This window comes from Acidovorax sp. (genome assembly GCF_021287135.1).
Lineage (GTDB): Bacteria > Pseudomonadota > Gammaproteobacteria > Burkholderiales > Burkholderiaceae_C > Acidovorax.
In genome coordinates this window covers 1-50,220 of record NZ_JAJTBB010000057.1, presented here as the reverse complement: position 1 = coordinate 50,220, position 50,220 = coordinate 1, and the positions used below count along the sequence as shown (strand labels likewise).

General features: G+C 68.4%; 45 protein-coding genes and 1 riboswitch. Of the genes, 15 read left to right on the top strand and 30 right to left on the bottom strand.

Annotated features, from left to right (window positions below; genetic code table 11):
- Positions 1 to 194: 194 nt before the first annotated feature.
- From gshB to urtA, 10 genes are all read right to left on the bottom strand, one after another.
- The gene (gene gshB, locus LWW96_RS13730; RefSeq protein WP_291487894.1) at positions 195 to 1,139 is read right to left on the bottom strand and encodes a glutathione synthase; all 945 of its coding nucleotides are present in this window, start codon (positions 1,137 to 1,139) and stop codon (positions 195 to 197) included.
- 66 nt (positions 1,140 to 1,205) lie between these two features.
- Complete coding sequence (locus tag LWW96_RS13725; protein WP_291487892.1) at positions 1,206 to 2,393, bottom strand: benzoate/H(+) symporter BenE family transporter; 1,188 nt, start codon at positions 2,391 to 2,393, stop codon at positions 1,206 to 1,208.
- A 205-nt stretch (positions 2,394 to 2,598) separates the two neighbouring features.
- A complete protein-coding gene (locus LWW96_RS13720) occupies positions 2,599 to 3,636 on the bottom strand; it encodes an aliphatic amidase (RefSeq protein ID WP_291487890.1) in 1,038 nt (345 codons plus the stop codon).
- 41 nt (positions 3,637 to 3,677) lie between these two features.
- On the bottom strand, positions 3,678 to 4,043 hold the full coding sequence (locus LWW96_RS13715; protein WP_291487888.1) for a zinc ribbon domain-containing protein: 366 nt from the start codon (positions 4,041 to 4,043) through the stop codon (positions 3,678 to 3,680).
- A 53-nt stretch (positions 4,044 to 4,096) separates the two neighbouring features.
- Positions 4,097 to 5,326 (bottom strand): formamidase, encoded by a 1,230-nt coding sequence (gene fmdA / locus LWW96_RS13710; protein WP_291487887.1) that lies wholly within the window; start codon positions 5,324 to 5,326, stop codon positions 4,097 to 4,099.
- A gap of 65 nt (positions 5,327 to 5,391) precedes the next feature.
- Positions 5,392 to 6,081 (bottom strand): urea ABC transporter ATP-binding subunit UrtE, encoded by a 690-nt coding sequence (gene urtE, locus LWW96_RS13705; protein WP_291487885.1) that lies wholly within the window; start codon positions 6,079 to 6,081, stop codon positions 5,392 to 5,394.
- 183 nt (positions 6,082 to 6,264) lie between these two features.
- Entirely contained in the window at positions 6,265 to 7,008 is a 744-nt protein-coding gene (gene urtD, locus LWW96_RS13700; protein ID WP_291487883.1) for an urea ABC transporter ATP-binding protein UrtD, read from the bottom strand.
- Between the two features lie 20 nt (positions 7,009 to 7,028).
- The gene (gene urtC, locus LWW96_RS13695; protein WP_291487881.1) at positions 7,029 to 8,243 is read right to left on the bottom strand and encodes an urea ABC transporter permease subunit UrtC; all 1,215 of its coding nucleotides are present in this window, start codon (positions 8,241 to 8,243) and stop codon (positions 7,029 to 7,031) included.
- 29 nt (positions 8,244 to 8,272) lie between these two features.
- Positions 8,273 to 9,187, bottom strand: a complete 915-nt coding sequence (urtB, locus tag LWW96_RS13690; protein ID WP_291487879.1) for an urea ABC transporter permease subunit UrtB — start codon at positions 9,185 to 9,187, stop codon at positions 8,273 to 8,275.
- Positions 9,188 to 9,392: 205 nt separating this feature from the next.
- Entirely contained in the window at positions 9,393 to 10,661 is a 1,269-nt protein-coding gene (gene urtA, locus LWW96_RS13685) for an urea ABC transporter substrate-binding protein (protein WP_291487877.1), read from the bottom strand.
- Between the two features lie 174 nt (positions 10,662 to 10,835).
- Between urtA and LWW96_RS13680 the strand changes: the two genes are divergently transcribed.
- Positions 10,836 to 14,333 carry an ATP-binding protein gene (locus tag LWW96_RS13680; protein ID WP_291487875.1) on the top strand — a complete coding sequence of 1,166 codons (3,498 nt, stop codon included), beginning with the start codon at positions 10,836 to 10,838 and terminating at the stop codon, positions 14,331 to 14,333.
- Entirely contained in the window at positions 14,330 to 15,223 is an 894-nt protein-coding gene (locus LWW96_RS13675; protein WP_291487873.1) for a response regulator, read from the top strand. Before LWW96_RS13680 ends, LWW96_RS13675 begins: the two co-directional genes overlap by 4 nt.
- 97 nt (positions 15,224 to 15,320) lie before the next feature.
- Here LWW96_RS13675 and metH read toward each other — a convergent pair whose 3' ends face one another.
- The 3 genes from metH to LWW96_RS13660 form a co-directional block, all read right to left on the bottom strand.
- Entirely contained in the window at positions 15,321 to 18,056 is a 2,736-nt protein-coding gene (metH, locus tag LWW96_RS13670) for a methionine synthase (protein WP_291487871.1), read from the bottom strand.
- A gap of 25 nt (positions 18,057 to 18,081) precedes the next feature.
- Positions 18,082 to 18,166, bottom strand: a riboswitch (S-adenosyl-L-homocysteine riboswitch).
- Positions 18,167 to 18,191: 25 nt separating this feature from the next.
- Positions 18,192 to 18,926 (bottom strand): hypothetical protein, encoded by a 735-nt coding sequence (locus tag LWW96_RS13665; RefSeq protein ID WP_291487869.1) that lies wholly within the window; start codon positions 18,924 to 18,926, stop codon positions 18,192 to 18,194.
- 123 nt (positions 18,927 to 19,049) lie between these two features.
- Entirely contained in the window at positions 19,050 to 19,508 is a 459-nt protein-coding gene (locus LWW96_RS13660; protein WP_291487867.1) for a PACE efflux transporter, read from the bottom strand.
- Positions 19,509 to 19,585: 77 nt separating this feature from the next.
- Here LWW96_RS13660 and LWW96_RS13655 point away from each other — a divergent pair, with 77 nt between their 5' ends.
- From LWW96_RS13655 to LWW96_RS13645, 3 genes are all read left to right on the top strand, one after another.
- Complete coding sequence (locus LWW96_RS13655; RefSeq protein WP_291487865.1) at positions 19,586 to 20,548, top strand: LysR family transcriptional regulator; 963 nt, start codon at positions 19,586 to 19,588, stop codon at positions 20,546 to 20,548.
- Positions 20,549 to 20,626: 78 nt separating this feature from the next.
- The gene (locus LWW96_RS13650) at positions 20,627 to 21,478 is read left to right on the top strand and encodes a PPK2 family polyphosphate kinase (RefSeq protein WP_291487863.1); all 852 of its coding nucleotides are present in this window, start codon (positions 20,627 to 20,629) and stop codon (positions 21,476 to 21,478) included.
- A 171-nt stretch (positions 21,479 to 21,649) separates the two neighbouring features.
- Positions 21,650 to 22,957 carry a Glu/Leu/Phe/Val dehydrogenase gene (locus LWW96_RS13645; protein WP_291487861.1) on the top strand — a complete coding sequence of 436 codons (1,308 nt, stop codon included), beginning with the start codon at positions 21,650 to 21,652 and terminating at the stop codon, positions 22,955 to 22,957.
- Between the two features lie 286 nt (positions 22,958 to 23,243).
- Here the strand turns inward: LWW96_RS13645 and LWW96_RS13640 are convergent, their stop codons facing one another.
- Complete coding sequence (locus LWW96_RS13640; RefSeq protein WP_291487859.1) at positions 23,244 to 24,398, bottom strand: hypothetical protein; 1,155 nt, start codon at positions 24,396 to 24,398, stop codon at positions 23,244 to 23,246.
- 211 nt (positions 24,399 to 24,609) lie between these two features.
- On the opposite strand from LWW96_RS13640, the gene LWW96_RS13635 reads away from it, so the two are divergent.
- Complete coding sequence (locus tag LWW96_RS13635; RefSeq protein ID WP_291487857.1) at positions 24,610 to 24,918, top strand: putative quinol monooxygenase; 309 nt, start codon at positions 24,610 to 24,612, stop codon at positions 24,916 to 24,918.
- A 105-nt stretch (positions 24,919 to 25,023) separates the two neighbouring features.
- Here LWW96_RS13635 and yegQ read toward each other — a convergent pair whose 3' ends face one another.
- The 3 genes from yegQ to LWW96_RS13620 are packed head-to-tail and all read right to left on the bottom strand — an operon-like array spanning position 25,024 to position 28,549.
- A complete protein-coding gene (gene yegQ, locus LWW96_RS13630; RefSeq protein ID WP_291487855.1) occupies positions 25,024 to 26,472 on the bottom strand; it encodes a tRNA 5-hydroxyuridine modification protein YegQ in 1,449 nt (482 codons plus the stop codon).
- Between the two features lie 31 nt (positions 26,473 to 26,503).
- On the bottom strand, positions 26,504 to 27,484 hold the full coding sequence (gene ttcA, locus LWW96_RS13625) for a tRNA 2-thiocytidine(32) synthetase TtcA (RefSeq protein WP_291487853.1): 981 nt from the start codon (positions 27,482 to 27,484) through the stop codon (positions 26,504 to 26,506).
- The gene (locus LWW96_RS13620; RefSeq protein ID WP_291487851.1) at positions 27,485 to 28,549 is read right to left on the bottom strand and encodes a homocysteine S-methyltransferase family protein; all 1,065 of its coding nucleotides are present in this window, start codon (positions 28,547 to 28,549) and stop codon (positions 27,485 to 27,487) included. It lies immediately after the preceding gene.
- Between the two features lie 368 nt (positions 28,550 to 28,917).
- Here LWW96_RS13620 and LWW96_RS13615 point away from each other — a divergent pair, with 368 nt between their 5' ends.
- Positions 28,918 to 29,130, top strand: coding sequence for a hypothetical protein (locus LWW96_RS13615; protein ID WP_291487849.1), 213 nt, complete (start codon positions 28,918 to 28,920; stop codon positions 29,128 to 29,130).
- Between the two features lie 151 nt (positions 29,131 to 29,281).
- Positions 29,282 to 29,632 carry an RNA-binding protein gene (locus LWW96_RS13610; RefSeq protein WP_291487847.1) on the top strand — a complete coding sequence of 117 codons (351 nt, stop codon included), beginning with the start codon at positions 29,282 to 29,284 and terminating at the stop codon, positions 29,630 to 29,632.
- 82 nt (positions 29,633 to 29,714) lie between these two features.
- Here LWW96_RS13610 and LWW96_RS13605 read toward each other — a convergent pair whose 3' ends face one another.
- The 7 genes from LWW96_RS13605 to cydP are packed head-to-tail and all read right to left on the bottom strand — an operon-like array spanning position 29,715 to position 34,854.
- Positions 29,715 to 30,851 carry an FAD-dependent oxidoreductase gene (locus LWW96_RS13605; protein ID WP_291487846.1) on the bottom strand — a complete coding sequence of 379 codons (1,137 nt, stop codon included), beginning with the start codon at positions 30,849 to 30,851 and terminating at the stop codon, positions 29,715 to 29,717.
- 18 nt (positions 30,852 to 30,869) lie between these two features.
- Positions 30,870 to 31,466, bottom strand: a complete 597-nt coding sequence (locus tag LWW96_RS13600) for a hypothetical protein (RefSeq protein WP_291487844.1) — start codon at positions 31,464 to 31,466, stop codon at positions 30,870 to 30,872.
- A gap of 9 nt (positions 31,467 to 31,475) precedes the next feature.
- Positions 31,476 to 31,787 carry a cyd operon YbgE family protein gene (locus LWW96_RS13595; RefSeq protein WP_291487842.1) on the bottom strand — a complete coding sequence of 104 codons (312 nt, stop codon included), beginning with the start codon at positions 31,785 to 31,787 and terminating at the stop codon, positions 31,476 to 31,478.
- Positions 31,788 to 31,791: 4 nt separating this feature from the next.
- Positions 31,792 to 31,914, bottom strand: a complete 123-nt coding sequence (gene cydX, locus LWW96_RS13590) for a cytochrome bd-I oxidase subunit CydX (protein WP_291487840.1) — start codon at positions 31,912 to 31,914, stop codon at positions 31,792 to 31,794.
- Positions 31,915 to 31,937: 23 nt separating this feature from the next.
- Positions 31,938 to 33,074: a cytochrome d ubiquinol oxidase subunit II gene (cydB, locus tag LWW96_RS13585; protein ID WP_291487839.1), complete on the bottom strand. Its 1,137-nt coding sequence runs from the start codon at positions 33,072 to 33,074 to the stop codon at positions 31,938 to 31,940.
- Between the two features lie 23 nt (positions 33,075 to 33,097).
- Positions 33,098 to 34,663, bottom strand: coding sequence for a cytochrome ubiquinol oxidase subunit I (locus LWW96_RS13580; protein ID WP_291487837.1), 1,566 nt, complete (start codon positions 34,661 to 34,663; stop codon positions 33,098 to 33,100).
- On the bottom strand, positions 34,660 to 34,854 hold the full coding sequence (gene cydP / locus LWW96_RS13575; RefSeq protein WP_291487836.1) for a cytochrome oxidase putative small subunit CydP: 195 nt from the start codon (positions 34,852 to 34,854) through the stop codon (positions 34,660 to 34,662). The genes LWW96_RS13580 and cydP overlap by 4 nt, the downstream gene beginning before the upstream one ends.
- Positions 34,855 to 34,992: 138 nt before the next feature.
- Between cydP and LWW96_RS13570 the strand changes: the two genes are divergently transcribed.
- Both LWW96_RS13570 and recQ read left to right on the top strand, forming a co-directional pair.
- Entirely contained in the window at positions 34,993 to 36,345 is a 1,353-nt protein-coding gene (locus tag LWW96_RS13570) for a sigma-54-dependent Fis family transcriptional regulator (RefSeq protein ID WP_291487835.1), read from the top strand.
- Positions 36,346 to 36,459: 114 nt separating this feature from the next.
- Positions 36,460 to 38,349, top strand: coding sequence for a DNA helicase RecQ (recQ, locus tag LWW96_RS13565; protein WP_291487834.1), 1,890 nt, complete (start codon positions 36,460 to 36,462; stop codon positions 38,347 to 38,349).
- An 81-nt stretch (positions 38,350 to 38,430) separates the two neighbouring features.
- On the opposite strand, the gene LWW96_RS13560 is transcribed toward recQ, so the two are convergent.
- From LWW96_RS13560 to LWW96_RS13540, 5 genes are all read right to left on the bottom strand, one after another.
- Positions 38,431 to 39,675, bottom strand: coding sequence for a lipase family protein (locus LWW96_RS13560; RefSeq protein ID WP_291487832.1), 1,245 nt, complete (start codon positions 39,673 to 39,675; stop codon positions 38,431 to 38,433).
- A gap of 89 nt (positions 39,676 to 39,764) precedes the next feature.
- Positions 39,765 to 40,478 carry an anaerobic ribonucleoside-triphosphate reductase activating protein gene (locus LWW96_RS13555; RefSeq protein WP_291487830.1) on the bottom strand — a complete coding sequence of 238 codons (714 nt, stop codon included), beginning with the start codon at positions 40,476 to 40,478 and terminating at the stop codon, positions 39,765 to 39,767.
- Between the two features lie 3 nt (positions 40,479 to 40,481).
- Positions 40,482 to 40,670, bottom strand: a complete 189-nt coding sequence (gene nrdD / locus LWW96_RS13550) for an anaerobic ribonucleoside-triphosphate reductase (RefSeq protein ID WP_291487828.1) — start codon at positions 40,668 to 40,670, stop codon at positions 40,482 to 40,484.
- 96 nt (positions 40,671 to 40,766) lie between these two features.
- Positions 40,767 to 42,785 carry a ribonucleoside triphosphate reductase gene (locus LWW96_RS13545; protein WP_291487826.1) on the bottom strand — a complete coding sequence of 673 codons (2,019 nt, stop codon included), beginning with the start codon at positions 42,783 to 42,785 and terminating at the stop codon, positions 40,767 to 40,769.
- 268 nt (positions 42,786 to 43,053) lie between these two features.
- A complete protein-coding gene (locus LWW96_RS13540) occupies positions 43,054 to 43,482 on the bottom strand; it encodes a hemerythrin domain-containing protein (RefSeq protein WP_291487825.1) in 429 nt (142 codons plus the stop codon).
- Positions 43,483 to 43,635: 153 nt separating this feature from the next.
- Here LWW96_RS13540 and norR point away from each other — a divergent pair, with 153 nt between their 5' ends.
- The 5 genes from norR (at position 43,636) to LWW96_RS13515 (ending at position 49,833) form a co-directional block, all read left to right on the top strand.
- Positions 43,636 to 45,210, top strand: a complete 1,575-nt coding sequence (gene norR, locus LWW96_RS13535) for a nitric oxide reductase transcriptional regulator NorR (protein ID WP_291487823.1) — start codon at positions 43,636 to 43,638, stop codon at positions 45,208 to 45,210.
- A 113-nt stretch (positions 45,211 to 45,323) separates the two neighbouring features.
- Positions 45,324 to 46,523 carry a threonine ammonia-lyase gene (locus LWW96_RS13530; RefSeq protein WP_291487821.1) on the top strand — a complete coding sequence of 400 codons (1,200 nt, stop codon included), beginning with the start codon at positions 45,324 to 45,326 and terminating at the stop codon, positions 46,521 to 46,523.
- A 152-nt stretch (positions 46,524 to 46,675) separates the two neighbouring features.
- On the top strand, positions 46,676 to 46,822 hold the full coding sequence (locus tag LWW96_RS13525; RefSeq protein WP_291487818.1) for a hypothetical protein: 147 nt from the start codon (positions 46,676 to 46,678) through the stop codon (positions 46,820 to 46,822).
- A 113-nt stretch (positions 46,823 to 46,935) separates the two neighbouring features.
- Complete coding sequence (gene queC / locus LWW96_RS13520) at positions 46,936 to 47,643, top strand: 7-cyano-7-deazaguanine synthase QueC (RefSeq protein ID WP_291487816.1); 708 nt, start codon at positions 46,936 to 46,938, stop codon at positions 47,641 to 47,643.
- A 318-nt stretch (positions 47,644 to 47,961) separates the two neighbouring features.
- The gene (locus LWW96_RS13515; RefSeq protein ID WP_291487814.1) at positions 47,962 to 49,833 is read left to right on the top strand and encodes a phosphoenolpyruvate carboxykinase (GTP); all 1,872 of its coding nucleotides are present in this window, start codon (positions 47,962 to 47,964) and stop codon (positions 49,831 to 49,833) included.
- Between the two features lie 259 nt (positions 49,834 to 50,092).
- On the opposite strand, the gene LWW96_RS13510 is transcribed toward LWW96_RS13515, so the two are convergent.
- A partial coding sequence (locus LWW96_RS13510; protein WP_291487896.1) for a transposase occupies positions 50,093 to 50,220 on the bottom strand: 128 nt, incomplete at its 5' end.

The following is a 50,220-nucleotide window of genomic DNA, read 5'->3' as shown; positions in this document are numbered from 1 at the left end:
TAAGCCTTGAATTATATACCGGTTTTTACGCCGCTTGCAACCCAAGACCAAACTTTTTTCTCTTCCCTCGCAGCATCCGGTCCCGAAGGAACTGGGCAGCGCGGGTAGCGAAGCCCTCTACTATAACACTGGTTGGGGGGGGCTAGGGAACTCCCTGGAAGATTTTTCCGTTGCGCCCCGGGCGGCCGCGCCAATCAGGCGGCGGCCGCCTCCAGGGCGGCCACAAACGCCGCAGCGACGTCGTACCCCGTCTGGTCGAAGATCTCCTGGAAGCAGGTGGGGCTGGTGACATTGATCTCGGTTACGCAATCCCCGATCACATCCACCCCGGCCAGCAGCAAACCGCGCTCCTGCAGCACCGGGCCCAGGGCATTGCCGATCTCCCAGTCGCGCGGCGACAGCGGCCGGGCGACGCCCTTGCCGCCTGCGGCGAGGTTGCCGCGCACTTCGCTGCCCTGGGGGATGCGCGCAAGACAAAAGGGAACCGGCTTGCCCCCAATGATGAGCACCCGCTTGTCGCCCTCGATGATCTCGGGGAGGAACTTCTGCACCATCACGCTCTGCGCGCCGTGGCGGTTCAGCGTCTCGGTGATGCTGCCCAAGTTGAGCCCGTCGGGGCCGACGCGGAAGATGCCCATGCCCCCCATGCCGTCCAGGGGCTTGAGGATGATGTCCTGGTGCTCGCCATGGAAGCGCCGGATATCCTCCGGATCACGCGTCACCAGGGTGGGGCCGATGAATTCGGGGAACTCCATGATGGCAAGCTTTTCCGGGTGGTCCCGCAGGGCGCGGGGCTTGTTGAACACCTGCGCGCCATCGCGCTCTGCCTGCTCCAGCAGATGCGTTGCATAAAAGTACTCACTGTCGAACGGTGGGTCCTTGCGCATCAGCACGGCATCGAACTCCACCAGCGCGGCGGTGCGGTCCGGCTGCGCGCGGTACCACTGCACGGGGTCTCCGGTCAGCTGGATATCGCACACGCGGGCGGACACCTTGCTGCCGCGCTGCCACATCAGGTGCTGGGGCTCGCACACCGCCAGGGTGTGGCCGCGGCGCTGGGCCTCGCGCATCATGGCGAAGGTGGTGTCCTTGTAGATCTTGAAGCTGGACAGCGGGTCGGCAATAAAGAGCAGTTTCATGGTGCTGGAATCACTAAATAGGAACACTGGAGCACGCGGGGCCTTGCGCCTTGCTCGACCCGTGGCTCACGCAGGCCTTGAGGGCCGACGCCCGTACTGTTGCACAAATAGCGCAAGGCTGCCGGCCACCACGCCCCAGAAGGCCGAGCCCACCCCGGCCACCACCACGCCGCTGAGCGTGACCAGAAACGTGATCACCGCCGCCTCGCGGTGCAGTTCGCTGCGCACCGCCATGGCCAGGCCGTTGCCGATGGTGCCCAGCAAGGCCAGCCCCGCGATGGCCACCACCAGCTCCTTGGGAAAGGCCGTCAGCAGGCCGGTGATCACCGCGCCCACCAGGCCGATGGCCACGTACAAGGCGCCACAGCTCACCGCCGCCGTATAGCGCCGGTCCCGGTCCTCATGGGCTTCGGGCCCCATGCACATGGCGGCGGTGATGGCGCTGAAGTTCAGCGCAAACGCTCCGAACGGCGCCAGGACCAGCGTGGCCAGGCCGGTCAGCGTGATCAGCCGGGACACGGGCAGGTCATAGCCCGAGGCCCGGATCACGGCCACCCCCGGCAGGTTCTGCGAGGCCATGGTGACCACAAAGAGCGGAATCGCCAGGCTGATGGTGGCGGCCAGGCTGAACTGCGGCGCCGTGAAAACCGGCAGGGCCATCTCCAGCTGGACGGCAGACCACGCCATTTGCCCCTGCAAGGCCGCAAACGCCACGCCCACGGCCAGGGTGATGACCACGGCGTAGCGCGCGGCCAGCCGGCGCGCGAGCAGGTAGGCCGCCACCATGCTCACCACCAGCGGCAGTGCCGTCTGGGCCGCCGCAAACGCCTGCAAGCCAAAGCGCGCGAGCACCCCGGCCAGCAGCGCTGCCGCGATTTCCATGGGAATGCGGTCCATCACCCGTTCGAACCACCGCGTGGCACCCGCCACGGTGATCAGCAAGGCGCTGACCATGAAGGCTCCCACGGCCTGCGCCATGGTGAAGCCGCCTGCCAGACCGGCCGTGGCCAGCACCGCCGCACCCGGGGTGGACCAGGCCACCATCACCGGCTTGCGCAGAAGGAGCGAGGGCACCAGCGAGCACAGGCCCATGCCGATCCCCAGCGCCCACATCCATGAGGTGACTTGCGCCGGACTGGCGCCGAAAGCCTGCGCGGCTTGGAACACGATGGCCACGGAACTGGTAAAGCCCACCAGAACGGCCACAAACCCCGCGGTGAACGCGGACAGGCTCAGGTCTTTGAAAAACTGCATGGGGCGCGATTCTGGCATTCCGCCCCCTGCGCCGCAGCGCGCCGGGCCGTCCGCGGGGGCCGCACGCGCGGCCGCGGCCCAGCCACCAGAATCATGGTCAAATCGCCCTCCAGCCCTTTACCATCAAGCGCAAGCAGCTCCTATAAGCATAGCAAATTCATCGCGCCATTGGGGCGCTCGCCGCATCCGCGCCGGCGGCGCCGGGTCATGCGCCAGCGCTGCCCGGGTGGGGGATGCCATCCACGGGGCACTCCTCGGTGCCCACCATGGGCCGGGTCAAGGCCTCGACCGCTGCGCGGGTTCCTTCGGGGTCCGACACCCAGCGCTGGTAGAAGGTGTAGGGGCACGCCGCCACGCCCCGGGAGCCTTCGCCCGAGTGGATCAAGCCGCTGTAGCCCCGGTGCAGCAGCTTGAAGAGGTGGTTCTCGCTCTGCCCGTTCTTGCGGAAGTCCCGGATGAGGCGCTTGGACAGCGCGGCGTACTGCACGCCCATGGACTCCTCGCCGCATTCGCCCAGGGTGCGGCCGTCGAAGCCGATGAGGGCGCTGTGGCCGAAGTAGCTGTACACGCCGTCGAAGCCGGCTGCGTTCGCGACGGCCACGTAGCAGTTGTTGGCAAAGGCCATGGCCTTGCTCATCAGGATCTGCTGCTCCTTGGCCGGGTACATGTAGCCCTGGCAGCGCACGATCAGCTCGGCCCCTTGCATGGCGCAGTCGCGCCAGATCTCGGGGTAGTTGCCGTCATCGCAGATGATGAGACTGATCTTCAGTCCCTTGGGGCCTTCGGTGACGTAGGTGCGGTCGCCGGGGTACCAGCCCTCGATCGGGGTCCACGGCATGATCTTGCGGTACTTCTGCACGATCTCGCCCTGGTCGTTCATCAGGATGAGCGTGTTGTACGGCACCTTGTGCGGGTGCTCCTCGTGCCGTTCGCCAGTGAGCGAGAACACGCCCCAGACCTTGGCCTGGCGGCAGGCGGCGGCGAAGATCTCGGTCTCCTCGCCCGGGATGGTGGCAGCGGTGTCCATCATCTCCTGGCGGTCGTACAGGATGCCGTGGGTGCTGTACTCGGGAAAGATCACGAGGTCCATGCCCGGCAGTCCCGTCTTCATGCCGACCAGCATGTCGGCAATCTTGCGGGCGTTGGCCAGCACCTCGGCCTTGGTGTGCAGACGGGGCATCTGGTAGTTGACGACCGCCACACCGACGGTGTCCATGCTGCTCGAAATGTCGCCGTGGATCATGGCGTGGGCTCCTGCAAGTCAGATCAAGGGAAAGCGCGGCCTCAGTGGCTGATCATCCAGGGCCGCTTGGAGGGAAAGGCCTTGGCGCCGTCGGGCGCCGTCACGGTGCTGCTGCGCCGGCCGCCCCCGCCTGCGCTGCAGCAGCCGCAACCCGCGGGATGGCGCAGCCGGCCGTAGCTGCCCGCATCGCCGTCGCGCGAGGAACGCGGCGCGTGCCGGGCGCGCTCGTTGGTGTCGAACGCGCGCCGTTGCTCCGGGCTCACGCAGGCCAGGTGGGGCGCGTGCGCGAACACGCGCGCTGCCGGCGCGCCGCAGCCGGGGCAGTCGCAGGGCTCATTGCGCTGCGCGATGCTGCGCAGTGCATCAAAGGGGCCGCAGGAGGCGCAGGCGTAGTCGTAGGTGGGCATGGGCTTTTCAGGCGATGGGGGTTGGACGGCGTTGCAGAGCCAGGCGGCCCGGCCTATTTGTCCTGCGAGATCGGCATGTCGATGCTGCCGTCCAGCATCTTCACAGGCCCCGCGGACGTGGGGTTGATGTCGAAGTCGAAGATCTCCGTCGGCAGCCACAGCGTGGCGCAGGCGTTGGGCACGTCCACCACGCCGCTCACATGGCCCTGCACCGGCGCGGTGCCCAGGATGGAATACGCCTGCGCGCCGCTGTAGCCGAACTTCTTCAGGTACTCGATGGCATTGAGGCAGGCCTGGCGGTAGGCGATGGTGACGTCCAGGTAGTGCTGCCGGCCTTGTTCATCCACCGAGATGCCCTCGAAGATGAGGTAGTCCTTGTAGTTGGGCGTGATGGGGCTGGGCTTGAAGATCGGGTTCTTGATGCCGTACTTGGCCATGCCGCCCTTGATGAGGTTGACGCGCATGTGCACCCAGCCCGCCATCTCGATGGCGCCGCAGAAGGTGATTTCGCCGTCGCCCTGGCTGAAGTGCAGGTCGCCCACCGACAGGCCGCCACCCTCCACGTACACGGGGAAATACACCTTGGAGCCGCGCGAGAGGTCCTTGATGTCGCAATTGCCGCCGTGCTCGCGCGGGGGCACGGTGCGCGCGCCCTCCGCCGCGGCCTTGGCGCGGGCCTCGCCCTGCAGCTTGCCCATGTGCGCGGTGGCGGGCGCTGGCGGGTTGGCCAGGCCGGGCACGCGGGTGGGGTCGGTGGCAATCAGTGCGGCCTCGCGCTCATTCCAGGTGTCCAGCATCTTCTGGTCGGGCAGGCAGCCGATGAGGCCGGGGTGGATCAGCCCCGCGAAGTTGACGCCCGGAATGTGGCGGCTGCGGGTGAACAGGCCATGGAAGTCCCAGATGGATTTCTGCGCCAGCGGGAAGTGTTCGTCCAGGAAGCCGCCGCCGTTCTTCTTGGAGAAGAAGCCGTTGAAGCCCCACAGGCTGTCGTCCCGCGCGCCGATGTCCAGCAGGTCCACCACCAGCAGGTCGCCGGGCTCGGCACCCTTCACGCCCACGGGGCCGGAGAGAAAGTGCACGGTGGAGAGGTCCACGTCGCGCACGTCGTCCGCGCTGTCGTCGTTCTTGATGGCACCGCCGGTCCAGTCATAGGTTTCCAGCTTGAACTCGGCACCCGGCTCCACCCACACGGCCATGGGAATGTCGGGATGCCAGCGGTTGTGCACCTGCGGGTTGTCATACGGCGATTGGTTGAGGTCAACCTTGATGAGGGTCTCGGCCATGGTGTGCTCCTTGGAGTGACGAAAAAACGTGAGGCTGGGCAGAGGGGCCGCCGCGCGGCAGCCGCTCAGACGGAGAGGTACGCCTTGATGTGCTGCTGGTCGGTGTCGGCGCGGGCGGTCTCGTGCACCAGGCGTCCGCCCTCGATGACGAACAGGCGGTCGGCCACATCCATGGCAAACGAGAGCACCTGCTCGCTCACCACGATGGTGATGCGCCGCAGCTTGCGGATCTCGTTCAGGGCCTTGGCAATGTCCTTGATGATCGAAGGCTGGATGCCCTCGGTGGGCTCGTCCAGCAGCAGCACCTTGGGGTCGGTGACCAGCGCGCGGGCAATGGCCAGCTGCTGCTGCTGCCCGCCCGAGAGATTGCCGCCCTTGCGCCGGCGCATGTCCCACAGCACGGGAAAGAGCGCGTAGATCTCGTCCGGAATGCGCTTGTCCTTCGCGTTCTCCAGGCCGGTCTCGATGTTCTCTTGCACCGTGAGCGTGGGGAAAATCATGCGCCCCTGCGGCACGTAGGCAATGCCCTTGGCCACGCGGCGAAAGCTCTCGTCGCGCGTCACGTCCTGCCCCGCCACGCGGATGCTGCCGCTCTTGGCGGGCAGCACGCCCATCAGGCTCTTGAACAGCGTGGTCTTGCCCATGCCGTTGCGGCCCATGATGGCCACGGTTTCGTTCTCGCGGCCTTCGAATGAGATGCCGTGCAGCGCTTCGCTCTGGCCGTAGGCGACAAACAGGTCTTCGACTTTCAGCATGGTTGTGCTCCAGAGAGTTCAGGTCGGTGGCCGTCGGATGGGGCGCCCGCACTGCGCGGTCCAGGCCAGCGGCCGCCGCGCAAGGACCGCCCTGCCGCGCTGGCGGCGCCTCCCTTCGCGCATTGCGCAGCGATGCGCGAGAAGAGGGACGCGGCGCGGCCGCTCAGGGGGATGTGGTGCATCTCAGTGCCCCAGGTACACATCGATGACCTTGGGATCGGCCTGCACCTTTTCCATCGGGCCTTCGGCCAGGATCTTTCCCTGGTGCATCACCGTGACCTTGTGGGCAATGCGCTTGACGAAGTCCATGTCGTGCTCGATCACGATCACCGAACGGTTCTGGCAGATGCGCTGCAGCAGCTCGGCCGTCAGCTCGCGTTCGCGGGCGCTCATGCCGGCGATGGGCTCGTCCAGCATCAGCAGTTCGGGCTCCTGCATCAGCAGCATGCCGATCTCCAGCCACTGCTTCTGGCCATGGCTGAGCAGGCCGGCCTCGGTGTCGAGCCGGTCGCCCAGGCCGATGTCTTCGGCCACCGCCTGCACGCGGGCGCGCACCGCGTCGGTACAGCGGAAGCCCAGCGCGCCCAGCACCGAGCGGCCGGCGGGGTAGGACACCTCCAGGTTCTTGAACACCGAGAGGTTCTCGTAGATGGAGGGCGTCTGGAATTTGCGGCCGATGCCCCGGCGCACCCGCTGGTGCTCGGGCATGCGGTTGAGCTCCTCGTTCTTGAACTTGATGCTGCCGCCGGTGGCGCGCGTCTTGCCGCAGATGAGGTCCAGCAGCGTGGTCTTGCCGGCGCCGTTGGGGCCGATGATCACGCGCAGCTCGTTCCTGTCCACGTACAGCGTGAGGGCGTCGATGGCCTTGAAGCCGTCGAACGACACGGTGAGATCTTCCACGGCCAGGGTGAAGTCGGTGTTGCTCATGGCGTGCTCCCGGGTGAACGTCAGGCGCCCTGCCCGGTCGCGCCGGCCGGTGCGGTGGCAGGGGCGGTGGGGGCGGAGCTGGCGGTCGCCCCGGACGGCGCCGGATGCGATGCGGCCAGCGGGGCCGGTGGCCGCACCGCGGCGCGGCGCAGCGCTTCGCGCCGCCCCTGCCACCAGGGCACGATGCGGCTTTCCCACAGCCCGGCCAGGCCCATGGGGAACGCCATGGTCACGCCGATGAACAGCGCCGCCATCAGGAACAGCCACAGGTCGGGAAAACTCTCCGAGAAAAACGTCTTGCCCGCGTTGACCAGCAGCGTGCCGTACACCGCGCCCACCAGGCTCATGCGGCCGCCCACTGCGGCATAGATCACCATTTCGATGGAGGGCACGATGCCCACGAAACTGGGCGACATGAACCCCACCTGCAGCGTGAACAGCGCGCCGCCGATGCCCGACAGCGCTGCGGCAAGGCAGAACGTGAAGATCTTGAAGTCGGCCACGTCGTAGCCCGAGAAGCGCACACGGTCTTCCTTGTCGCGCATGGCCAGCAGCAGGGTGCCCACCTTGCCCGTCTGGATCCACCGGCACAGCATGATGGCCCCCAGCAGCAGCGCCACGCACACGTAGTAGAGGATGACCTTGGCGCTGTCGGTGCGCGTGTCCCAGCCCCAGAGCGTCTTCAGGTCGGTCATGCCGTTGACGCCGCCGGTGTAGCCCTGCTGGCCGATGATGAGCACCGTGAGGATCAATGCGACCGCCTGGGTGATGATGGCGAAGTACACCCCGCCCACGCGGCGCTTGAACATGGCAAAGCTGATGAGCCAGGCCAGCAGCGTGGGCACCACCACCACGGCCGCCAGGGCAAACGGCAGGCTCTTGAAAGGCACCCAGAACGAAGGCAGGGCCGTGAGCTGGTTCCAGTCCATGAAGTCCGGGATGCCGGGCGTGGACTGGATCTGCGTGCTGACGGGGTCCGACGCTTCGAGCTTGAGGAACATGGCCATGGCATAGCCGCCCAACCCGAAGAACACGCCCTGCCCCAGGCTGAGCACGCCGCCGTAGCCCCACACCATCACCAGGCCGATGGCCACGAAGGCATAGGTCAGGTATTTGCCGACCAGGTTCAGGCGGAAGACGTCCAGCGCAAGCGGCAGCACCACGGCAAGCAGCGCGGCCAGCAGCACCAGGCTGGCGAGCTGGTAGCGCTGGATCCAGGCTTTGAGGGCATTCATGGGGTAACTCCGTTGAGAACGTGGGGGCATCAGCGCCGGACCTTCGAAGCGAACAGCCCCTGCGGCCGCACCATGAGGATCAGCACGATGAGCGAGAGCGTGATCACCTTGGCCATGGATCCGGCCAGGAAGAATTCGGAAATGGACTGCGTCTGCGCGATGCCGAAGGCCGAGACCACCGTGCCCAGCAGGCTGGCCGCGCCGCCGAAGGTGACCACCAGGAATGCATCAACGATGTAGAGCGAGCCCGACGTGGGCCCTGTGGAGCCGATGGTGGTGAAGGCCGCGCCCGCCACGCCCGCAATGCCGCAGCCGATGGCAAAGGTGAGGCGGTCGGTCCGCTGGGTGTCGATGCCGATGGCATTGGCCATCACGCGGTTGCTCACCGTGGCGCGCACCCGCAGGCCCCAGCGGCTTTTGTGCAGCGCCAGCAGCACGCCCGCCGTGACCACCGCGGTCAGCCCCAGCACGAACAGGCCGTTGATGGGGATGTCCAGGCCCTCGGCCGGGGCCCAGGAGCCCATCAGCCAGTCCGGCAGCGTGGGGCTGACCTCCTTGGGGCCGATGAAGGTGCGAAAGCACTGCTGCAGCGCCAAGCTGATGCCCCAGGTGGCCAGTAGCGTGTCCAGCGGGCGCTTGTACAGATGGCGTATCAGGCCCCACTCCACCAGCCAGCCGGCCATGAAGGCGAACCCGAAGGCGGCCACGATGGCCACGGGGAAGTAAAACGGCATAAAGCCCGGCGCATACTGCCCCGTCAGCACCGAGCCGAGGTAGATGGTGTAGGCACCGATGGTCATGAACTCGCCGTGCGCCATGTTGATCACGCCCATCTGGCCGAAGATGATCGCCAGCCCGAGGCCCATGAGGAGCAGCACTGCGAACAGGCTCAACCCCGCGAAGCCCTGCATCAGGCCGATGTTCATCATTTCGGAGAAAGTCATGGTGCAGCTCCTGCGTGCAAGCCAGTCAGGAAAAAAAACAGTCCGAGCGAAATCCGGCACCCCAGAGCCGGCAATGCCCACGGCCCTGGAAACCGGCGCGGCCCAAGGCCAGAGACACCGAGGAAGGGCCGCCCCGCACCGACGGTGTCGCCCCCCTCCCGCACAGCGAGAGAGGGGGGAGGCGCACAGCGCCTCAGGGGGTGCCTTACTGGTACCCCTTGGGGAAGGGATCGGGCTTGATCAGCTCGGGCGATTCGGACACCACCTTGAACGTGCCGTCCGGCTGCCCCACCGCGATGCGCGACTTGCTCCACAGGTGGTGGTTGGCATCCACCTTCACGTAGCCTTCGGGCGCGGTCTTGAGTTCGATGCCGGGCGATGCGGCCACCACCTTATCCACATCGAAGCTCTTGGCTTTCTCGACCGCGGCCTTCCACAGCCAGGGGCCCAGGTACCCCGCCTGCGTGACGTCGCCGATCACCGCATTGGGGCCGTACTTGGCCTTGAAGGCGGCCACGAACTTCTTGTTGTTCTCGTTGTCCAGGGTCTGGAAGTACTTCATCGACGAGAAGAAGCCGGCGAAGTTCTCGCCGCCCACGCCGGTCATCTCATCCTCGGTGACCGACAACGTCACCAGCAGCTGCTTGTCGCCCGTGATGCCCGCGGCCTTGAGGGCCTTGTAGAAGGCCACGTTGGAGCCGCCCACCACGGCCACGAACAGGCAGTCGGGCTTTTGCACCTTGATCTTGTTCATCAGCGAGCCGAAGTTCGTGCTGCCCAGCGGGTAGTACTCCTCGCCGACCACCTTGCCCTTCTGGAAGTTCTCGATGTGCTTGCGCGCGATCTTCATCGAGGTGCGCGGCCAGATGTAGTCCGATCCGATCAGGAAGAAGGTCTTGGCCTTCTTCTCCTTCTGCGCCCAGTCCAGGCTATAGAGGATCTGCTGCGTGGCTTCCTGCCCCGTGTAGATCACGTTCTTCGACTGCTCCAGGCCCTCGTAGAAGGTGGGGTAATACAGCAGGCCGTTTTCTTTCTCGAAGACCGGCAGCACGGCCTTGCGCGAGGCGCTGGTCCAGCAGCCGAAGACAGCGGCGCAGCGGTCGTTGATGAGCAGCTTCTTGGACTTCTCGGCGAAGGTGGGCCAGTCGGACGCACCGTCTTCCTTGATGACCTTGATCTTGCGGCCCAGCACGCCGCCCATGGCGTTGATCTGGTCGATGGCCAGCTGCTCGGCCTGGATGGAACCCGTCTCCGAGATGGCCATGGTGCCCGTGGCGGAGTGCAGCTGGCCCACCGTCACCTCGGTGTCGGTCACGGCCAGTTTGGTGGTGTTGACCTGGGCCGTGGCCTGGGCCAGCGACCACGCCGGGAATCCCGCCACGGAGGCAGCGCCCAGCGCCTGCAGCACGCGGCGGCGACCGGTGTCCGTGGCGGCGGTGCCGATGGCCTGGGGGTCGAATGGATGCTTCTTCATGGAGACACTCCTTGCGGGAACAACAGGGTTGGTGAAAAGGCGTTGGTGGAAGCGGGTTCCGCCATGGCCTGAAGATTAGGGACAACCCTGCCGCCGGCCCATACGTCAATTAACGTAGCCGCGTGCGCACACCGTTGGGGCACAGCCGGAGAACACTTCTTGCTTGGCGGGGGCATGCCCTCACCACCTTCCAGCGCAGCCGCAGCCGCAGCCGCAGCCGCAGCCGCGGCCGCTACGGCGCCGCAGACGCAGACCATCTTCCGCTTCCGGCGCGAATACAACGCGTGGGTGGCCGACGAGACCATGGAGGACTACGCGCTGCGCTACACGCCCAAGAGCTTTCGCCGCTGGAGCGAATTCCGCGTGGCGAACACCGCGTTCGGCTCGCTGTCGTTCCTGGCCCTCGAAGCCATCGGCGGCGCCATCGCGCTCAACTACGGCTTCTCCAACGCGCTGTGGGCCATCCTGGCCGTGGGGGTGCTGATCTTCTGCACCGGCCTGCCCATCGCCTACTACGCGGCGCGCTACGGGCTGGACATGGACCTGCTCACGCGGGGCGCCGGCTTCGGCTACCTGGGGTCCACCATCACGTCGCTGATCTACGCCGTGTTCACGTTCATCTTCTTTGCGCTGGAGGCGGCCATCATGGCGCTGGCCCTGCAGATGGTGGTGGACTGGCCGCTGCAGTGGTGCTATGTGCTGTCCTCGCTCGTCATCCTGCCCCTGGCGATGCGCGGCATCACACTGATCTCGCGCCTGCAGGCCTGGACGCAGCCGCTGTGGCTGTTCCTGCTGTTGCTGCCTTTCGTGTGGATCGCCCTGGACCAGCCCCAGCTCTACCGCGACTTCGCCGGACTCTCGGGCCTGCGCAGCGGCAGCAGCCAGTTCAACCCGCTCATGTTCGGTGCGGCGTGCGCGGTGATCTTCTCACTGGTGGTGCAGATTGGCGAGCAGGTGGACTTCCTGCGCTTCCTGCCCGAACGCACCGCCGCCAACCGCTGGCGCTGGTGGGGCGCGGTCCTGGTGGCCGGGCCGGGCTGGATCGTCATGGGCATGCTCAAGATGGCGGGCGGCGCCTTCCTCGCGTTTGCGGCCCTGCAGTTCGAGGTGGGCGCCCACCGTGCGGCCGAACCCACCCAGATGTTCCTCGCAGGCTTTCAGCAGGTGATGCAGGCGCTGGGCCTGCCCGGCATGGCGGTGGCGGTCACGGTGCTGTTCGTCGTGGTCTCGCAGACCAAGATCAACCTGACCAACGCCTACGCGGGCTCGCTGGCCTGGTCCAACTTCTTTGCGCGCATTACCCGCAGCCACCCGGGGCGCGTGGTGTGGCTGGTGTTCAACGTGGGCATTGCCACGCTGCTGATGACGCTGGGCGTGTTCGGTGCGCTGGAGAAGGTGCTGGCCGTCTACAGCAACGTGGCCATCGCCTGGGTCGGCGCGCTGGTGGCCGACCTGGTCATCAACAAGCCGCTGGGCCTGTCGCCGCGGGGCATCGAGTTTCGCCGCGCACACCTGTACGACTTCAACCCCGTCGGCCTGGGGGCGATGGTGGTGGCCGCCGCCGTGGCCTGCTGCGCCTACGCCGGACTCCTGGGCGAGACCGCGGCGGCCTTCTCGCCCTTCATCGCCCTGGCGCTGTCGATGGCGCTGGCCCCGCTGTTCGCGTGGTGGACGGGCGGGCGCTACTACCTGGCCCGCCAGCCCGCGGCCGATTGGGCACCCGGCGAGCTGGTGCGCTGCACGGTGTGCGAGAACCGCTTCGAGTCCGAGGACATGGCCCACTGCCCGGTCTACGGCGCTGCCATCTGCTCGCTGTGCTGCTCCCTGGAGTCACGCTGCCACGACCGCTGCAAGACGGGCTCCCGCGCGGCCGAGCAACTGCGCGCGCTGGCCGCCCTGCTGCTGCCGCGGACCTGGGCGGCGAAGGTGAACTTTCGCCTGGGGCAGTACCTGATGGTGTGGATATCGCTCTGCGCAGTGATCGCTTTCGTGGTGGGCGTGGTGTATGTGCAGGAAGGCCTGGAGACCCCCGCGCAGTTCCTGCGCATGCCGTTCCTCAAGGTGTATGCCCTGCTGGCCCTGTTGGCCGCCGTGTGCGCCTGGTGGGTGGTGCTGAGCACCGACAGCCGGCGCATGGCCCAGGACGAGTCGGAGCGCCAGACGCAGCTGCTGCTGCACGAGATCGAAGCGCACAAGCGCACCGACGCCGAACTGCAAGCCGCCAAGGACCACGCCGAGCAGGCCAGCCAGGCCAAGACGCGGTATGTCGCCGGCATGACGCACGAGCTGCGCTCGCCGCTCAACAGCATCCTGGGCTACACGCAGATTCTGCTCAAGCACCCGCAGACCGAAGGCTGGCTGCGCGAGACCCTGTCGACGATGCAGCACAGCGGCCAGCACATGCACGCGCTGATCGACGGATCGCTCGAACTCGCCCGCATCGAGGCCGGGCGCCTGCGGCTGGACCTCACGCCGGTGCCGCTGCCCGACCTGATGGCAAGCATCGAGGCCATGCTGCGGCCGCAGGCGGAGGCCAAGGGTCTGCGCTTTCTGGTGGAGACACTGGGCAGCATGCCGGCCTGGATCCGCGCCGACGCCAAGCGCCTGCGCCAGATCCTCATCAACCTGCTGTCCAACGCCGTGCGGTTCACGGAGCGCGGCGAGGTGCGGCTGCGCATGGACTTTCGCGCCCATGTGTCGCGCATCGAGGTGACCGACACCGGCATCGGCATCGAGCCGCAGGACATGGAGCGCATCTTCCTGCCCTTCGAGCGCGGCAGCGCCGGCCGGCGCGCCAGCGTGGCCGGCACTGGGCTGGGGCTGACCATCACGCATCTGCTGACCGAGCTGATGGGCGGGCAGCTCACCGTCAGCAGCCAGCCGGGGCGCGGAAGCACCTTCACCGTGCGGCTGTACCTGCCGGACATTCCCGTGGATCCGTCCTGGCCCACGCCCAGCACGGCCACGCTGCGCCCCGTCATCGGCTACCTGCCGCCCCAGCGCACGCTGCTGGTGGTGGACGACCAGCCCCTGCAACGCCAGCTGCTGGCCGGCCTGCTGGTGCCCCTGGGTTTCGTGGTGCGCGAAGCCGCCAGCGGCCGCGAATGCCTGGAGGTCGTGCGCCAGACGCCGCCCGATCTGGTGCTGCTGGACATCACCATGGACGACCTGGACGGCTGGCAGACCGCAGCACTGCTGCGCTCCCAGTACCCCGCCGGGCAATTGCCCATCGTGTTCGTCTCGGCCAACCTGTTCGAACAGGAGGCCCAGCGCATCCGCGCCGCGCAGTGCCAGGGTTTCGTGGGCAAGCCGGTGGTCGAGTCTGAACTGCTGCAGGCGCTGGAGCAGGCCCTGCAGATCGAATGGCTGCGCGACAACACGCCTCCCATGCCGGCTCAGCTGTCGCAGCTGTCCCCCGCGCCGGTGGCCCAAGACCCCGTCGCCGCCAGCGCGCCACTGCCCGAGGCGGTGCGCCTGGAACTCGTCCGGCTCGCGCGCTCGGGCCAGGCCAGCGCGCTGCGCGAACGGCTGCGGCGCGCCCACGCGGAGCTGCCGGCCCATGCCGCGCTGCTGGCAGCACTGCAAGCCCACGCCGACCAGTTCGACTTCGAGGCCGTGGCCCTGCAGCTGCGCGAGCCCGACCCTGCGCCCCCTTCCGGAGTTATTCCATGAACGAACCCATGCCCCAGCGCGTCATCCTGGTGGTGGACGATGCCCTGGACACCCTGCGCATGCTCTGCGACGCGCTGGCCGCCGAAGGCTATGCCGTGCTGGCCGCCCGCGATGCCCCCGAGGCCCTGCAGCGCTTCGATGTCACCGTGCCGGACGCCGTGCTGCTGGATGCGGTGATGCCGGGCGTTGACGGCTTCACGCTGTGCCGGCAGCTCAAGGCCACGCCCGCGTGGTCGCACGTGCCCATCGTTTTCATGACCGGGCTGTCCGACACGGAGCAGATCGTGCGCGGCTTCGCCAGCGGCGGCGTGGACTACGTGGTCAAACCGCTGCGCATTCCCGAAGTGCTGGCCCGCCTGGCCACCCATGTGCGCAACGCGCAGGCCACGCGGCTGGCGCGGGACGCCGTGGACGTGGCCGGCCTGGGGGTGGTCATGCTGGACGGCCAGGGCCGCACGGCCTGGCGCTCCCCCCAGGCCTCCCGCTGGCTGGAGGCCGCGTTCGCCCGCTGCGAAACGCCCGCAGAAGCGGCCGCCGCCTGGCTGGTGCAGGCACGCCGCGACGGCTCGCAGACGCTGGCCCTGGCCGACGGCAGGCAGCTGCTGGCGCGCCACATGGGCGAGAGCGGGCTCGGAGAATCCATGCTGCTGCTCAGCCAGGCCGCGCCAGAGGCCGCCGCCCCCCGCAGCCTTCAGCAGGCCGCGCTGACGCCCCGCGAAACCGAAGTCCTGTCGTGGCTGAGCAAAGGCAAGACCAACCGCGACATCGGCGACATCCTCGGCATGAGCCCGCGCACGGTGAACAAGCACCTGGAGCACATCTTCGAGAAGCTGGGCGTGGAAACCCGCACCGCCGCCGCCGCCGTGGCCGGCCAGCTGCTGAACAGCTGATGCCCTGGCGCCCGGGTGGGAACGCGCTATCGGAATGTGGTCAAAATGGGCTCCAGCGCTTATCCAGAAAGCGCGAGCAGCTATAAAATTTATAGCATCAAAGATTCGGTGCCAGCAGCCGTGCCAGCACCTTCTCGTCCATGCCCCGGCGCTGGGCCATGTCGTGCAGCTGGTCCTCGCCGATCTTGCCGACGTTGAAGTACACGGCCTCCGGATGGCCGATGTAGAAGCCGCTCACGCTGGCGGCGGGGGTCATGGCCAGGCTTTCGGTCAGGGCCATGCCGATGTCTTCGGCATTGAGCACGCGGAACAGGTCGGTCTTGGCGCTGTGGTCCGGGCAGGCGGGGTAGCCGGGCGCGGGGCGGATGCCCTGGTACTTCTCGGCAATCAGCGCTTCGTTGGAGAGTTGCTCGCCGGCCGCGTAGCCCCACAGGTCCTTGCGCACGCGTTCGTGCAGGCATTCGGCAAAGGCTTCGGCCAGGCGGTCGGCCAGGCTTTTGAGCAGGATGGCGGAGTAGTCGTCCAGCGCGTCGACAAACGCCTGCTCCTTTTTCTCCACGCCCAGGCCGGCCGTCACGGCGAAGAGGCCGGCATAGTCGGCAATGCCGCTGTCCCTGGGGGCCACGAAGTCGGCCAGGCAGCGGCTGGGGCGCATCACGCCGTCGATCATCTGTTTTTCGGTCTGCTGGCGCAGGCCGTACCAGGTCATGGCGACTTCGGTGCGCGACTCGTCGGTGTAGAACTCGATGTCGTCGCCCACGCTGTTGGCGGGCAGCAGGGCCATCACGCCACTGGCGCTGAGCCAGCGGCCTTCGATGATCTTCTTGAGCATGGCCTGGCCATCGGCCATCACCTTGCGGGCCTGCTCGCCGACGATCTCGTCCTGCAGGATGGCGGGGTACGGCCCGGCCAGGTCCCAGGTCTGGAAGAAAGGGCCCCAGTCGATGTACCGGGCCAGCTCGGCCAAGTCGAAGTTCTTGAACACGCGGCGGCCCAGGGCGCGCGGCACGGCGCTCTGGTAGCCGGCCCAGGCGACGGGCGTGCGGTTGGCGCGGGCCTTGTCCAGCGGCCACAGGGGCGTCTGCTTTTTGTTGGCGTGCTGGGTGCGCACCTTGTCGTAGTCGGCGTTCAGCTCATCCACGTAGTTCTGCAGGCCATCGCCCAGCAGGCTCTGGGCCACGCTCACGCTGCGCGAGGCGTCGGGCACGTAGACCACGGGGCCTTCGTAGTGCGGGGCGATCTTCACCGCCGTGTGCACGCGGCTGGTGGTGGCGCCGCCGATGAGCAGCGGGATCTTCTTCATGCGGAAGTAGTCGTCCTTCTGCATCTCGCCGGCCACGTACTGCATCTCTTCCAGGCTGGGGGTGATGAGGCCCGACAGGCCGATGATGTCCGCGCCCTCCACCTTGGCCTTGGCCAGGATCTCGTGGCAGGGCACCATCACGCCCATGTTCACCACCTCGAAGTTGTTGCACTGGAGCACGACGGTGACGATGTTCTTGCCGATGTCGTGCACGTCGCCCTTGACGGTGGCGATGACGATCTTGCCCTTGCTGCGCACGTCGCGCCCGGCGAGTTCGTCCTGGCGCTTTTCTTCCTCGATGTAGGGGATGAGGTGGGCCACCGCGCTCTTCATCACGCGCGCGCTTTTCACCACCTGGGGCAGGAACATCTTGCCCGCGCCGAACAGGTCGCCCACGATGTTCATGCCGTCCATGAGCGGGCCTTCGATCACGTGCAGCGGGCGGCCGCCCTTGGCCAGGATCTCGCGGTAGGCCTCTTCGGTGTCTTCGGTGATGAAGTCGGTGATGCCGTGCACCAGCGCGTGCGACAGGCGCTGCGCCACCGGCACCGGGTGCTCGGGCGTGCCGCGCCACTCGAGCTTCTTGCTCTCGTCCTTGGCGCCGCTCTTGGCGGTTTCGGCAATCTCGACCAGGCGCTCGCCTGCGTCCGGGCGGCGGTTGAGCACCACGTCTTCCACGCGCTCGCGCAAGGTGGGCTCCAGCTCGTCGTACACGCCCACCATGCCCGCGTTGACGATGCCCATGTCCATGCCGGCCTGGATGGCGTGGTACAGGAACACGGTGTGGATGGCCTCGCGCACGGGGTCATTGCCGCGGAAGCTGAACGACACGTTGGACACGCCGCCCGACACCTTGGCGCCCGGCAGGTGCTGCTTGATCCAGCGCGTGGCCTCGATGAAATCGACCGCATAGTTGTTGTGCTCTTCAATGCCCGTGGCCACGGCAAAGATGTTGGGGTCGAAGATGATGTCCTCGGGCGGAAAGCCCACTTCATCGACCAGGATGCGGTAGGCGCGCTCGCAGATCTCGATCTTGCGGGCGAAGGTGTCGGCCTGGCCCTGCTCGTCAAACGCCATCACCACGGCGGCAGCGCCATAGCGCTTGACCAGCTTGGCCTGGTGCTTGAAGGCTTCCACGCCCTCTTTCATGCTGATGGAGTTGACGATGCCCTTGCCCTGGATGCAGCGCAGGCCGGCTTCGATGACGTCCCACTTGGAGCTGTCCACCATGATGGGCACGCGCGCGATGTCCGGCTCGGAGGCGATGAGCTGCAGGAACCGCACCATGGCGGCCTTGCTGTCGAGCATGGCCTCGTCCATGTTGATGTCGATGACCTGGGCGCCGTTTTCCACCTGCTGGCGGGCCACGGCCAGGGCCTCTTCGTACTGGCCGTTCAGGATCATGCGCGCAAACGCCTTGGACCCCGTGACGTTGGTGCGCTCGCCCACGTTGACGAACAGGCTGCCCTGGCCGATGGAGACGGGCTCCAGGCCGGAGAGTTTCAAAGGGGGGATGGACAACGTGGACATAGGCTCACCTGCGCGGCACAAGGGGTTCAGGTGAGCGTCGTTGGCGGATGAGGCGGCGCCCAAGCCTGACGGCTGATTCTGGTGAGGCCGCTGCAACGCTCCTTGGGCGAGCGGGGATTTTACTGAGAACGGCGTTCAGCGCACCGGCAGGAACTGCAGGAAGGTGCCGCCCACCAGGTTCTGCACGTAGCTGATGGCCGCGCGGCGGTACTTCTCGGTGGTGAAGGCGGCCAGCAGGTCCAGGCGGGCGATGATCTTGCCAAACTCCCGCTCAAAGCTCAGGTTGCGCCCATGGGCACCGATCTCGTCGGCCAGCAGCAGGGGCTGGCCCTGGGCGTTGCGGCGCTGGGCCAGCAGCCACACGGCGGTCTCCACGTTGCGGGCGGCGTTGTAGAGGTGCTGGGCGTCCACGCCGTCCAGCAGGAAGAACTCGGTCTTGCCGCCGTGGGCCGTGATGATCATGTCGGCGGTGGCGTGGACAAACGCCGCCACGCGGTCCCCGGTGAACTCCGGGGCCAGCGCCAGGGCCATGGCGGCAATGTCCCGCCGCCCCTGCAGTGGCGCCCAGGGCTGGCGCTGCAGGACGGCGGTGCGCACCTGGTCCAGCGCCTGCTCGCGGCTGGCGGCGGCGCCCTTGCGCCATTCGGCCGGATTGCGGCGGTAGAGCTTGTCGGCGATGCGAAACAGCCCTTCCAGGTTTTCCTGCATGGCCAGCGTGGCCATGCGGTTGGCGTCGGACTGGGCCAGTTCGCCCGCCCCGGCCGGGGCCCCTTTCACCTCGCCGCGCGGCATGGGGGCCGTGCTGGCGCAGCCTGCCAGCGCCAGGCCCAGCCACACGCAGGCCAACCGGCGCGGTGCAGACGCAGCCATGAGCGAGGAAGAAGGGAGCCCGTGCATGGGCGCGGATTATGGGGCGCCCGCCATCCGCCCGGCCGGGCCGCCGCGGGGTTCACATTGTTTGACGATGGCCCGGCGCCGCTGCGGCAGGGCTGCTCACGCGGGGGCCAGGGCCGAGGCCGGCAGGCCGAACAGGTGGTCGAACACCCAGTTGAAGACAAACGTGTAGCCCAGGAAGAACACGATCAGGCCCAGGTCCATGACAAAGGCGTGCCACAGGCTGATGTCGAACCACCACGCAAACAGCGGCACGAGCGTGAAGACCAGGCCACCCTCGAACCCGATGGCGTGCGCCACGCGCCGCCCCAGGCTGCGGCCCCGCACCGCCTGGCGCGACTCCCAGCGCTCGAAGGCCCAGTTGAAGACGAGGTTCCACACGATGGCAATGGCCGACGCGGCGACGGCCACCACGCCGGAGTGCCCGGCGCTCTGGCCCGTGAGCAGCGATAGCCCGGCCGTGGCCGCCACGATGGCAATCAGCTCGTACAGGCTCACATACAGCAGGCGCCGCCGGGGCCCTTGCAATCCAAAAAGAACGGGTTTCGGGGTGTCCATGGCCCCCACTTTATATTTGGTTGCCTGACATATAAAGTCAGCTTGTTTCAGAAATTTTGATAGATCGGAGCCCGCCCATGGCGTTTCATTCCGACACCGTCCAGGTCTTCCTGGCCGTGCTGGACCACGGCTCGTTCTCGGCGGCAGCGCGCGCGCTGTCGCGCGTACCTTCGGCCGTGAGCATGACCATGGCCCACCTGGAGGCCGAGCTTCAAGTTCCGCTGTTCGACCGCAGCGGCCGAGAGCCCCGGCCCACGGCCGCCGCCCGGGCGCTGGAGCCTCAGGCCCGGCTGCTGGCCGGGCTGCTGCAGCAGCTCAACGCCCAGGCGCTGGCGCTCACCCAGGGGCTGGAAGAACGCCTGACCCTCGCCATCGCCCCCGAGCTGCTGGCCGCCCGCTGGACGGGGCCCCTGGCCGCGCTGGCGCAGGAATACCCGCTGCTGCAGGTGGAGGTGCTGGCGGCGCCGCAGGGGGATGCGCTGGCACTGCTGCACAGCGGCCGGGCGCAGCTGGCGCTGGTGTTCGAGCGGCCCAGCATCGACGGCCGCGAGGGCTTTCAGGAGGTGGGCACCGAGACCCTGGTGGCCGTGATGGCGCCCCAGCACCCCGTGCTGGCCGCCGCGCGCGCCGCCGCCCAGGCGCGCGGCGAGCCGCCCGAGCGCGCCCGCCTGCGCGAGGAGCACCTGACCACCACGCGCCAGATCGTGGTGGCCAGCCGCGACCTGGGGCACACCGACCCCCGCTTCGTCTTCGCCCGCCACCACTGGCGCACCGACAACCACCTGGCCGCGCTGGGCCTGATCGAGGCCGGCCTGGGCTGGGGCTGGCAGCCGCGCGCCCTGGTGCAGCCGCGCATCGCGGCGGGCACGCTGGTGGAGATGCCGTTCGAGAACCTCAGCAACGGCACGGCGCTGTGGGTGGACGTGGTGTGGTCCCGGGAACGGCCGCTGGGCCTGGGCGCGGCCCGCTTTGTGGCGCTGATGCACGAAGGCGCCGGCGCCCGGCCGGGCCCGGGCGGATGCAGCCCCAAGGCACCGTGACCCCTGGGCGCAGCGGCGCCAACGGTGTTCCAATGGGGGGAACGGGCAGCGACCGCCCGCATTTCTGAAGAGCCCGCCATGCCCGCACCCCTGGATTCCAGCCGCTCATCCGACTTCCTGCACCGCCTGCGGCCTTGGCAGCCCGCGGGCAAGTCCGCCGTGTCGCTGGACGATTTCGACCCCGGCGCCAAGCCGTTCTCGCTGGGTGACAAGGCCCGGGACAAGACGGCGGTGGAAGACCTGGCCGTGGAGCTGGACGCGCTGCAGAACCTGTTCTACGCCGACAAGCGCTACAAGCTGCTGGTGGTGCTGCAGGGCACGGACACCTCGGGCAAGGACGGCACCATCCGCGGCGTGTTCGGCCGCATGAGCGCCCTGGGGGTGCATGCCGTGGGCTGGAAGGCGCCCACCGAGACGGAGCGCGCGCACGACTACCTGTGGCGCATCCACCAGCAGGTGCCGCAGGCCGGTGACATCACGGTGTTCAACCGCAGCCATTACGAGGACGTGCTGGTGCCCGTGGTCAACGGCTGGATCACGCCCGCGCAGCACCGCCAGCGGCTGGCCCACCTCAACGACTTCGAGCGCATGCTGAGCGAGACGGGGACCATCGTGCTGAAGTTCCTGCTGCACATCAGCTTTGACGAGCAGCGCGAGCGCCTGCAGCAGCGCCTGGACGACCCGGCCAAGCACTGGAAGTTCAGCATGGACGACATCGCCGTGCGCAAGCAGTGGGCGGACTACCGCCGCGCCTACGGCGAGCTGCTGAGTGCCACCCACACGCCCTGGGCGCCCTGGACCATCGTGCCGGCCGACTCCAAGACCCACCGCAACCTGATGATCGCCACGGTGCTGCGCGAGGTGCTGCAGACCCTGGACCTGCGCTATCCCACGGGCGACCCGTCGCTGGCCCACTTCACCGTGGAGTAGCCCGCAGCGTCCTCCGCTGCAGGGGGCGCACCATGCCGCGCTGCAGCATGGGCGCGGCTTTGGCAGGGTTATGCACAAAATGCATTAGCCACAAACACTCCGGCCTTGGACACTGTCAGGCGCCCGGACATAAGCTTCGCGGCCTGAACCGATCCCACAAGGAAATTCACCATGTCGCACCCCGTCGGCGCCCCCGCCGTGCACCCGCACCCCCTGCCCTCGTACCTGCAGGCCGACAACCTCGGCCCCTGGGGCATCTACCTGCAGCAGGTGGACCGCGTCACCCCCTACCTGGGCCACCTGGCCCGCTGGGTCGAGACGCTCAAGCGCCCCAAGCGCGCGCTGATCGTGGACGTGCCGATCGAGCTGGACAACGGCACGATTGCCCACTTCGAGGGCTACCGCGTGCAGCACAACACCAGCCGCGGCCCGGGCAAGGGCGGCGTGCGCTTTCACCAGGACGTGACGCTGTCGGAAGTGATGGCCCTGTCGGCCTGGATGAGCATCAAGAACGCGGCCGTGAACGTGCCCTACGGCGGCGCCAAGGGCGGTATCCGCGTGGACCCCAAGAAGCTGTCGCTGGGTGAGCTGGAGCGCCTGACGCGCCGCTACACCAGCGAGATCGGCATCATCATCGGTCCCAGCAAGGACATCCCCGCACCCGACGTGAACACCAACGGGCAGATCATGGCCTGGATGATGGACACGTACTCCATGAACACCGGCGCCACCGCCACCGGCGTGGTCACCGGCAAGCCCGTGGACCTGGGTGGTTCGCTGGGCCGCGTCGAGGCCACCGGCCGCGGCGTGTTCACGGTGGGTGTGGAGGCCGCCAAGCTCACGGGCCTGACCTTGCAAGGCGCCCGCGTGGCCGTGCAAGGCTTTGGCAACGTGGGCGGCATCGCCGCCAAGCTGTTTGCCGAAGCGGGCGCCAAGGTGGTGGCCGTGCAGGACCACACCGGCTCCATCTTCAAGGGCGACGGGCTGGACGTGCCCGCCCTGCTGGCGCATGTGAAAGCCCGCGGCGGCGTGGGCGGCTTTGCCGGCGCCGACGTGATGAAGCCCGAAGAGTTCTGGGGCGTGGACTGCGAAATCCTCATCCCCGCCGCGCTGGAAGGCCAGATCACCAAGGACAACGCGGGCCAGATCAAGGCCAAGCTGGTGATCGAGGGCGCCAACGGCCCCACCACCCCCGAGGCCGACGACATCCTGAACGACAAGGGCGTGCTGGTGCTGCCCGACGTGATCGCCAACGCCGGCGGCGTGACGGTGAGCTACTTCGAATGGGTGCAGGACTTCTCCAGCTTCTTCTGGAGCGAGGACGAGATCAACGCCCGCCTGGTGCGCATCATGCAAGAAGCCTTTGCCGGCGTGTGGCAAGTGGCGCAAGAGCACAAGGTCAGCCTGCGCACCGCCACCTTCATCGTGGCCTGCCAGCGCATCCTGCACGCGCGTGAAATGCGCGGGCTGTATCCGTAAGCCCCACTGCGTCGCCTTCGGCGCCTTCCCCCCGCGAGGGGGACGCACCCGGTGGCCTGGCGGAGCCAGTTCCACGGGTGCACTGGTCCGGGGCCGCGTCCTTCGGCACCGACTGTCGTCGCTCGTCAGCCCGCCCCCGTCCGTTCACGCTGAGCCTGTCGAAGCGCCGCGCGAGGTGGGCAGACCGGGGTACTGCGACCAGATACGCAGGCCCCCGCAAACCACCGCCAGCCGCCGCGATCCGGCCCTGGCGGTTTCTTTTTGCTTCCGCAGCGGTGCAGGGGGATCAAGCCAGGGGTGCGGGCCCCACGGGCTCCGGCGGCAGCACGCCGCGCATTGCCAGGCAGAACGGCTGCACGCACGCGGCCCGCGCCGCGTAGGGGCAGCCCGCCGTCTCGCACAGGCCGGACGCGCCATTGCGAGCCTTCTCCTCTTCACGCGGCACCTGGCCGCTGGCCTGCAGCACGGCCATCTGCGTCCACGGGTCCAGGCGGCCGGACGTGGCCTGCTGCAGCAGATCGCGGCCGTACACGGTGGCGGCCAGCTGCGGCTGGAAGTCCAGCACCAGCAGCGCGCTGGTGCGCGGCGCCGAGGGCTCCATGCCCTGCAGCACCAACGCCGTCACGCCCGATTGCAGCGCCTGGGCATTGCCGGCGAAGGGCACCTGCAGCGCGGCAGCCATCGGCCCGGCAGCAGCAGAAGAAGCAGACGGCAGCGGCCCGGCGGGCGTTGCCTGCGCAGCCTGCGTCGCCAGCCAGGGCACCGGTACCCGCAGCGTGAGCGCAAACCCGCGCGGCCCGTCGGGCGTCTGCGCCGTGCCCTGGCCCACCAGCCAGGTCTGCAGCGGTGGCTGGCCGGCGTCCAGCGAACCCTTCTCCAGCGCCTGGGCCAGCTCCATGGGCCAGGGCTGGGCGGCCACCACCCGCTGCGGCGCACCGCTGCCGGCCGTGGCCTGCTGCACCAGCGCGCTCACCATGCGCATCAGCGGCGCACCAAGGCCCACTGCGGGCCAGGCCGCTGCGCCCACCGCTGAGGACGCAGCAGGTGCCGGCGCGGCCGGTGCGCCGGCAAAGGGCAAGGGCAATGGTCCGGGCGAGCGCTGCGCCCCCGCAGCCGCACGGCCAGCGCCCGCCGTGATGGCAGCAGCAGCACCCTCCGCCCGCGCACGCCGCGGATCAAACCCCGCGCCCAGCTGCTCGCGCGCCTGGGCCGAGATGCTGGCCTTGTCGGCCGGTGCCGGCGTGGGCAGCGGCGGGGCTCCGGCGGGCGGCGATGGGGGCGTGGGCGGCAGCGCAGCAGGGTCCCCACCGGGCCGCGCCGCCACGGGCGCCGGCTTGTCCTGCCCCAGCAAGGACGACTGCCGCTGCAGCGCCGCCTCGGCCAGGAACTGGGCCACGGGCGGGAGCGCGGCACTGCGGGAAGGGTCGATGGGGGCGGCCATACGGAGCAAGGCAAGGGATGCCAGATTCTGGAGCGATTGGGCCGCTGTGAACAGGGCCAGGTGCTGCACTTCAGCTTTGAGGCCGCCCAGCCCTACCGTCCGATTTACCTCAAATACTCCGGCGCCAGGCGCGGGGCCGGAAGGGAATCCGGCACACTGGGGCCATCCATAGAGCGCATTGCGCGCACTGAACTCCGGAGGAGATGCATCCATGCCCCCAAGCGTCGCCGTCTTCGGCATTCTCAGATTTCCGCCCGAACGCATGTCCGAGGTCCGCCCTCACCTGAAGGCCTTGGTCGAGGCGACCTACCGGCATGACGGTTGCCTGACCTATGACGTTGCCGAAGACCTGTTGGACCCCGGGCTGGTCCGCTTCTCCGAACTGTGGCCCGACCATGCCAGCCTGGAGCGGCACCTGCAGGCACCGCACATCGAACCCTGGCGCACGGCGGCCCGGGATTGCGGGTTGTCCGAGCGCAAGTTCACTGCGTACGACATTGCGGGCTCCCGCAGCGTCTGACGCTTGCGCCGGCCACCCCAGCCCCGCGCTGCAGCTGCGGGGAGTCCCGCCGCGCTGGCGGGTGCGCTTCGCCGCTGATGGCGAAGCGGCGGTCCGCCGCTCCCGTCACACGGCCAAGGCCGGCTCGGGCGTTGCCGCAGGCGGCTGCGACTCGATCACGCGCGCCAGCAGCGCACCGCTGTAGCGCGCAGGCAGCGGGATCCATACGCGCACGGGGCTGCCCTGGGCGACCTGCACCGGCTGGCCTTCCACGTTGCGCATGTGCTCCAGGCGCACGGTGGTGTTGCCGCTGGGGTGCACGACCTCAATCAAGTCGCCCACGGCAAAGTGGTTCTTGGTTTCAACCAGCACCCATTCCTGGTTCGATCCGCTCAGGCCCGCTTCGGCCAGGCCCTCGGTGCCCAGCACCTCGCCCACGTACTGGCTGCGCTGCGTGACGGAGTGGCCGCTGAGGTAGTTCTGGTAGTCGTTGCTGGGGCGGCGCTCCAGCAGGCCGCCGGTGTAGCCGCGGTTGGACAGGCCTTCCAGCTCGATCAGCAGCTCGGGGTTGAAGGGACGGCCCGCCACGGCGTCGTCAATCGCGCGGCGGTACACCTGGGCGGTGCGGGCCACGTAGTACAGGCTCTTGGTGCGGCCTTCGATCTTGAGCGAGTCCACGCCGATCTGCGCCAGGCGGGCCACGTGCTCCACCGCGCGCAGGTCCTTGCTGTTCATGATGTAGGTCCCGTGCTCGTCTTCCATGATGGGCATGAGCTGGCCCGGGCGGCCGGCTTCTTCGATCAGGTAGACCTTGTCGGCCTTGGGGTGGCGCTGGCCGCTGCCGGTGGTGGAGGCAAAGGCCTGCTCGGCCTTTTGCTGCGCGGCCTCTAAGTTGAAGTCGCCTTCCATCTTCTGCGCGATGGCTTCGCCCGTGGTGGGGTCGATGTCGGCGTCGTGCGTGGCGTAGTTCCACCGGCAGGCGTTGGTGCAGGTGCCCTGGTTGGGGTCGCGGTGGTTGAAGTAGCCGCTGAGCAGGCAGCGGCCCGAGTACGCAATGCACAGCGCGCCGTGCACGAAGACTTCCAGCTCCATGTCGGGGCATTCCTGGCGGATCTTTTCGATCTCGTCCAAGCTGAGTTCGCGCGACAGGATGATGCGCTCCACACCCATCTTCTGCCAGAACTTCACCGCCGCCCAGTTGGTGGTGTTGGCCTGCACCGAAAGGTGCACCACCTGCTCGGGCCACTTTTCCTTGACCATCATGATCAGGCCCGCGTCGGCCATGATCAATGCGTCGGGTTGGCAGTCGATGACGGGTTCGATGTCGCGCAGGTAGGTGCGGATCTTGTCGTTGTGCGCAATCAGGTTGCTGGTCACAAAGAACTTCTTGCCGCGCGCGTGGGCCTCGTCAATGCCTTGCTTGATCTGCTCCAGGCGGAACTCGTTGTTGCGCGCGCGCAGCGAGTAGCGCGGCTGGCCGGCGTACACCGCGTCGGCGCCAAAGTCGTAGGCGGCGCGCATCTTGTCGAGCGAGCCAGCGGGCAGGAGGAGTTCGGGGGCTTTGAGCGTGGTCATGGGGTATCTCTGGATCGGGATGCGGGCGACATCAATCCGCTGATGCCCGTTCGGCCTGAGCCTGTCGAAGGCTGGCACTCGGCTTCGACAGGCTCAGCCCGAACGGTTGGGGGAAAGATACGGCCTGCGGAAACTCTTCGTCATCAAACGCCTTGTCGCCATCGGCATCCTGCACGCCATTGGGCACCAGCCCCTTGAAGTCAAACTGGCGCGGGTCCATGAAGTGCGACGGCACCAGGTTGCGCAGCGCCACGGCCATGTTCTCGATGCGGCCGGGGTAGCGCTGCTGCCAGTCGCGCAGCATCTGGCCGATCTGCTTGCGCTGCAGGTTCTCCTGGCTGCCGCACAGGGTGCAGGGGATGATGGGGAAGTTGCGGATCTCAGCCCAGCGGGTGAGGTCGCTTTCGGCCACATAGGCCAGGGGGCGGATGATGAGGTGGTCGCCCCGGTCGCTTTGCACCTTGGGCGGCATGCCCTTGAGCTTGCCGCCAAAGAACATGTTCAGAAAGAAGGTCTGCAGCATGTCGTCGCGGTGGTGGCCGAGGGCGATCTTGGTGGCACCCAGCTCGTCGGCCACGCGGTAGAGGATGCCCCGGCGCAGGCGGCTGCAGAGGCTGCACATGGTCTTGCCCTCGGGGATGTGCTCTTTGACGACGCTGTAGGTGTCCTGCGTCTCGATGTGGAAGGGCACGCCCACTTTCACCAAATATTCGGGCAGCACATGGGCCGGAAAGCCGGGCTGCTTCTGGTCCAGGTTGACGGCCACCAGCTCGAAGCGGTTGCCATTGCGCTGCTGCAGCATGCGCAGCACGTCGAGCAGACCGTAGCTGTCTTTGCCGCCCGACACGCACACCATGACCTTGTCGCCGTCTTCGATGAGGCCGAAGTCGGTGATGGCCTGGGCCACCTGGCGCACGAGGCGCTTTTCGAGCTTGGTGGCCTGGTGCGTTGTTTTGCTATCTTTTAAATAGCTTTCAGCGCTTGCTGCATCAGCGCTGGAGGCCGTTTTCATTCAAACCTCTGCCGGGTAGAACATCTGGCGCCTGGGCACGCCCTCCACCGCCTTGGCAATGGCGCCAATGTGGTCGGGCGTGGTCCCGCAGCAGCCGCCCACGATGTTGACCAGCCCCTCGGCCGCAAACTCGTGCACCAGGCGGCTGGTGACCTCGGGCGTTTCGTCGAAGCCAGTGTCGCTCATGGGGTTGGGCAGACCAGCGTTGGGGTAGCAGCTGATGAAGGTGTCCTCGGCCACGCGGTTCAGCTCCTGGATGTAGGGGCGCATCAGCGTGGCGCCCAGGGCGCAGTTCAGGCCGATGGCCAGCGGGCGCGCATGGCGCACGCTGTGCCAGAAGGCGGTCACCGTCTGGCCGCTCAGGATGCGGCCGGAGGCATCCGTGACGGTGCCGCTGATGATGATGGGCAGGCGCTCGCCGCTCTTTTCAAAAAACTCGTCGATGGCGAACAGCGCGGCCTTGGCGTTCAGGGTGTCGAAGATGGTCTCGACCAGCAGCACGTCGGCGCCGCCTTCGACCAGCGCCTCGGTCTGCTCGTAGTAGGCGGCGCGCAGGGTTTCAAAGTCGATGTTGCGCGCGCCGGGGTCGTTCACGTCTGGGCTAATGCTGGCCGTCTTGGGCGTGGGGCCCAGGGCGCCTGCCACGAAGCGGGGGTGGTCGGGCGTGCTGAACTTGTCGCAGGCGGCGCGGGCCAGCTGGGCGGATTTGAGATTCATCTCGCGCGCCAGCTCGGCCATGCCGTAGTCCTCCTGCGCCACGGTGGTGGCGCCGAAGGTGTTGGTCTCGATCAGATCGGCGCCGGCGGCGAGGTAGCGCTCGTGGATGTCGCGGATCACGTCGGGCCGGGTGATGGACAGCAGCTCGTTGTTGCCCTTCACGTCGCGCGGAAAGTCCTTGAAGCGGTCGCCCGCGCCATCCGGCCCGGTGTAGCCCTCGCCCCGGTACTGCGCCTCGCCCAGCTTGAAGCGCTGGATCATGGTGCCCATGGCGCCGTCGAGGATGACAATGCGGCGGGCGAGGATGTCCGGGAGCTGCGCGGCGCGCGTGTAGTGGAGGGGTTGCATAGCCCGCTATTGTAGAAAGTTGGCCCCGCCCGAGGCGCCAGAGGGGCTGCTGAACGGGCGGGGGGGTTCCTGCGCGCAGGCCGGGGCTGCACGATCTTTTAAAACCAAAGAGAATATTAACTTGAAATTAAATAGATATTTACGTATACTAAACGGCGTTGCCGTCGCGCTCTTCTGATCCGAGCCATCACCGCAACGCCTGCGCAAGGTGGCACGCCACCTCCCCGCGGCAGGCTGTCTTTTGCGACCTTTGTCGCCCAGCGGGACTGTCGAGCTGCAGCCCGCCGCGTCTTTTTCGAGGCTCACGCAGGTCGGGTTCGAACCTGCGTCCAGACTGAATGCACCCCATTTCCGAAACCGCCATCTCCATGGGCCTCTTCGTCGTTTCGCCCGCGACACACCCGACCGACTGCGGCCGCTTTTTCCGCGCTTCTTTCTCGGTCCGCCGTGCCCAGGGCAACGGTAGCTACTGCCGCGTGTTCCGTTTTGACAAAACCTTTGCTTTGCGCGAAGCAGCCCGGATTTTTGCCGTCACCCAGGGCTGGCTGCAAACCTGGATGCGGCACCCTCCGGTGTGCTGAAGACGACGATGCCGGTGGCCTGACCTGCGCACCGCAGGCCCCATCCACCACCATCCCTCACCCTTCCCAGCTGCGGCGGGCTCTTGGCCCAGCGGCTGCATCCCAACGGTACGCCCTTCGTTGCGCGCCATCTTTCAGAAAGGCTCCTCCCATGAGCACCAAAATTTACGTGGGCAACCTGCCCTACTCTGTGGACGACTCCGCCCTGCATAGCAACTTTTCCGAGTTCGGCGCCGTCTCGTCCGCCCGGGTCATGATGGACCGCGAAACCGGCCGCTCCAAGGGCTTCGGCTTTGTGGAAATGGCCAACGCCGAGGTCGCCCAGGCGGCCATCAGCGCACTGCACGGCATGTCGGTGGAGGGCCGCTCCATCGTGGTGAACCTGGCCCGCCCGCGGGAAGACAGCCGGGGCGCGGCCGGCCACGGCGCACAGGGCTTCCGCGCCAGCACGCGCTCAGACGTGGGCTATGGCAATGGTGGCTTCGGCGGCGGCCGGTACTGAGCCGGTACCGAACCCCTGTGCAGCCGGTAGTGCGGCCCACAAAAAAGCCGGCCCTGCGGGGCCGGCTTTTTTTCGGCTGCGCTCAGCGCAGCTGCCGCAGGTAGTTCCACTCGAACGCGCGCTTGGCCCAGTGCAGCGCCTTCATCGGCGGCAGCATGAAATGCCGGCTGGGCGTGCGGTACACCAGCGTGCCGCTGTCCAGCGCGTCCACGATGCAGACCAGCTCGGCGCCGAAGCTGGCCTGGGCGGGTTCACCGCGCAGGTCGGCCAGCAGGTTGGGCACGGCGGCGCGGGCCTGCAGGTCGGCCATGTGGGCCTGCTTGGGCATCCAGTCGGGGCCAGGAAAGCTGCCGGCGTCGCCCACCACGTACACGCGTTCGAGCCCCGGCACGCGGCAGTGCGCGTCGGCCTGCACCAGCCCGCCGGGCGAGCGCGGCAGAGGCGCGTTGTCGAACCACAGGTTGCCGGTGAGGCCGGGCATGAACAGCGTGAGGTCGCTGGCGATCTCGCCGCCCTGGGTGACGACCTTGTCGGGCTCAAAGCGCACCAGCGGGTGCCCCAGGTGGGTGTGGATGCCGCGCCGGCCCATCTCGGCCAGCAGGTGCTGCACCACGCCTGGCCCCAGGCGCGCACCGGGCTCGGCCGCGGGGCTGAAGAAGGTGATGGTGAACCGCTCGCGCCGGCCCTCGCGCCGCAGCAGGGTGTCGATGCCGAACAGGAACTCGAAGATGGGCCCGCCGCGCATGGACTGCGGCTCCTGCGGGTTGCCCGCAAAGCCCAGCGCCAGGGCGCCGCCGTCCAGGGCACGCAGCCGGTCGCGGATCTGCTCGGCCGCGGCGATGCCTTCGCAGGGCGTGATCGCATGCTCGATGCCGGGCAGCTTGCGCAAAAAGCGCCCGCCCGTGGCGATGACGAGGGCGCTGTTGGGCACCGGGCCCGCGCTGGTCAGCACGGTGCGGCCGCCGTCGGCCAGGCCGGTGACCTCGGCCTGGACGTACTGCACGCCCATGCGCTCAAAGAACGGTGCGAGCGGCACCACCAGATCCGACCCGCGCCGCAGGCCGGCAGGAATCCAGATGATGCTGGGCAGGTAGTGGAACTCCGGCCGCGCGGCGATGACGGTGATCGGCACACGGCGGTCGCGCTGGCGCAGCGCGCGCACGGTGGCCAGGGCGCCGAAGCCGGTGCCGAGTACGCAGATGGGGTGGGATGGGGTCATGGCCGGCAACTCCAGGGGTCAATCCATCCGTCCAGCGTGCGCCGGCCGAGACGCCATGGCGTGCAAGGCTTCGTCGCGGCTGGCGGTGCCCAGCCACGGGTGGTGCATGCGCTGGGTGAAAAGGTTGCTCACCGTCCACCCGCCGCAGGAGTGGCCGGGGAACAGCAGTGTTTCGGGCGGATGGCGCAGCACACGGGCCGTGAGGCTTTCCCACAGCTGCGCGGGCGCTTCCACGCCGGGGGCTTCGGGGCATTGCAGCGGGCTGAGCACGCCGCCGCAGAACAGGCGGTCGCGCCACAGGTAGCTGCGCCCCTGGGGCGTGTGGCCGGGGGTGGCCAGGCAGCGCAGGTGCTGCGCGCCAAACGCCAGGACGTCGCCGTCGCGCAGCTGCACGGGCGCGGGCCACGGGGGGATGGCCGGGGCGCTGGCGGGGGCGGTGTGGGCATCGGTCTCGACAGTGGCCACGGCCCGCAGCCCGTGCTCGGCCAGCATGGCGTGGACCACGCTGGCATCCGCAGGCCGGGGGTCGATCAGCACCGCCTCGCGGGCCTCCAGGTCGGCCAGCAGGTAGGTGAGCAGCCCGGTGGCGTCGTCGTGGAGCATGCGGAAGTACATGGCGCGGCCTCAGAGCCCCCACCGGACGACGGCGGCCAGCGCCAGCGCGAGCACGCAGGTCCAGCCGGAGAACAGCGCGCGCCACAGCCGGGCGCGCGGCACAAAGCCCACCCCGCGCACAAAGGCGGCCGACATGGCCAGGAACACGAGGCTTGCCAGCCGGTGGTCCGCGCCGCCGTTGGCATGGGCCAGCAGGCGTGGGTCCACCGTGGCCAGCACCATGAGGGCCACGGCCGCCAGCAGGCAGGGCCAGTGGGTGGAGGCGGCGGGCGCCGCCGCAGCGCCGGCAGCGGCGGCGGGCGAATCGTGGGGTGGCCGCATGGCTTCAGCCCCCCTCGCGCTGCGCCAGCGACTGCTGGCGCGCGGCCTCGGTCTCGCCCCACATCGCGTTGAGGATGGCCAGCAGCACGGCAAACCCCACGCCCAGAACCCATGCGAAATACCACATGTCGCTTTCTCCTTGGAACCCCATCAATACGCCGCGTGATCGTTCTCGCGGATGTACGCCTCGGTGACCTTGCCGCGCATCACGCGGTAGGCCCAGCCGGTGTAGGTGACGATCAGCGGCATGAACAGCAGCGTGGCCCAGAACATGATGCCCAGCGTCAGGTGGCTGGAGACGCTGTCCCACACCGTGAGGCTGGAGGCCAGGTGCGTGCTGGAGGGCATGACGAACGGGAACATGCTGGCGCCGGCCGTGCCGATGACACCCACCACCGCCAGCGACGACGCCACAAAGGCGCACAGCGTGCGGCGCGCAGCCAGCAGGGCCGCTGCGGCCAGCGCACCGGCCACACCCAGGGCCGGCAGCAGCCACAGGGCGGGCGCGGCGGCGTAGTTGGCCATCCACGCGCCGGCCTCGCGCACCACGGTCTTGGCCAGCGGGTCGGGCAGCGCCGCCGCTTGCACGGCTGACGTGATGCGGTAGCCGTCGATGCCCTGCAGCCACACGCCCGCGCCGACAAACCCCAGCACCAGCACCAGGGCGGCGCCAATGCCGGCGGCCACCGTGCGGCGCTGGATAGTGCCTTCGGTGCGGTGGGCCAGGTAGGTGGCGCCCTGCAGGGTGATCATGGCGCTGCTCACCACGCCGGCCAGCAGCGCAAACGGGTTGAGCAGGGCCCAGAACGAACCGCTGTAGGTGGGCATGAGGTAGTCGTCGAACCGGAAAGGCACGCCCTGCAGCAGGTTGCCAAAAGCCACGCCGAAGATCAGCGGGGGCACGGCGCCGCCGACGAACAGGCCCCAGTCCCACGTGGTGCGCCACAGCGGGTGGTGGATCTTGCTGCGGTAGTCAAAGCCCACCGGCCGGAAGAACAGCGCCCACAGCACCGCCAGCATGGCCCAGTAGAAGCCGCTGAACGCGGTGGCATACACCAGCGGCCAGGCGGCAAAGATGGCGCCGCCGCCGGTGATGAACCAGACCTGGTTGCCGTCCCAGTGCGGGCCCACGGTGTTGATGACCACGCGGCGCTCCACGTCGCTTTTGGCCACGAAGGGCAGCAAGGTGCCCACGCCCATGTCATGCCCGTCCATGATGGCGAAGCCGACGAGCAGCACGCCCACCAGCAGCCACCAGATCACCTTGAGGGTGGGGTAGTCCAGCATTCTCTTTTCCTCCTCGGCAGGTTTCAGTGGGCGATGGCGTGGGCGGGCTCGTTGGCGTAGCGCCCGGTGCCCAGGCTGCCCGGGCCCATGCGCGCAAACTTCACCATCAGGAACATCTCCACCACCAGCAGCAGGGTGTAGAAGCCCACAAAGCCGGCCAGCGAGCCGTACAGGCTTTGCACGCTCAGGCTCGACACGCTCAGGTGCGTGGGCAGCACGCCGTAGATCGTCCAGGGCTGGCGGCCGTACTCGGCCACGAACCAGCCCAGCTCGCACGCAAGCCACGGCGCGGGCAGCATGACGAGCGCCCAGCGCAGCAGCCAGCGCTTTTGCATGCACGCGCCGCGCAGCGTGGACCAGAAGCTCAGCGCAAACAGCGCCAGCATCAGAAAGCCCAGCCCCACCATCACGCGGAACGACCAGAACATAGGTGCCACGCGCGGCACGGTGCTGTCCACGGCCTGCTGGATCATTGCGGGCGTGGCCTGGCTCACGTCGGCGGTGTACTTGCGCAGCAGCAGGCCAAAGCCCAGGTCGGCCTTGAGCGCTTCAAAGCGCTCGCGGGCGGCGATGTCATCGCGGTGGGCGCGCACGGCTTCCAGCGCCTTTACGGCCTCAATGCCGCGCACGATGCGCTCGCGGTTCTTGGCCTTGATGTCGTGGATGCCGGGGATTTGCTTGTCCACCGAGCGTGTGCCGATCAAGCCCATCACGTAGGGGATCTCGATCTCCCAGTCGTTCTTCTGCGCGGCCTCGTTGATGCCGGCGACGAGCTTGAGGCCGGCGGGCGCGGGCTCGGTCTCCCACATGGCCTCCAGCGCGGCCATCTTGGTCTGCTGCGCCTCGCCCACGGTGTAGCCGGATTCGTCGCCCAGCACGATCACGCTCAGCACCGAGGCCAGGCCAAAGGCCGAGGCCACGCGAAAGCTGCGCTTGGCGAATTCGATGTCGCGGCCCTTGAGCAGGTACCAGGCCGACACGCTGAGCACGAACATCGCACCCGTCACGTACCCGGCCGACACGGTGTGCACGAACTTGGCCTGCGCGTCCGGGTTGAACACCACGGCCCAGAAATCCACCATCTCCATGCGCATGGTCTGGTAGCTGAACTCCGCGCCCACGGGGTTCTGCATCCAGCCGTTGGCCACCAGAATCCACAGCGCCGACAGGTTGGTGCCGATGGCCATGAGCACGGTCACCATCAGGTGCTGTGTGCGGCTCAGGCGGTCCCAGCCAAAGAAGAACAGGCCGATGAAGGTGGATTCGAGAAAGAAGGCCATCAGCCCTTCGATGGCCAGCGGGGCGCCGAAGATGTCGCCCACGTAGTGCGAGTAATAGGCCCAGTTGGTGCCGAACTGGAACTCCAGCGTGATGCCGGTGGTGACGCCCAGCGCGAAGTTGATGCCGAAGAGCTTGCCCCAGAAGCGGGTCATGTCCTTCCACACGGCCTGGCCCGTCATCACATACACGCTCTCCATGATGACCAGCAGCCAGACCATGCCCAGCGTGAGCGGCACGAACAGGAAGTGGTACAGGGCCGTGGCCGCGAACTGCAGGCGCGACAGGTCCACCAGAGTGTCGGAAATCACTGGGAAGCTCCTTGGGTCAATCCTTGGGTTGAAACCACCGCCGCCGCGCCCACCTGGCGCGCGGTGGCGTCGGCGTCCACGGGCACGCGGGCATCGCGGACGAAGACCCACCACAGCAGCGCCAGCACCGCCAGCTTGATCAGCACGGCATGGATGAGGTAGCGCAGCAGGCGGCGGTCGGTCAGGTTCACGCCCCGTTCTTTCCAAGTTCCGTGCCAGCGCGCTGCCTGAGGCAAATCAAGGACTTAGCCGCTGCCACCGGGGCAAAACTGCCACAATGGCAGTCATCTGCCGCCAGATTGGCAGCTTCTTCTGCCACGGAGCCCTCCATGTCCGCCCCACCGCCCGAGCTGGTTTCCTACCTGGAGAGCCTGCCTGTACCGCACATCCTCATCGACCCGCGCTACCGCATCCTGGCCGCCAACGCGGCCTACCGGCGCCAGTTCGGCACGGGCAGCTCCGTCATCGGGCGCACCTGCCACGAGGTGTCGCACCACTTCCAGCGGCCCTGCGACCAGTCGGGCGAAAGCTGCCCCATGGCGCTGGCCCGGCAGTCCGGCCAGCGCGAACGGGTGCTGCACCTGCACCACACGCCCGGCGGCGAGGCCTACGTGAACATCGAACTCGTGCCCCTGGCCAATGCGCAGGGCGAGCAGGCGTTCTTCGTCGAGAAAATGGAGGAGCTGCCCGGTGCCGAGGGCACCCACAGCCGCCCGGGCCTGGTGGGCCGCGCGCCGCCGTTTCGCAAGATGCTGGAGCTGATCAGCCGCGTGGGGCCGTCCCGCGCTGCGGTGCTGCTGGTGGGCGAGTCGGGTACGGGCAAGGAACTGGTGGCGCGCGCGATTCACGAGGCCAGCCCGCGCGCACGGGGCCCGCTGGTGGTGGTGGAGTGCTCGTCCCTCACCGAGACGCTGTTCGAGAGCGAGCTGTTCGGCCACGAGAGGGGCGCCTTCACCGGCGCCACCAGCAGCAAGCCGGGGCTGGTGGAATCGGCCAGCGGCGGCACGCTGTTCCTGGACGAGGTGGGCGACATCCCCCTGCCCATGCAGGTCAAGCTGCTGCGCCTGCTGGAGACCGGCACCTACCGCCGGGTAGGCAGCACCGCGCTGCGGCAGGCGGACATCCGCGTCGTCTCGGCCACCCACCGCGACCTCGCCGCGCTGGTGGCCGCGGGCCTGTTCCGCGAAGACCTGCTGCACCGGCTGGGCGTGTTTCCGCTGCGCCTGCCCCCGCTGCGCGAGCGGCTGGAGGATCTGCCCCTGCTGGTGCAGGCGCTGCTCAGCCGGGTGGCGCCCGACCGCGCGCTGGCCCTCAGCGACGAGGGCATGGCCCTGCTGGCGCGCCACCCCTTCACGGGCAACATCCGCGAGTTGCGCAACGTGCTGGAGCGGCTGACCCTGCTGTGCGAAGGCGACATGGCCACGGCCGCGCAGGTGGAGACGGCGCTGGCCGCCTCGCTGGTGCTGCGCGCCGGCCCTGGGGCGCAGCCCGCGCTGCCGGCCCCGCCCTCGCCCGCTGGCGCCCGCACCCTGCGGGACTCGGAGCACGAAGCCTTTCTGGCCGCCGTGGCCCGCCACCAGGGCAGCAAGGCGGCGCTGGCCGCGCAGCTGGGCATCAGCGAACGGTCGCTGTACCGGCGGCTGAAGGCGCTGCGGCTGGGCGGCAGCTCCGGCGCACAATAGCGGGTTCCATTGCCGCTTTGCCATCCCGCGCGCCGCGCTCCGCAGTTTCTAACAAAAACGGCCTCCAGCGCGCTTCCATCAAGCGCAAACAGCTATCAATTTCAGAGCATTCGTTTGTCCGCCCGTTTGTCCCCTTCCCCTTCGCCCGCCCACACCGTTCTGCACGACGTCTTCGGCTACGAGCAGTTCCGTGGCCCGCAGCAGGCCATCGTCGAGCATGTGATCGCGGGCGGCGATGCGCTGGTGCTCATGCCCACGGGGGGCGGCAAGTCGCTGTGCTACCAGGTGCCGGCCATCGTGCGCCAGCAGCAGGGGCGGGGCGTGGCGATCGTGGTGTCGCCGCTGATCGCGCTGATGCACGACCAGGTGGGCGCGCTGCACGAGGCGGGGGTGGAGGCGGCGTTCCTCAACTCCACGCTGAGCTACGACGAGGCGCGCGACGTGGAGCTGCGCCTGCAGACGGGCGGCATCACGCTGCTGTACGCGGCCCCCGAGCGGCTGAACACCCCGCGCTTCCTGGGCCTGCTGGACGACCTGTACCAGCAGGGCGTGCTCAGCCTCTTTGCCATCGACGAGGCGCATTGCGTAAGCCAGTGGGGCCACGACTTCCGGCCCGAGTACCGCGCGCTCACCGTGCTGCACGAGCGCTACCCCGGCGTGCCGCGCATCGCGCTCACGGCCACGGCCGATGCGCTCACGCGCGCCGACATCGTGGAGCGGCTGCAGCTGGAGGGCGCGCAGCACTTCGTGAGCAGCTTCGACCGGCCCAACATCCGCTACCGCATCGAAGAAAAAAAGGAGCCGCTGGCGCAGCTGCTGCGCTTCATCGAGCACGAGCACCCGGACGACGCGGGCGTGGTGTACTGCCAGTCGCGCAAGCGCGTGGAGGAGATGTCAGCAGCGCTGGTGGACGCGGGCCTCAAGTCCCTGCCCTACCACGCGGGCCTGCCTGCCGAGGTGCGCCAGCAGAACCAGGACCGCTTCCTGCGCGAGGAAGGCATCGTGATGGTGGCGACCATCGCGTTCGGCATGGGCATCGACAAGCCCGACGTGCGCTTTGTGGCGCACGTGGACATGCCCAAGAACATCGAGGGCTACTACCAGGAGACGGGCCGCGCGGGCCGCGACGGGCTGAACGCCGACGCCTGGATGGCCTACGGCCTGCAGGACGTGGTGAACCAGCGCCGCATGATCGACGAGAGCCCCGCCAGCGAAGAGTTCAAGCAGGTGATGCGCGGCAAGCTAGATGCGCTGCTGGCCCTGGCCGAGGCCACGGACTGCCGGCGCGTGCGGCTGCTGGGCTACTTTGGCGAGCACTCCACGCCCTGCGGCAACTGCGACAACTGCCTGAATCCACCCGCCGTGTGGGACGGCACGGATGCTGCGCGCAAGCTGCTGTCCACCATCTACCGCGTGCAGCAGGCCAGCGGCCTGACCTTCGGCACCGGCCACATCATGGACATCGTGCGCGGCAAGGACACCGAGAAGGTCAAGCAGTTCGGGCACGACAAGCTGTCCACCTTCGGTGTGGGCAAGGACTATTCCGAACCCCAGCTGCGCGGCGTGCTGCGCCAGCTGCTGGCCACCGGGGCCGTGGGCTTGCAGAAGGTCATGCTGGAGAGCGGGCACAGCTTTGACACGCTGAGCCTGACCGAAGGCTCGCGCCCCGTGCTGCGCGGCGAGGTGCCGGTGCTGCTGCGCGAATCGACCGCTGCCGCCCCCGCCAAGCGCAGCAGCACGCGCACCCGCAAGGGCAGCGCACCGCCCGCCGCCGCCAACCTGGGCCCGGACGCGCAGGTGCGCTTCATCAACCTCAAGGCCTGGCGCGCCGAGGTGGCACGCGAGCACAACCTGCCGGCCTACGTGATCTTCCACGACGCCACGCTGGCCGCCATTGCGGAGCGCGCGCCCACCACGCTGGACGACCTGCAGGGCATCAGCGGCATGGGGGCGAAGAAGCTGGAGGCCTACGGCGCCGACGTGCTGCGGGTGGTGCAGGGGTAACCGCCGGGGCAGCCGGCGGCGAAGGGGCCCGGCGCCGTGCCGGGCCGGGGTGCGGTCAGCACGGTCAACTCGGTCGCAAGGTCAGGGGGCCGTGCCCATCACCGCCAGCGCATAGCCGAAGTACTCGGGCACGCAGGCGGTGTGGCCGCTGGGCACCACGCTATTGCATTCGCGCAGGCTGACCGGCGCGCCGCCGCTGGCGCGCAGGGTGTCGTAGGCCGACACGGAGGCGGCAAACGGCACGGTGGCGTCGTCGCGGCCGTGGAACAGGTACACCGGCACGCTCGGCGTCCAGCCCCAGTGCACGCTGTTCTGCTCGCGCAGCGTCTCCTTGTCGTCGGCCAGGTAGGTGTCCAGGAAGCGCGCGTCGTAGCGCACGTCGGCATCGGCCGGCACCAGGGCGCGCAGCAGCAGGCGGCGCACTTCGTCACGCACGGTGGAGCCCAGGTGGCTCAGCGCGCCGGGGCTGAGCATCCAGCCCACGGCGGGGTACTCGTCGCGCACGCGCTCCAGCTGGGTGTCCAGGGTCACCTGCATGTCGAACGGGCCGGCCGCGGGCAGCGTGGCACGCAGCTGCGGCAGCAGCGGGCTGTGGGAGCGCTCCATCTCGCGGTGCGCGGCCATGGTGGCATAGCCGCCTTCGGAGTAGCCCAGCAGGTACAGCTGGCCGTTGTCGGCCACCTGCGCGGCGCGGCGCCACTGCTGGGCGGCATCCAGCATGTCGAGCACGGCACGGGCCGTGGCCTGCGACTGCAGGTAGGGGTGGGCCGAGGCGTTGCTGTGCGCAAAGCCCACATAGTCCGCCGCGACGACGATGTAGCCCAGCGAGGCCAGCACCAGCGGCGGCTCGCTGGGCGCCAGGTTGAGCGAGGGCGCTTCCGCATTGGTGAACGTGGTGGCGTGCTGGTAGCCCAGCACCGGGCTGCCGGCCGCGCCCGCAGCCTTCTTGGGCACGGCCACGAGGCCGGAGGCTTCCACCAGGGCGCCGTCGGCGTCGCGCGTGAGGTAGGTCAGGCGGTAGGTGGCAACGCTGTAGCGCGGCTGCAGGGGCGGAATGCGGCCCGTGCCCGCGGCCACCGCGGCGGTGAAGGATTCGACACCGATCTCGGACAGGCTCTGGGCCGACAGCAGCTGCCCCTGCTGGCGGGGCGGCGTGGATGGCACGGACGGCCCGGATGGCGTGGAGGGTGTGGACGGCTCTGAAGGCACGGGCGTGGTCCCGCCACCCCCGTCGCTGCTGCTATCGCTGTCTCCGCCACCCCCGCCGCAGCCGGTCAGGGCCAACGCCAGCATCCCCAGGGCCAGGGGCATCGCGCGCCATTGCATGTGTTTTCTCCTTCACTCGACAGTGCGATGAGGATAAGGGCGCGCCCGCGCCGCGCAGGGCCTGGAAAAGATCGTTGACAGACAGCGGCTCACACCGCCGGTCCGCCGCGCACCACGGCCCCTGCCAGCCCGGGCAGGGCCTGGGCCACGCCCTGCTGCAGCGCCTGCCGGGCGGCGGGGGCGCTGCCGGGCAGGCGCGGGTCGGCACAGGGCTGCAGCACCCAGTCGCGCAGGCCCAGGTGGCGCAGCTCCGTGCCCAGGGCCTGCAGTTCCTCTTGCGGGAACAGGCCCGGGTGCCAGGTGGTGCGGCACTCGTGCGCCACGCCGCTGGCCAGCAGCAGCGCCAGCGACGCGCGCACCCGCTCACCGCTGCCGGGCGCGCCGGTGACGGCGGCCATGCGCGCCCAGGGCGCCTTCACGTCCAGCCCGACCCAGTCCAGCAGCGGCAGCGCCGCAGCCAGGCGCTCGGGGTACATGCCGCCGGTGTGCAGCGCGGTGGCAAAGCCCAGGGCGCGCACCTGCGCCAGCGCATCGGGCAGGCCGGCCTGGGCCAGCGGCTCGCCGCCCGAGAAGACCACGCCGTCCAGCAGGCCGCGCCGCTGGCGCAGCAAGGCCAGCACGTCGCCCCAGCCCAGCGCGCCGGGCTGCGCGGCGTCCAGCAGGCCGGGGTTGTGGCAGTAGCCGCAGCGCCAGGGGCAGCCCTGGCAGAACACCACGGCCGCCAGCTTGCCGGGAAAGTCGATGGTGGTGAGCGGCGTCAGCCCGCCGATGCGCAAGGCCTCGGCCGGGGCGGAGCGTGCCATGCCCTAGCAGCCGCGCGCGGGCTCGGTGAAGAACTGGCGTTCGTGGTGCTCGCCCTGCTTGCCGGTGTTGAAGCTGGCCACGGGGCGGTGGTAGCCCATCACGCGGGTCCAGACTTCGCAGGGCTGGCGCTCGGCGTCGGTGAGCTGCACGGCGGCCAGGTCCGCGGATTCGGGGGTGGAAAGAGAGCGCATGGAAAAAACTCCTTGGGGTTGAAAATGCTTCTGTTTTGATAGCTGCCTGCGCTTGTCACGCAAGCGCCAGAGGCCTTTTTGGCCTAAATCCTTGCGTCAGGCCGCCAGGCGCCGCCGCTTGGCCTCCAGCCGCTCTTCGTCGCAGCGCGGGCAGAACTTGTGCTCGCCCGCCAGGTAGCCGTGCGTGGGGCAGATGGAGAACGTGGGCGTGACGGTGATGTAGGGCAGGCGGAAGTTCGTCAGCGCCCGTTTCACCAGCTCGCGGCACGCCGCGCCGCTGGAGATGCGCTCGCCCATGTACAGGTGCAGCACCGTGCCGCCGGTGTACTTGCCCTGCAGGGCCTCCTGCCGTTGCAGCGCCTCGAACGGGTCGTCGGTGAAGCCCACGGGCAGCTGCGACGAATTGGTGTAGTACGGCTGCTCGGCCGTGCCCGCCTGCAGGATGGCGGGCCAGCGCTTCTTGTCTTCCTTGGCGAAGCGGTAGGTGGTGCCTTCGGCGGGCGTGGCCTCCAGGTTGTAGAGGTGGCCGGTTTCTTCCTGGAACTGCGCCATGCGCTCGCGCACATGGTCCAGCAGCCGCAGCGCGAAGGCATGGCCCCAGTCGCTGGTGATGTCCTGCGCGCCGCCCGTGAAGTTGCGCACCATTTCATTGATGCCGTTCACGCCCAGCGTGCTGAAGTGGTTGCGCAAGGTGCCCAGGTAGCGCTTGGTGTAGGGGAAGAGGCCGTCATCCATCAGGCGCTGGATGAGCTTGCGCTTGGTCTCCAGGCTTTGCTTGCCCAGCTCCAGCAGCCGGTCGAGCGCGGCGAACAGGCCGGCCTCATCGCCCGCATGCAGGTAGCCCAGCCGCGCGCAGTTGAGCGTGACCACGCCCAGGCTGCCCGTCTGCTCGGCGCTGCCGAACAGGCCGTTGCCGCGCTTCAAAAGCTCGCGCAGGTCCAGCTGCAATCGGCAGCACATGGAGCGCACCATGTTCGGCTCCAGCTCGGAATTGATGAAGTTCTGGAAGTACGGCAGCCCGTACTTGGCCGTCATGTCGAAGAGCCGCTCTGCGTTCTCGCTCTCCCACGGAAAGTCCTGGGTGATGTTGTACGTGGGGATGGGAAAGGTGAACACGCGCCCCTTGGCGTCGCCGGTGGTCATCACGTCGATGTAGGCGCGGTTGATGAGGTCCATCTCGGCCTGCAGCTCGCCATAGCTAAACGGCATTTCCACGCCGCCGATCACGGGCACCTGCTCGCGCAGATCCTCGGGGCAGGTCCAGTCAAACGTGAGGTTGGTGAACGGCGTCTGCGTGCCCCAGCGCGAGGGCACGTTGAGGTTGTAGACCAGTTCCTGGATGCACTGGCGCACGGCGGCATAGTCCATGCCGTCCTTGCGCACGAAGGGCGCCATGTAGGTGTCGAACGACGAGAACGCCTGCGCGCCCGCCCACTCGTTCTGCAGCGTGCCCAGGAAGTTCACGATCTGCCCCACGGCCGAACTCATGTGCCGGGCCGGCCCGGCCTCCACCTTGCCCGGCACGCCGTTGAGCCCCTCGTGCAGCAGCGTGCGCAGCGACCAGCCAGCGCAGTAGCCGCTGAGCATGTCGAGGTCGTGGATGTGAATGTCGCCGCTGCGGTGCGCCTCGCCGATCTCGGGCGTGTACACGTGCGAGAGCCAGTAGTTGGCCGTGACCTTGCCCGCCACGTTCAGGATCAGCCCGCCCAGGGAGTAGCCCTGGTTGGCGTTGGCGTTCACGCGCCAGTCGGCGCGGGTGAGGTATTCGTTGATGGAGCTTTCCACGTGCACCAGCGCCTGGCGGTCGGCGCGCAGGGTGGCGTGCTGCTCGCGGTAGACGATATAGGCGCGCGCCGTGGCCAGGTGGTTGGCGGCGATCAGCGTCTGCTCGGCCACGTCCTGGATCTGCTCGATGGTGGGCGCCTCGCCATGGAAGCGGTGGATCAGCACCTTGGTCACCTGCGCGGCCAGCAGCTGCGCCTCGTCCTCGCCGTACTCGCCCGTGGCGGCACCGGCCCGCCGCAGCGCCGCGCGGATGCGGTCGGCATCAAAGGGAGCCCGTTGGCCGTTGCGGTCGATGACCTCGCGCGGCAGGCAGACAAGGGTGGACGCCATGGAAAAGCCCGATCTTCGTAAAACGGTTGAAAACACTACCTATGGTGTTCACGATACCCATCAAACACTATAGGTAGTTTGATCCCGCACAAACGCGCACCCCACGCGGGCAAAAAAAAAACCGGCCCAGAAGGCCGGCAGAAGGAAGGTGCCGTCAGGCCCTACCGATGGATTCAGGCGAGCGTGCGCAAGGTGCTCAGGGGATGCGCGGGCCGCGGCCGCAGGGACCGGGGCGAAGGCGCGAAGGCGCAGGGACCGAAGAGGCGCTTCAGGCGCAGTGGGCCGTCTCCTCCTCCTCGATGCGGGGATAGAAGTCGCGGTCCTCGCGCTGCATGCGTTCAAAGACGCGGCGCAGCACCGCATTGGCTTCTTCGCGGAAGCCCTGCGGATCGCGGCGCACGTTCTCGGCGGTGTTCCAGCGCCGCGCAAAGGCGTCGTAGGCGCTGGCGATGGACGCCATCTCGCTCTGGTACTGGCGGCCCATGCGCGCCAGGTCGGGATTGCCGCCCCGCTGCAGCGCGGGGTACAGCACCTGGTCTTCCACGGCCAGGTGCAGCTTGATGGTGCCGCTCATGGCCACGATGCCCTGGGCGATGGAGCCGGCATGGATTTCCACGCCCGCGTGGGCCAGCGCCCGCAGCGTGGCGATGCTGCGCAGGATGTCCGTGTGCTGGTGCTTGAATTTGTCGAGGTTCATAAGGAAAAGCGCGGTGCGGCGGTGAAGGGCTTTCGGGTATCGCAAGCCGCGGGCCAGCCGGCGTGCCCTTGCGAATCAAGGACTTGGCGCAGGGCAGGTGTTTTTCACCCCGCCAATCAAGGTGTTTTTCACCACACCAGGGTAATATGCACCATGCTTGAAAACCCCGTGCTCGCAGACCTGGCCACCGACCTGCCGCAGGCCGTGCGCCTGCAGCGGCTGGCGGCCCACCTGCGGGCGCGCTTTCGCTGCGGGGCCGTGGCGCTGCTGCAGCTGGAGGCTGACCACCTGCGCCCCGTGGCGGTGGACGGGCTGGTGCCCGAGGCCCTGGGGCGGCGCTTTGCCGTCAGCCAGCACCCCCGGCTGGCGGCCATCCTGGCGCGCGGCGAGGTGACCTGCTTTCACCACGACAGCCAGCTGCCCGACCCGTACGACGGCCTGCTGGACACGCTGGTGGGCGAGCCCCTGCCCGTGCACGACTGCATGGGCACGCGCCTGGAGGTGGACGGCAAGCCCTGGGGCGTGCTCACCCTGGACGCCTTGCAGACCGGCACCTTCGGCGAAGACGCACGCGCCGCGCTGGCCGGCTACCGCGTGCTGGCCGAGGCCGCGGTGCGCATCTCCCGGCTGGAACGCGAGGTGCAGGCCCTGCGCACCACCCCGCCCCTGCGCGCTGGCGACGACGAGCGCGGCGCAGTCGGCGGCGACGCCGACCAGGAGATCGTGGGCCAGAGCGCCCCGCTGCTGCGCCTGCTGCACGAGCTGGATGTGGTGGCCGCCTCCGACCTGCCCGTGCTGCTGCTGGGCGAGACCGGGGTGGGCAAGGAACTGTTTGCGCGCCGGCTGCACCGCCAGTCGCCCCGCCGCAGCAAGCCGCTGGTGCATGTGAACTGCGCGGCCCTGCCCGAGTCGCTGGCGGAGAGCGAGCTGTTCGGCCATGTGCGCGGCGCGTTCTCCGGCGCCGTGACCGACCGCCCCGGCCGCTTCGAGGCCGCCGATGGCGGCACGCTGTTTCTGGACGAGGTGGGTGAGCTGCCCCTGCCCGTCCAGGCCAAGCTGCTGCGCACGCTGCAGAACGGCGAAATCCAGCGCCTGGGCGCCGACCGCCCCCGCCGCGTCCATGTCCGCGTGATCGCGGCCACCAACCGCAACCTGCGCGAGCAGGTGACGGCCGGGGCCTTCCGTGCCGACCTGTACCACCGCCTGTCGGTGTACCCCGTGCCCATCCCGCCGCTGCGCGAGCGGGGCAACGACGTGCTGCTGATCGCCGGCCGGTTCCTGGAGCTCAACCGCGCCCGGCTGGGCCTGCGCAGCCTGCGCCTGTCCAGCGCCGCCCAGGAGGCGCTGCGCCGCTATGCCTGGCCCGGCAACATCCGCGAGCTGGAACACGTGATCAGCCGCGCCGCCCTCAAGGCGCTGAGCCGCAGCGGGGTGAACCGGGCGGACATCGTGACGCTGGAGCCGGCGCTGCTCGACCTGGAGTCCAACACGGCCGTGCCCCCCGCGGCGGCTGGCGCCACCCCCGCGCGCCCGCCCGCGCCGCCCCCGCCGGCGGGCGAAACCGGCCCCGCCCCCGGCCCCCTGCGGGACGTGGTGGACGCCTGCCAGCGCGCGCACATCAGCGCCGCGCTGGGCCGCTGCCAGGGCAACTGGGCCCAGGCCGCGCGGATGCTGGAGGTGGACGCCAGCAACCTGCACAAGCTGGCACGGCGGCTCGGGCTCAAGTAGTTTGCTACTATTTTTATAGCTTTTTGCGCTTGACTGGCGGGCGCCAGGGGCCATTTTTCTTCACAGACCTTCGCGGCGGCGGCGCGCTCCCGGGACTGGGCCACAATGGCGCCATGCTCACCCTCCAAGACATCCGCGACGCCGCCGCCCGCCTACAAGGCCAGGTGCCGGACACGCCCTGTGTGGAATCCAAGACGCTCTCGCAGATCGTGGGCGCGCAGGTGTTCCTGAAGTTTGAAAACCTGCAGTTCACCGCGTCGTTCAAGGAGCGCGGCGCCTACAACCGCCTCACGCAGCTGTCGGCCGACGAGCGGGCGCGGGGCGTGGTCGCCATGAGCGCGGGCAACCACGCGCAGGGCGTGGCCTACCACGCGCAGCGCCTGGGCCTGCGCGCGGTGATCGTGATGCCGCGCTTCACCCCGGGCGTGAAGGTGGAGCGCACGCGCGGCTTTGGCGCCGAGGTGGTTCTGCACGGCGACACGCTGGAGGAAGCGCGGCAGCACGCCTATGCGCTGGCCGAGCGCCAGGGCCTCACGTTCGTGCACCCCTACGACGATGAGGCCATCGCCGCCGGCCAGGGCACGGTGGCGCTGGAGATGCTGGCCGCGCAGCCGGATCTGGACACCCTGGTCATCGCCATCGGCGGCGGCGGCCTCATCGCCGGCATGGCCACGGCGGCCAAGGCCGTCAAGCCCGGCATCGAAGTGGTGGGCGTGCAGGCGTCGCGCTTCCCCTCCATGGTCAACGCCGTGCGCCACACGCAGCACCCGCAGGGCACCTCCACCATTGCCGAAGGCATTGCCGTGGGCACGCCCGGCAAGATCACCCAGGAAGTGGTTGAGCGCCTGGTGGACGACCTGCTGCTGGTGGACGAAGGCGACATCGAGCAAGCCGTGCTGATGCTGCTGGAGATCGAGAAGACCCTGGTGGAAGGCGCGGGCGCCGCCGCGCTGGCGGCCCTGGTGCGGCACCCCGAGCGCTTTCGGGGCAAACGGGTGGGGCTGGTGCTGTCGGGCGGCAACATCGACCCGCTGCTGCTGGCCGCCATCATCGAGCGCGGCATGGTGCGCTCCGGCCGCCTCGCGCGCATCAAGGTCAGCGCGCGCGACGTGCCCGGCGTGCTGGCCCGCATCACCGCCACCGTGGCCGACGCAGGCGCCAACATCGGGGAAGTGCACCACCAGCGCGCCTTCACGCTGCTGGCCGCGCAAAACGTGGAGATCGAACTGGTGCTGCAGACCCGCAGCAAGGCCCACGTGCAAGAGGTGCTGGCCCAGCTGCGCGGCGCGGGCATGGAAGCCGTGCTGCTCTGATCGCCGATCCAAAGATTTGTGGGAATGCCTTGGGGCACAAGCGCCCCATCCCCCACCCGCCCGAAGGGCCGGCGCCCAGCCAGGTTGGCCGCCGGGCCCCGCACGGCTAGAATGCGCAAGTTTTGTTTCAAGCAAGCACCTGGAGACTGCCGATGTCCGACCACACCACTGCCCATGCTTCCCCCGCGCCTTCGAACGACCCCGTGGAAAACGTGGTGCACGTCGTGCCCCTGGTGCTGCCCGTGGTCGGCGGCATCATGATGCTGCTGCTGGCCTTCATCGCCGTGTACATGGCCTGAGCGTCCGCGCACCGCGCCCGCCAGCAAAGCCCCGCGCCGCGGGGTTTTTTTTCGCCCGCCGGCCCGGCACCGCCATCTTTCCTCCCGCCCCACGACCTTTCAAGGAGCTTCCCATGAGACCCGGCCACGCCCTCGTTCTTTTTTCCGGCGGACAGGATTCCACCACCTGCCTGGCCTGGGCGCTTTCGCAGTTCGCCCGCGTGGAGACCATCGGTTTTGACTACGGCCAGCGCCACCATGTGGAACTGGAAGCCCGCCAGTCCGTGCTGGCGGGCCTGCGCGAGCAGTTCCCGCAATGGCACGAGCGCCTGGGTGAAGACCACCTGCTGGACCTGTCCGTGCTGGGCCGCATCAGCGACACCGCGCTGACCCGCGAAACCGAGATCCAGATGACCACCGCCGGGCTGCCCAACACCTTCGTGCCCGGGCGCAACCTGCTGTTCTTCAACCTGGCCGCCGCCGTGGGCTACCGGCGCGGGCTGCACACGCTGGTGGGCGGCATGTGCGAAACCGATTTCTCCGGCTACCCCGACTGCCGCGACGACACCCTCAAGGCCCTGCAGGTCGCCGTGTCCCTGGGCATGGGCCAGCGCTTCACGTTCGAAACCCCGCTGATGTGGCTGGACAAGGCCGCCACCTGGGAACTGGCCCGCACCCTGGGCGGCGACGCGCTGGTGGAGCTGATCGTCACCGCATCGCACACCTGCTACCACGGCGTGCGCGACACCCTGCACGCCTGGGGCTACGGCTGCGGCGAGTGCCCCGCCTGCGCGCTGCGGCGCGCGGGGTTCGAGCGGTGGCGTGCCGACGATGCGCAGTGAATCGCCGCGCTGCCCATCCACAGAAGGGCTGGCGGCGCGGCGCCGGATAGCATAACCCTATGCTTTTTTTGCATTGTTTTCGGCTCTGTCTGACAGACACGGCCGGGCTGGCTTCATAAAATTGCCATCCCAGCCGACCCGCGGAATCCGTGGAACTAGCCCCTCCACCCGCGGGGCACCACCACGGCAGCCGCCCGCCGACTGAGCCACGAAGCCGTTTTCTCAAAGGCAGCGCTCAGCATCTGCACCCTGCGCCAGGCCTCAGCCGCCCCCGGGCGCTTCCTTTGAAAAGACCGTTTTCAACTTAGGAAGCTCCCGATGAACGCACCCACCATGCAGGGCCTGAAGCTCAACGCCCCCGCCTACGTCAAAAACGCCCGCCTGCTCGCCTGGGTGGCCGACATGGCCGCCCTGTGCAAACCCGACACCATCTACTGGTGCGATGGCTCCAAGGAAGAGTACGACCGCCTGTGCCAGCAACTGGTCGATGCCGGCACCTTCAAGACGCTCAACCCCGCCAAGCGCCCCGGCAGCTACCTGGCTTGTTCCGACCCGTCCGACGTGGCCCGCGTGGAAGATCGCACCTACATCTGCTCGGCGAAGAAGGAAGACGCCGGCCCGACGAACAACTGGATGGCCCCCGCCGAGATGCGCGCCACGCTGCAGCCCCTGTTTGACGGCTGCATGAAGGGCCGCACGATGTACGTGGTGCCCTTCAGCATGGGCCCCCTGGGCAGCCACATTGCCCACATTGGCGTGGAACTGACCGACAGCGCCTACGTGGCCGTGAACCAGAAGCTCATGACGCGCATGGGCAAGGCCGTGTACGACGTGCTGGGCGTGGAAGGCGAGTTCGTGCCCTGCATGCACACCGTGGGCGCCCCGCTGGCCGAAGGCCAGAAGGACACGACCGCATGGCCCTGCAACCCCAAGGTCAAGTACATCGTGCACTACCCCGAAACGCGCGAGATCTGGTCCTACGGCTCGGGCTACGGCGGCAACGCGCTGCTGGGCAAGAAGTGCCTGGCGCTGCGCATCGCCTCCACCATGGGCCGCGATCAGGGCTGGCTGGCCGAGCACATGCTCATCCTGGGCGTGACCAACCCCCAGGGCAAGAAGTACCACGTGGCGGCGGCCTTCCCGAGCGCCTGCGGCAAGACCAACTTCTCGATGCTGGTGCCTCCCCAAGCCGGCTTTGCGGGCTGGAAGGTCACCACCATCGGTGACGACATCGCCTGGATCAAGCCCCATGCCGACGGCAAGCTGTACGCCATCAACCCCGAAGCCGGCTACTTTGGCGTAGCCCCCGGCACCAACATGCACACCAACCCCAACTGCATGCGCAGCCTGGACAAGGACGTGATCTTCACCAACGTGGCGCTGACCGACGACGGCGACGTGTGGTGGGAAGGCATGGAAAAGGACACCGGCAAGGTGCCGGACCACCTGATCGACTGGCAAGGCAAGGACTGGACGCCCCAGATCGCCAAGGAAACCGGCGCCAAGGCCGCCCACCCCAACTCGCGCTTCACCGTGGCTGCCACCAACAACCCCGCGCTGGACGCGCAGTGGGATGACGCCAACGGCGTGGCCATCGACGCCTTCATCTTCGGCGGCCGCCGCTCCACCACCGTGCCGCTGGTGACCGAAGCCCGCACCTGGACGGAAGGCGTGTACATGGCCGCCACCATGGGCAGCGAAACCACCGCCGCCGCCTTCGGCGCCCAGGGCGTGGTGCGCCGCGACCCGTTCGCCATGCTGCCCTTCTGCGGCTACAACATGAGCGACTACTTCCAGCATTGGCTGAACATGGAAGGCAAGCTTGCGGCGACCGGCGCCACGCTGCCCAAGATCTTCTGCGTGAACTGGTTCCGCAAGGACGAGGCCGGCAAGTTCGTCTGGCCCGGCTACGGTGACAACATGCGCGTGCTGAAGTGGATGATCGACCGCATCGAAGGCCAGGCCACCGGCCAGGAAACAATGTTCGGCGTGGCCCCGCAGTACGCCGAGATCAACTGGACGGGCCTGGACTTCAATGCCCAGCAGTTTGCCGCTGTCACCAGCATCGACAAGGCCGCCTGGGCCGACGAGTTCAAGCTGCACGATGCGCACTTTGCGCAGCTGGCCTACCACCTGCCCCAGGCCCTGCTGGACACCAAGGCCGCGCTGGAAAAGCGCCTGGCCGCCTGACCTGTTAGGGATCCTCTTCACGAATCATCGCGCCGCGTGCATCTGCGGCCTCGGGCAGTCTGCTGCGTTGCAAATCCTCGCAATAGCTGCGGCTATTGCTGCGTTTTGCGCCTAGCAGCCCCTCCCGATCCGCAGCGCCCACTTACCGCTCAATTCGTGCAGAGCATCCTTAGCGGCCCGGGCACCTGCGCCCTGGGCCGCTCGCTACCTCCCAGTCCTTTTGTTCGCCCCTTCCCCGAAGGGGCGTTTTTTTGGTTCTTCACGCATTCCCGGGGAACGCGGCCTTGATCTTGAGGAAGAAGTACTCGCAGTCACGGTAGCCATAAGCCATGCGCTTGATGACCTTGATGCGGTTGTTGATCCCCTCGAGCTGTCCGGTGTGCATGG

Bases quoted from the DNA above. Each gene is read 5' to 3' on its own strand.
- LWW96_RS13530 (WP_291487821.1), top strand. From the start codon at position 45,324: ATGCTCACCCTCCAAGACATCCGCGACGCCGCCGCCCGCCTACAAGGC.
- gshB (WP_291487894.1), bottom strand. From the start codon at position 1,139: ATGAAACTGCTCTTTATTGCCGACCCGCTGTCCAGCTTCAAGATCTAC.
- LWW96_RS13720 (WP_291487890.1), bottom strand. From the start codon at position 3,636: ATGATCCACGGCGACATTTCGAGCAGCATGGACACCGTCGGTGTGGCG.
- urtE (WP_291487885.1), bottom strand. From the start codon at position 6,081: ATGCTGAAAGTCGAAGACCTGTTTGTCGCCTACGGCCAGAGCGAAGCG.
- LWW96_RS13620 (WP_291487851.1), bottom strand. From the start codon at position 28,549: ATGCAACCCCTCCACTACACGCGCGCCGCGCAGCTCCCGGACATCCTC.
- LWW96_RS13600 (WP_291487844.1), bottom strand. From the start codon at position 31,466: ATGTACTTCCGCATGCTCCACGACGACGCCACCGGGCTGCTCACCTAC.
- urtD (WP_291487883.1), bottom strand. From the start codon at position 7,008: ATGAGCAACACCGACTTCACCCTGGCCGTGGAAGATCTCACCGTGTCG.
- LWW96_RS13570 (WP_291487835.1), top strand. From the start codon at position 34,993: ATGTCCGCCCCACCGCCCGAGCTGGTTTCCTACCTGGAGAGCCTGCCT.
- LWW96_RS13615 (WP_291487849.1), top strand. From the start codon at position 28,918: ATGGGCCTCTTCGTCGTTTCGCCCGCGACACACCCGACCGACTGCGGC.
- LWW96_RS13595 (WP_291487842.1), bottom strand. From the start codon at position 31,787: ATGCGGCCACCCCACGATTCGCCCGCCGCCGCTGCCGGCGCTGCGGCG.
- LWW96_RS13680 (WP_291487875.1), top strand. From the start codon at position 10,836: ATGCCCTCACCACCTTCCAGCGCAGCCGCAGCCGCAGCCGCAGCCGCA.
- LWW96_RS13525 (WP_291487818.1), top strand. From the start codon at position 46,676: ATGTCCGACCACACCACTGCCCATGCTTCCCCCGCGCCTTCGAACGAC.
- fmdA (WP_291487887.1), bottom strand. From the start codon at position 5,326: ATGGCCGAGACCCTCATCAAGGTTGACCTCAACCAATCGCCGTATGAC.
- LWW96_RS13645 (WP_291487861.1), top strand. From the start codon at position 21,650: ATGTCGCACCCCGTCGGCGCCCCCGCCGTGCACCCGCACCCCCTGCCC.
- yegQ (WP_291487855.1), bottom strand. From the start codon at position 26,472: ATGACCACGCTCAAAGCCCCCGAACTCCTCCTGCCCGCTGGCTCGCTC.
- LWW96_RS13650 (WP_291487863.1), top strand. From the start codon at position 20,627: ATGCCCGCACCCCTGGATTCCAGCCGCTCATCCGACTTCCTGCACCGC.
- cydX (WP_291487840.1), bottom strand. From the start codon at position 31,914: ATGTGGTATTTCGCATGGGTTCTGGGCGTGGGGTTTGCCGTGCTGCTG.
- norR (WP_291487823.1), top strand. From the start codon at position 43,636: ATGCTTGAAAACCCCGTGCTCGCAGACCTGGCCACCGACCTGCCGCAG.
- urtB (WP_291487879.1), bottom strand. From the start codon at position 9,187: ATGACTTTCTCCGAAATGATGAACATCGGCCTGATGCAGGGCTTCGCG.
- LWW96_RS13540 (WP_291487825.1), bottom strand. From the start codon at position 43,482: ATGAACCTCGACAAATTCAAGCACCAGCACACGGACATCCTGCGCAGC.
- LWW96_RS13725 (WP_291487892.1), bottom strand. From the start codon at position 2,393: ATGCAGTTTTTCAAAGACCTGAGCCTGTCCGCGTTCACCGCGGGGTTT.
- nrdD (WP_291487828.1), bottom strand. From the start codon at position 40,670: ATGCGCTCTCTTTCCACCCCCGAATCCGCGGACCTGGCCGCCGTGCAG.
- LWW96_RS13515 (WP_291487814.1), top strand. From the start codon at position 47,962: ATGAACGCACCCACCATGCAGGGCCTGAAGCTCAACGCCCCCGCCTAC.
- LWW96_RS13640 (WP_291487859.1), bottom strand. From the start codon at position 24,398: ATGGCCGCCCCCATCGACCCTTCCCGCAGTGCCGCGCTCCCGCCCGTG.
- urtA (WP_291487877.1), bottom strand. From the start codon at position 10,661: ATGAAGAAGCATCCATTCGACCCCCAGGCCATCGGCACCGCCGCCACG.
- LWW96_RS13555 (WP_291487830.1), bottom strand. From the start codon at position 40,478: ATGGCACGCTCCGCCCCGGCCGAGGCCTTGCGCATCGGCGGGCTGACG.
- LWW96_RS13545 (WP_291487826.1), bottom strand. From the start codon at position 42,785: ATGGCGTCCACCCTTGTCTGCCTGCCGCGCGAGGTCATCGACCGCAAC.
- LWW96_RS13560 (WP_291487832.1), bottom strand. From the start codon at position 39,675: ATGCAATGGCGCGCGATGCCCCTGGCCCTGGGGATGCTGGCGTTGGCC.
- ttcA (WP_291487853.1), bottom strand. From the start codon at position 27,484: ATGAAAACGGCCTCCAGCGCTGATGCAGCAAGCGCTGAAAGCTATTTA.
- urtC (WP_291487881.1), bottom strand. From the start codon at position 8,243: ATGAATGCCCTCAAAGCCTGGATCCAGCGCTACCAGCTCGCCAGCCTG.
- LWW96_RS13660 (WP_291487867.1), bottom strand. From the start codon at position 19,508: ATGGACACCCCGAAACCCGTTCTTTTTGGATTGCAAGGGCCCCGGCGG.
- LWW96_RS13605 (WP_291487846.1), bottom strand. From the start codon at position 30,851: ATGACCCCATCCCACCCCATCTGCGTACTCGGCACCGGCTTCGGCGCC.
- LWW96_RS13665 (WP_291487869.1), bottom strand. From the start codon at position 18,926: ATGGCTGCGTCTGCACCGCGCCGGTTGGCCTGCGTGTGGCTGGGCCTG.
- cydB (WP_291487839.1), bottom strand. From the start codon at position 33,074: ATGCTGGACTACCCCACCCTCAAGGTGATCTGGTGGCTGCTGGTGGGC.
- metH (WP_291487871.1), bottom strand. From the start codon at position 18,056: ATGTCCACGTTGTCCATCCCCCCTTTGAAACTCTCCGGCCTGGAGCCC.
- LWW96_RS13715 (WP_291487888.1), bottom strand. From the start codon at position 4,043: ATGCCCACCTACGACTACGCCTGCGCCTCCTGCGGCCCCTTTGATGCA.
- LWW96_RS13610 (WP_291487847.1), top strand. From the start codon at position 29,282: ATGAGCACCAAAATTTACGTGGGCAACCTGCCCTACTCTGTGGACGAC.
- LWW96_RS13655 (WP_291487865.1), top strand. From the start codon at position 19,586: ATGGCGTTTCATTCCGACACCGTCCAGGTCTTCCTGGCCGTGCTGGAC.
- LWW96_RS13675 (WP_291487873.1), top strand. From the start codon at position 14,330: ATGAACGAACCCATGCCCCAGCGCGTCATCCTGGTGGTGGACGATGCC.
- queC (WP_291487816.1), top strand. From the start codon at position 46,936: ATGAGACCCGGCCACGCCCTCGTTCTTTTTTCCGGCGGACAGGATTCC.
- LWW96_RS13635 (WP_291487857.1), top strand. From the start codon at position 24,610: ATGCCCCCAAGCGTCGCCGTCTTCGGCATTCTCAGATTTCCGCCCGAA.